Origin of the sequence: Variovorax sp. 350MFTsu5.1 (assembly GCF_048302515.1) — a bacterium.
Classification (GTDB): Bacteria; Pseudomonadota; Gammaproteobacteria; order Burkholderiales; family Burkholderiaceae_C; genus Variovorax; species Variovorax guangxiensis.
On the sequence record NZ_CP157620.1, the window covers coordinates 3,046,865 to 3,102,305 of the forward strand.

Annotated in this window: 55 protein-coding genes (2 of these 55 cut by a window edge); 31 read left to right on the top strand and 24 right to left on the bottom strand. The window is 66.9% G+C overall.

Annotated elements, in window-relative coordinates; all coding sequences use genetic code 11:
- Positions 1–44 carry the 3' end of a peptidase domain-containing ABC transporter gene (locus tag ABL843_RS13745; protein ID WP_418120209.1) on the top strand. It extends 2,032 nt beyond the left edge of the window, so the window shows 44 of its 2,076 coding nt (coding positions 2,033–2,076); its start codon lies beyond the left edge, outside the window; it ends in the stop codon at positions 42–44.
- On the top strand, positions 41–1,471 hold the full coding sequence (locus ABL843_RS13750; protein ID WP_418120210.1) for an HlyD family type I secretion periplasmic adaptor subunit: 1,431 nt from the start codon (positions 41–43) through the stop codon (positions 1,469–1,471). The genes ABL843_RS13745 and ABL843_RS13750 overlap by 4 nt, the downstream gene beginning before the upstream one ends.
- A 46-nt stretch (positions 1,472–1,517) precedes the next feature.
- Here ABL843_RS13750 and ABL843_RS13755 read toward each other — a convergent pair whose 3' ends face one another.
- Positions 1,518–2,063: a peroxiredoxin gene (locus ABL843_RS13755; RefSeq protein WP_418120211.1), complete on the bottom strand. Its 546-nt coding sequence runs from the start codon at positions 2,061–2,063 to the stop codon at positions 1,518–1,520.
- Positions 2,064–2,217: 154 nt separating this feature from the next.
- On the opposite strand from ABL843_RS13755, the gene ABL843_RS13760 reads away from it, so the two are divergent.
- The 8 genes from ABL843_RS13760 (at position 2,218) to ABL843_RS13795 (ending at position 9,788) form a co-directional block, all read left to right on the top strand.
- Entirely contained in the window at positions 2,218–3,795 is a 1,578-nt protein-coding gene (locus tag ABL843_RS13760) for a phospholipase D family protein (protein ID WP_126019097.1), read from the top strand.
- Between the two features lie 9 nt (positions 3,796–3,804).
- Complete coding sequence (locus tag ABL843_RS13765; RefSeq protein ID WP_418120212.1) at positions 3,805–4,578, top strand: sterol desaturase family protein; 774 nt, start codon at positions 3,805–3,807, stop codon at positions 4,576–4,578.
- The gene (locus ABL843_RS13770) at positions 4,559–5,509 is read left to right on the top strand and encodes a fatty acid desaturase (RefSeq protein ID WP_418120213.1); all 951 of its coding nucleotides are present in this window, start codon (positions 4,559–4,561) and stop codon (positions 5,507–5,509) included. The genes ABL843_RS13765 and ABL843_RS13770 overlap by 20 nt, the downstream gene beginning before the upstream one ends.
- Before the next feature lie 3 nt (positions 5,510–5,512).
- Positions 5,513–7,429 carry an iron-containing redox enzyme family protein gene (locus tag ABL843_RS13775; protein ID WP_418120214.1) on the top strand — a complete coding sequence of 639 codons (1,917 nt, stop codon included), beginning with the start codon at positions 5,513–5,515 and terminating at the stop codon, positions 7,427–7,429.
- Positions 7,413–8,345 (top strand): DUF6999 family protein, encoded by a 933-nt coding sequence (locus tag ABL843_RS13780; protein ID WP_369658341.1) that lies wholly within the window; start codon positions 7,413–7,415, stop codon positions 8,343–8,345. Before ABL843_RS13775 ends, ABL843_RS13780 begins: the two co-directional genes overlap by 17 nt.
- Before the next feature lie 17 nt (positions 8,346–8,362).
- Entirely contained in the window at positions 8,363–8,734 is a 372-nt protein-coding gene (locus tag ABL843_RS13785) for a hypothetical protein (RefSeq protein ID WP_126019109.1), read from the top strand.
- Positions 8,721–8,951, top strand: a complete 231-nt coding sequence (locus ABL843_RS13790) for a hypothetical protein (protein WP_019653008.1) — start codon at positions 8,721–8,723, stop codon at positions 8,949–8,951. The genes ABL843_RS13785 and ABL843_RS13790 overlap by 14 nt, the downstream gene beginning before the upstream one ends.
- A gap of 249 nt (positions 8,952–9,200) precedes the next feature.
- Positions 9,201–9,788, top strand: coding sequence for a hypothetical protein (locus ABL843_RS13795; RefSeq protein ID WP_184638407.1), 588 nt, complete (start codon positions 9,201–9,203; stop codon positions 9,786–9,788).
- A 24-nt stretch (positions 9,789–9,812) separates the two neighbouring features.
- Here the strand turns inward: ABL843_RS13795 and ABL843_RS13800 are convergent, their stop codons facing one another.
- A complete protein-coding gene (locus ABL843_RS13800; protein WP_418120215.1) occupies positions 9,813–10,655 on the bottom strand; it encodes a metal-dependent hydrolase in 843 nt (280 codons plus the stop codon).
- Positions 10,656–10,786: 131 nt separating this feature from the next.
- On the opposite strand from ABL843_RS13800, the gene ABL843_RS13805 reads away from it, so the two are divergent.
- Positions 10,787–11,422 carry a TetR/AcrR family transcriptional regulator gene (locus ABL843_RS13805; protein WP_184638402.1) on the top strand — a complete coding sequence of 212 codons (636 nt, stop codon included), beginning with the start codon at positions 10,787–10,789 and terminating at the stop codon, positions 11,420–11,422.
- Here the strand turns inward: ABL843_RS13805 and ABL843_RS13810 are convergent.
- Genes ABL843_RS13810 through ABL843_RS13845 form a run of 8 tightly spaced genes read right to left on the bottom strand, consistent with a single transcriptional unit; the run spans position 11,419 to position 21,790 of the window.
- Complete coding sequence (locus tag ABL843_RS13810) at positions 11,419–12,558, bottom strand: ABC transporter permease (protein WP_418120216.1); 1,140 nt, start codon at positions 12,556–12,558, stop codon at positions 11,419–11,421. The two genes, ABL843_RS13805 and ABL843_RS13810, sit on opposite strands and share 4 nt — an antisense overlap.
- The gene (locus ABL843_RS13815; protein ID WP_418120217.1) at positions 12,558–13,742 is read right to left on the bottom strand and encodes an ABC transporter permease; all 1,185 of its coding nucleotides are present in this window, start codon (positions 13,740–13,742) and stop codon (positions 12,558–12,560) included. Before ABL843_RS13815 ends, ABL843_RS13810 begins: the two co-directional genes overlap by 1 nt.
- Positions 13,743–13,753: 11 nt before the next feature.
- Positions 13,754–14,740, bottom strand: a complete 987-nt coding sequence (locus ABL843_RS13820; RefSeq protein ID WP_418120218.1) for an HlyD family secretion protein — start codon at positions 14,738–14,740, stop codon at positions 13,754–13,756.
- On the bottom strand, positions 14,740–16,173 hold the full coding sequence (locus tag ABL843_RS13825; RefSeq protein WP_240650473.1) for a TolC family protein: 1,434 nt from the start codon (positions 16,171–16,173) through the stop codon (positions 14,740–14,742). Before ABL843_RS13825 ends, ABL843_RS13820 begins: the two co-directional genes overlap by 1 nt.
- 4 nt (positions 16,174–16,177) lie before the next feature.
- The gene (locus ABL843_RS13830) at positions 16,178–16,900 is read right to left on the bottom strand and encodes a MerR family transcriptional regulator (protein ID WP_418120219.1); all 723 of its coding nucleotides are present in this window, start codon (positions 16,898–16,900) and stop codon (positions 16,178–16,180) included.
- A 43-nt stretch (positions 16,901–16,943) separates the two neighbouring features.
- Positions 16,944–18,845: a YhgE/Pip domain-containing protein gene (locus ABL843_RS13835; protein ID WP_418120220.1), complete on the bottom strand. Its 1,902-nt coding sequence runs from the start codon at positions 18,843–18,845 to the stop codon at positions 16,944–16,946.
- Between the two features lie 57 nt (positions 18,846–18,902).
- Positions 18,903–19,271, bottom strand: coding sequence for a nuclear transport factor 2 family protein (locus tag ABL843_RS13840; protein WP_126019129.1), 369 nt, complete (start codon positions 19,269–19,271; stop codon positions 18,903–18,905).
- Between the two features lie 2 nt (positions 19,272–19,273).
- Entirely contained in the window at positions 19,274–21,790 is a 2,517-nt protein-coding gene (locus tag ABL843_RS13845; RefSeq protein WP_418120221.1) for a sodium-translocating pyrophosphatase, read from the bottom strand.
- Positions 21,791–22,046: 256 nt separating this feature from the next.
- Between ABL843_RS13845 and ppa the strand changes: the two genes are divergently transcribed.
- Positions 22,047–22,574, top strand: a complete 528-nt coding sequence (ppa, locus tag ABL843_RS13850; protein ID WP_126019134.1) for an inorganic diphosphatase — start codon at positions 22,047–22,049, stop codon at positions 22,572–22,574.
- Positions 22,575–22,603: 29 nt separating this feature from the next.
- Here the strand turns inward: ppa and ABL843_RS13855 are convergent, their stop codons facing one another.
- The 3 genes from ABL843_RS13855 to ABL843_RS13865 all read right to left on the bottom strand — a co-directional run bounded on the left by ABL843_RS13855 (position 22,604) and on the right by ABL843_RS13865 (position 25,308).
- A complete protein-coding gene (locus ABL843_RS13855; protein WP_418120222.1) occupies positions 22,604–23,245 on the bottom strand; it encodes a lysozyme inhibitor LprI family protein in 642 nt (213 codons plus the stop codon).
- A gap of 96 nt (positions 23,246–23,341) precedes the next feature.
- A complete protein-coding gene (locus ABL843_RS13860) occupies positions 23,342–24,094 on the bottom strand; it encodes a hypothetical protein (RefSeq protein ID WP_184638386.1) in 753 nt (250 codons plus the stop codon).
- Between the two features lie 59 nt (positions 24,095–24,153).
- Positions 24,154–25,308, bottom strand: coding sequence for a GNAT family N-acetyltransferase (locus ABL843_RS13865; RefSeq protein WP_418120223.1), 1,155 nt, complete (start codon positions 25,306–25,308; stop codon positions 24,154–24,156).
- Positions 25,309–25,327: 19 nt separating this feature from the next.
- Here ABL843_RS13865 and ABL843_RS13870 point away from each other — a divergent pair, with 19 nt between their 5' ends.
- Positions 25,328–27,025, top strand: coding sequence for an NAD+ synthase (locus ABL843_RS13870; RefSeq protein ID WP_418120224.1), 1,698 nt, complete (start codon positions 25,328–25,330; stop codon positions 27,023–27,025).
- Positions 27,022–27,360: a P-II family nitrogen regulator gene (locus ABL843_RS13875; RefSeq protein ID WP_056518066.1), complete on the top strand. Its 339-nt coding sequence runs from the start codon at positions 27,022–27,024 to the stop codon at positions 27,358–27,360. The genes ABL843_RS13870 and ABL843_RS13875 overlap by 4 nt, the downstream gene beginning before the upstream one ends.
- Positions 27,361–27,484: 124 nt before the next feature.
- Here the strand turns inward: ABL843_RS13875 and ABL843_RS13880 are convergent, their stop codons facing one another.
- From ABL843_RS13880 to ABL843_RS13905, 6 genes are read right to left on the bottom strand one after another with little or no spacing between them, the layout of a single operon-like run.
- On the bottom strand, positions 27,485–28,075 hold the full coding sequence (locus ABL843_RS13880; protein WP_184638382.1) for a TIGR00730 family Rossman fold protein: 591 nt from the start codon (positions 28,073–28,075) through the stop codon (positions 27,485–27,487).
- Positions 28,076–28,106: 31 nt separating this feature from the next.
- Positions 28,107–28,514, bottom strand: coding sequence for a diacylglycerol kinase (locus tag ABL843_RS13885; RefSeq protein ID WP_418120225.1), 408 nt, complete (start codon positions 28,512–28,514; stop codon positions 28,107–28,109).
- Positions 28,511–29,077, bottom strand: coding sequence for an RDD family protein (locus ABL843_RS13890; protein ID WP_418120226.1), 567 nt, complete (start codon positions 29,075–29,077; stop codon positions 28,511–28,513). Before ABL843_RS13890 ends, ABL843_RS13885 begins: the two co-directional genes overlap by 4 nt.
- Before the next feature lie 13 nt (positions 29,078–29,090).
- Positions 29,091–29,942, bottom strand: coding sequence for a DUF3106 domain-containing protein (locus tag ABL843_RS13895; protein WP_418120227.1), 852 nt, complete (start codon positions 29,940–29,942; stop codon positions 29,091–29,093).
- 15 nt (positions 29,943–29,957) lie between these two features.
- A complete protein-coding gene (locus ABL843_RS13900) occupies positions 29,958–30,383 on the bottom strand; it encodes a DUF3619 family protein (protein ID WP_418120228.1) in 426 nt (141 codons plus the stop codon).
- The gene (locus ABL843_RS13905) at positions 30,380–30,946 is read right to left on the bottom strand and encodes an RNA polymerase sigma factor (protein WP_126019155.1); all 567 of its coding nucleotides are present in this window, start codon (positions 30,944–30,946) and stop codon (positions 30,380–30,382) included. Before ABL843_RS13905 ends, ABL843_RS13900 begins: the two co-directional genes overlap by 4 nt.
- Positions 30,947–31,226: 280 nt before the next feature.
- On the opposite strand from ABL843_RS13905, the gene ABL843_RS13910 reads away from it, so the two are divergent.
- The 8 genes from ABL843_RS13910 to ABL843_RS13945 all read left to right on the top strand — a co-directional run bounded on the left by ABL843_RS13910 (position 31,227) and on the right by ABL843_RS13945 (position 40,825).
- A complete protein-coding gene (locus ABL843_RS13910; protein ID WP_126019157.1) occupies positions 31,227–33,011 on the top strand; it encodes an acetolactate synthase 3 catalytic subunit in 1,785 nt (594 codons plus the stop codon).
- 115 nt (positions 33,012–33,126) lie between these two features.
- A complete protein-coding gene (ilvN, locus tag ABL843_RS13915) occupies positions 33,127–33,618 on the top strand; it encodes an acetolactate synthase small subunit (protein ID WP_081266310.1) in 492 nt (163 codons plus the stop codon).
- A gap of 53 nt (positions 33,619–33,671) precedes the next feature.
- Positions 33,672–33,932, top strand: a complete 261-nt coding sequence (locus ABL843_RS13920) for a DUF4282 domain-containing protein (protein ID WP_126019159.1) — start codon at positions 33,672–33,674, stop codon at positions 33,930–33,932.
- Between the two features lie 48 nt (positions 33,933–33,980).
- On the top strand, positions 33,981–34,997 hold the full coding sequence (gene ilvC / locus ABL843_RS13925; RefSeq protein WP_081266312.1) for a ketol-acid reductoisomerase: 1,017 nt from the start codon (positions 33,981–33,983) through the stop codon (positions 34,995–34,997).
- A gap of 184 nt (positions 34,998–35,181) precedes the next feature.
- Entirely contained in the window at positions 35,182–36,006 is an 825-nt protein-coding gene (gene pssA / locus ABL843_RS13930) for a CDP-diacylglycerol--serine O-phosphatidyltransferase (RefSeq protein WP_184638372.1), read from the top strand.
- Between the two features lie 186 nt (positions 36,007–36,192).
- Entirely contained in the window at positions 36,193–37,896 is a 1,704-nt protein-coding gene (gene leuA, locus ABL843_RS13935) for a 2-isopropylmalate synthase (protein WP_418120229.1), read from the top strand.
- Positions 37,897–37,955: 59 nt separating this feature from the next.
- Entirely contained in the window at positions 37,956–39,494 is a 1,539-nt protein-coding gene (locus tag ABL843_RS13940) for a 2-isopropylmalate synthase (protein ID WP_184638370.1), read from the top strand.
- Positions 39,495–39,610: 116 nt separating this feature from the next.
- Complete coding sequence (locus tag ABL843_RS13945; RefSeq protein WP_126019166.1) at positions 39,611–40,825, top strand: serine hydrolase; 1,215 nt, start codon at positions 39,611–39,613, stop codon at positions 40,823–40,825.
- A gap of 95 nt (positions 40,826–40,920) precedes the next feature.
- Here ABL843_RS13945 and ABL843_RS13950 read toward each other — a convergent pair whose 3' ends face one another.
- The 3 genes from ABL843_RS13950 to aat are packed head-to-tail and all read right to left on the bottom strand — an operon-like array spanning position 40,921 to position 43,283.
- A complete protein-coding gene (locus tag ABL843_RS13950; RefSeq protein ID WP_126019169.1) occupies positions 40,921–41,751 on the bottom strand; it encodes an IclR family transcriptional regulator in 831 nt (276 codons plus the stop codon).
- A 30-nt stretch (positions 41,752–41,781) separates the two neighbouring features.
- Complete coding sequence (locus ABL843_RS13955; RefSeq protein ID WP_418120230.1) at positions 41,782–42,531, bottom strand: arginyltransferase; 750 nt, start codon at positions 42,529–42,531, stop codon at positions 41,782–41,784.
- The gene (aat, locus tag ABL843_RS13960; protein ID WP_126019173.1) at positions 42,528–43,283 is read right to left on the bottom strand and encodes a leucyl/phenylalanyl-tRNA--protein transferase; all 756 of its coding nucleotides are present in this window, start codon (positions 43,281–43,283) and stop codon (positions 42,528–42,530) included. Before aat ends, ABL843_RS13955 begins: the two co-directional genes overlap by 4 nt.
- Positions 43,284–43,488: 205 nt before the next feature.
- Here aat and ABL843_RS13965 point away from each other — a divergent pair, with 205 nt between their 5' ends.
- From ABL843_RS13965 to ABL843_RS13980, 4 genes are read left to right on the top strand one after another with little or no spacing between them, the layout of a single operon-like run.
- On the top strand, positions 43,489–45,819 hold the full coding sequence (locus tag ABL843_RS13965) for a xanthine dehydrogenase family protein molybdopterin-binding subunit (protein WP_418120231.1): 2,331 nt from the start codon (positions 43,489–43,491) through the stop codon (positions 45,817–45,819).
- 34 nt (positions 45,820–45,853) lie between these two features.
- Entirely contained in the window at positions 45,854–46,768 is a 915-nt protein-coding gene (locus tag ABL843_RS13970; protein WP_418120232.1) for a helix-turn-helix domain-containing protein, read from the top strand.
- Complete coding sequence (locus tag ABL843_RS13975; protein ID WP_093054451.1) at positions 46,747–47,106, top strand: VOC family protein; 360 nt, start codon at positions 46,747–46,749, stop codon at positions 47,104–47,106. Before ABL843_RS13970 ends, ABL843_RS13975 begins: the two co-directional genes overlap by 22 nt.
- A gap of 16 nt (positions 47,107–47,122) precedes the next feature.
- Complete coding sequence (locus ABL843_RS13980; protein WP_418120233.1) at positions 47,123–47,539, top strand: SRPBCC family protein; 417 nt, start codon at positions 47,123–47,125, stop codon at positions 47,537–47,539.
- Here the strand turns inward: ABL843_RS13980 and pobA are convergent.
- Positions 47,536–48,717, bottom strand: a complete 1,182-nt coding sequence (pobA, locus tag ABL843_RS13985) for a 4-hydroxybenzoate 3-monooxygenase (RefSeq protein ID WP_418120234.1) — start codon at positions 48,715–48,717, stop codon at positions 47,536–47,538. The genes ABL843_RS13980 and pobA overlap by 4 nt on opposite strands.
- Positions 48,718–48,870: 153 nt before the next feature.
- Here pobA and ABL843_RS13990 point away from each other — a divergent pair, with 153 nt between their 5' ends.
- From ABL843_RS13990 to ABL843_RS14010, 5 genes are all read left to right on the top strand, one after another.
- Positions 48,871–49,641 (top strand): IclR family transcriptional regulator domain-containing protein, encoded by a 771-nt coding sequence (locus tag ABL843_RS13990; RefSeq protein WP_418120235.1) that lies wholly within the window; start codon positions 48,871–48,873, stop codon positions 49,639–49,641.
- A gap of 63 nt (positions 49,642–49,704) precedes the next feature.
- Positions 49,705–50,364 carry a response regulator gene (locus ABL843_RS13995; RefSeq protein ID WP_184638356.1) on the top strand — a complete coding sequence of 220 codons (660 nt, stop codon included), beginning with the start codon at positions 49,705–49,707 and terminating at the stop codon, positions 50,362–50,364.
- A gap of 109 nt (positions 50,365–50,473) precedes the next feature.
- Positions 50,474–51,811: an ATP-binding protein gene (locus ABL843_RS14000; protein ID WP_418120237.1), complete on the top strand. Its 1,338-nt coding sequence runs from the start codon at positions 50,474–50,476 to the stop codon at positions 51,809–51,811.
- 92 nt (positions 51,812–51,903) lie between these two features.
- Complete coding sequence (locus tag ABL843_RS14005; RefSeq protein ID WP_418120238.1) at positions 51,904–53,388, top strand: DegQ family serine endoprotease; 1,485 nt, start codon at positions 51,904–51,906, stop codon at positions 53,386–53,388.
- Positions 53,389–53,403: 15 nt separating this feature from the next.
- On the top strand, positions 53,404–53,706 hold the full coding sequence (locus ABL843_RS14010) for a hypothetical protein (RefSeq protein WP_418120239.1): 303 nt from the start codon (positions 53,404–53,406) through the stop codon (positions 53,704–53,706).
- Positions 53,707–53,722: 16 nt separating this feature from the next.
- Here the strand turns inward: ABL843_RS14010 and ABL843_RS14015 are convergent, their stop codons facing one another.
- Positions 53,723–55,441 carry the 3' portion of a sensor histidine kinase gene (locus ABL843_RS14015; protein ID WP_418120240.1) on the bottom strand. The gene runs 114 nt beyond the window's last position, so only the last 1,719 of its 1,833 coding nucleotides appear in the window; its start codon lies beyond the right edge, outside the window; the stop codon is at positions 53,723–53,725.

The window sequence follows — 55,441 nt, forward strand, 5'->3', positions numbered from 1 at the left end:
CACGATCAGGGCGGCATGGAAGTTCCGCAGAGGCTCCGCTGTGACCGCTCTGACTCCGAAGGAGAAAGCCTTCCATAGTCCGACAATCAGCATCGAAGAGACGCCTCCGGCTCCTTTTGCAACTGGCCTGATGTGGGCTTTGGCAGCGATGCTGGTGGGAGCCATCGTCTGGGCGTGCATCGGCGAAATCGAGATCGTCGCTACAGCGCCCGGTCGCCTCATCCCTGATGGCCGCGTGAAGGTGTTGCAGACGATCGAGCCGGCGCTCGTGCGCGCAATTCATGTTCGGGAGGGGCAGCGAGTGAAGGAGGGCGATCTTTTGATCGAGCTGGATCCCACTTTGTCTCAGGCGGACCTATCCAGCAGTCATCAGCGGCTGCAGCAGAATCGCCAGCAGATGGCGCGTCTCATGATGGAGATGAAAGGACTGCACCTGCCGATCCCTACTGCCGTCTTTGGCGAAACGGGCGGGGGGCGAACAGCAAGTCCTTTGACCTCCGACCAGTTGACGGTCATTCAAGCTCGAGAGGCTGCGTTCGAAGCGAAGCTGGCAGAAGCTAGGGCATCGGTCGACGAAAAGACGAAGGCTCTCAAGGCAGCGGAATCTACCCATACGAAGCTGCGACTCAACCATGGTCTTGCCATGAAGCGCTATCAACAAAGTCTCGCTCTGGTCAAGGACGGGTTCTTCAGCGAAGGTGAGCGGCTCAAACAGGAGCAAGAGGTCGTTGGTCTGGAGCACGATCTGGCAGCGCAGAGCCAGACGCTGGCGCAGCTCGCAGCCGGCCTTCAAGAGGCGCGTTTTCGCCAAGCATCTGTCGAACAGGAGCGCAAGGTACAGGTTCTTGCCGAAGTGGAGCAAGCCAGTCGGGAACACGCGAGTCTTCAGGCTGAGTTTGAGAAGGCTCAGCAACTCAATGGCTTGAAGACTTTGCGAGCACCGGTTTCCGGCGTGGTTCAAAGCATTGGAGTTTCAACGCTTGGAAGTGCGGTGGCTGCCAATCAACCGCTGCTGACGATCGTTCCCGAGGACACTCCATTGATTGCAGAGGTCCTGCTCAGCAACAACGACATCGGGTATGTGAGGCTGGGCCAGCCGGTGGAGGTGAAGCTCGATAGTTTTCCTTTCACGCAATATGGCGCAGTAGCGGGCACCGTCAAATGGATCAGCGCGGACGCCGAATTTCAGAACCCTCAGGCGCTCGATAAGCAGGTGAGCACCAGCCAGTCGGGCTCGAGCAATCGCAACTTCGATGGCGGCAATTCGGAGCAGCGGACGAACGGTCTTGCTTATCGCGTACAGATTGCACTGACTGACCCCGGAGCGAGCATCCGAGTTAAAGGGCACCCGCAAACTTTGCAGTCTGGCATGAGCTTGCAAGCCGATATCCAGACCGATAGGCGGCGACTGATCCAGTTGGTGTTGAATCCGCTCGAGAAGGGGTGGGATGACGGCGTGCGCGTTCGATAGCGCGAGAAGCCGCACCACCGATTGATCTCCAGCCAGTGGCGAACCGTTACTTGGTCCTCGGCAGCGCCTTCACCGCATTCAGCATCCGCTCCACATGCTTGTCCGGATTCAGGTTCTGGTAGTAATAGGCGACCTTGCCGTTCGGCGCGATCACGTACGACAGGCGGTTGGCGAAGTCGGGGCGGGTCTGCATCAGGGCGTCGAAGCCCTGGATCACGGTCTTTCCTTCGTCGGAGGCGACCGGGAAGCGGCTCTGGCATGACTTGACCGAAAACTTCGACAGGGTACCTATGTCGTCGGCCGAAACGCCGATGACGCTGGCGCCCAGCGCGGTGAACTGGTCGATGGCCTCGGCGAAGGCGTGGGCTTCGATGGAGCAGTCGCTGGAGTCGGCCGCAGGGAAGAAATACACCACCACCGGGCCCTTGGCCAGCGCTTCGGCCAGCGAGTAGCGGAAGGTCTTGCCGCCGAGGGCGGCGTTGGCTGTGAACTTGGGCACCGGGTCGCCGATGTCGAGGGCGGCCCAGGTGGTATTCGTAAGAGCCGCAAAAAAGGCGAGGCAGGCGATGCGGTGGGGGAGTGAACGGGCCATGATGTAACTCCGCAGCGGTGTGGATCGAATTCTAGGCCGGAGCCTTCCCGGAAAGGAGGCGAAAAGCGCCTTGAAACCGGTGCGGACCGGCCGGCGTACTGCAGGAACACAAGGACAGACAACCACAAGAACACGAACTCATGGAAAGACGATCATGAACGCCTGGCTCCCATCATTTCTGCGCATGGCGCTTGCGGGTGTCCTGATTGCGGCGCTGGGCGCCTGCGGCTCGCTGCCGCCCGCGCGCGAACGGCCCGCCGAATTCGCCGCGTCCGCCGATCCCTCGACCACGCTCGCCAGGATTGCTGCTGCTTCCACGCCCCCCGACGAGCATTCCGGCTTCCGGCTGATGCCGCTGGGCGTGTATTCGCTCGACGCGCGCATCCAGCTCGCCCAGCGGGCGCAGCGCTCGCTGGTGGTGCAGTACTACCAGCTCGAGAACGACCCGGTCGGCCGCCTGCTGCTGCGCACGCTGCGCGAGGCGGCGATGCGCGGCGTGAAGGTGCGGGTGCTGGTGGACGACCTGTACACCGTGAAGAGCCAGCAGCTGCTGCTGGCGCTGTCGGAGACGCCGAACGTGGACGTGCGCCTGTTCAACCCGTTCTGCTGCGGGCGCAACGGCTTCCTGTCGCGCTTCGCGGCCTCGCCGTGGGAGATTTCGCGGCTCAACCACCGCATGCACAACAAGCTCTTCATCGCCGACGGCGTGATGGCGGTGGTGGGCGGGCGCAATATCTCCGAGGAGTATTTCGTGCTGAACGAGGCGCAGAACTTCATCGACATGGACGCGCTGGTGGTCGGCAAGGTGGTGCCGCAGCTCGAGTCGATCTTCGACGCCTACTGGAACAGCGAGCAGGTCTGGCCCATCGCCGACATCGTGACGGGCGAGGGCGGCCGCAAGCCCACCGGCGCCGATTTCGACAGCTGGGTGGGCATGGCCGCGCCGCCGCCGAAGGTGGTGCTGCCACCGTCGGACATCCTTGGCTACGGCCCTATTTCCGAGGAGCTCGACGCCGGGCGCATGGGGCTGCTGTGGGGCGAGGCCCGCGCGGTCGCCGATCCGCCCACCAAGCCGAAGACGATGACCGCCGAGGAGGCCATCTCCACCAGCGTCACGATGCAGGTCTGGGGCCTGTTGATGGATGCCAGGACGGAGGTCGACCTGACCTCGCCCTACCTCGTACCGGGCGAGCGCGGCATGGAGGCATTCCAGGATCTGGCCCGGCGCAAGGTCAAGCTCACGCTGCTGACCAACTCGCTGGCCGCCAACGACGAGCCGCTGGTGCACACCGGCTACGCGCGCTACCGCGAGAAGCTGTTGAAAAGCGGCGCTGACCTGTACGAACTGAGCCCGCAGCGCACCACCGCGGGGGAGCGCTTCGGCATGTTCGGCAAGTCTCTCGGGCGGCTGCATGCGAAGACCGCCGCCATAGACAAGAGGCGCATCTTCATCGGCTCGATGAACCTCGACCCGCGCTCGGCCAGCCAGAACACCGAGATGGGCGTGGTGGTCGACAGCCCGCAACTGGCGCGCGAGATGCTGCGCGTGATCAACATCAGCAAGCTGCAGAACTCCTACCGGCTGCGGCTGGCCAAGGACACCGGCACGCTGGAGTGGCTCACCAATGACGGCGAGAAGGAGATGATCCTGACCACGGAGCCGGAGTCCGGCTTCTTCAAGCGCTTCTACAACATGCTCATCGCGCCGATCGTTCCCGAAATGCTGTTGTAGCCTCGGGGGATGGCGCAGACCTTCACCTCGTTGTCCGCCCCGCAGGTCATGCTGTGGGGCCTGCTTTTCTTCGGCGGCATCTATCTCTGCTTCGGCGCCGCCACCTGGCTGCTGACGAAGCGCGTGCTGCCGGCAATGGGCATCGGGCGGGTGCTCGATCCGCGGCCGCTGCAGCCGGGACAGCTGCGGCGCGAGCTGACGCAGTCGGGCGTGTCGGTGCTGATCTTCGGGCTGGGCATGGTGTTTCCGTGGGGGCTGCTGCAGCTGGGCTGGGCGAGGCTCGATCCCGATGCGGGGTGGCGGCAGATCGTGGCAGAAATCTTCGTGCTCGCGATCTGGAACGACGTGCATTTCTGGATCAACCACAGGCTGCTGCACACGCGCTGGCTGCGGCGCTTCCATGGGCCGCACCACCGCTCCTTCGTGACCACGCCCTGGTCGACCTACAGCTTCCATCCCGTCGAGGCGCTGATGCTGGGCAACGTGATCCTGCTGCCGATGGTGGTGCACGACTTCAGCTTCTGGTCGCTGGCGGCGGTGCCGGTGTTCAGCCTGTTCTTCAACTGCGTCGGGCATTCGAACTACGACTTCTTCACCGGCGTCTCGTACAGCCACTGGTTCGCGGCGAGCCGCCGGCACCACCTGCACCACGCGGTGCACAACGGCAACTACGGTTTCCAGTTCACCTTCATGGACCGGCTGTTCGGCACGCGCGTGGCGGCCGACGCGGCCGAACCGGTTCTGCAGGCTTTCCGCAAGAAGCATGGCGCGACCACGGCCTGAGGTGAGCCGCCGCGTGCCGAGTTTGCGTCACTGGCGCGACTGGCAGAGCCTCGCCTATCTCGCCGCCTTGCCCGCGCTGGCGGCGTGGCAGTGGGTCCGTGGCTTCGACATGGTGCTGTACGGGTTGATGCTTTTCCTGACGCTGGGCGTCGGCGTAATCCACCACAACCACGTGCACCTGCGCATGTGGCGCAGCCGGCGTATGAACCGGTTGACGGATTTCTGGATCACGCTGCTGCAGGGTCATCCGACCTTCGTGTTCTGGCCCGCGCATGTGGCCAACCATCACCGCCATCGCCATGGCCCGAAGGACGTGGCGCGCACCTACCGCTTCGGCGGCGACACCAATCACCTGTGGGGCTACCTGCTGCACCCGTTCCAGGCCGTCTGGGTGCTGATGCCGCTTTTCTTCGCATGGCTGGCCCGGCTGCGGCGCCACCGGCGTGGCGCCTGGCGCTACTGCATGGCGCAGTACGCGGTGTGGCTGGCGAGCTGGGCGGTGCTGCTGGCGATCGACTGGCGCAAGGCGCTGCTCTTCGTCATCGTGCCGCAGCTGCACGGCCTGCATTGGCTCTTGGCCACCAACTACCTGCAGCACGCGCACGCCGACGGCCGCAAACCCGTGCGGAGGGAGACGTCGGGGGCACCGCGCGATACCGCGGGTAGCCGCCTGAACTACGCACGCAATTTCGAAGGGCTGGTGAACCCCTTGCTGTTCAACATCGGCCTGCACACCGCACACCACGAGAACCCGCATGCCCACTGGTCCGAGCTCACCCGCCTGCATCGCACGCGCTACCGCGCGCAGGTGGACCCCGTGCTCAACGAGGGCGGGCTGGTGCCGTACATGGTGCGCGTTTTCGTGCTGGGGGCCGTGTGGCCGCGTTTTCGCAGCCGCCCGCTGATGCCCCGCGATCCATCAACTCTCTGAATCATGCCTGTCTCATTCCAACGCGTGTACCTCGAAAGCGCCGGCTATTTCATGCCGGGCGAGCCCGTTTCCAACGACCACATGGACGCGTACATCGCGCCGCTCAACCGCATGTCGGAGCGCATCAAGCGGCGCATCCTGGCGGAGAACGGCATCCTCACGCGGCACTACGCCATCGACGCCGAGGGCATGACCCGGCATACCAACGCGCAGATGGCGGCCGGCGCGATCCGCGACTGCCTGCAGCGCGGCGGCGCCGAGCTCTCGCGGGTGTCGCTGCTGGCCAGCGGCTCCTCGGGCGGCGATGCGCTGATGCCGGGCTTCGCCAACATGATCCAGGGCGAACTGGCGGCGCAACCGATGGAGACGCATTCGGTGCATGGCATCTGCGCCGCTGGCGTGTCGGCGATCCAGACGGCCGCGCAGGGCATCGAGCTCGGCGCGCACCGCTCGGCGATGGCCGTGGCCAGCGAAATGCCGTCGCGCCTCTTCAAGCGTTCGCGCTTCGCGGCGCGCGGCTACGAGACCGACTTCGACTCGCACTTCCTGCGCTGGATGCTGTCCGATGGAGCAGGAGCCCTGCTCCTGTCCGACAGCGCATCGGCCCTGGCCGGCTCGCCGGGCCTGCGGCTTAAGCTGAAGTGGGTGCACCAGCGCGCGTTCTCGGGCGACTACCCGGTCTGCATGCAGCTGGGGCTGACCGAGGATCGGGCGCGCGGCCATCTGGACTTCGGCTCCTGGGCCGAGGCCGAGGCGGCGGGTGCGCTGTCGCTGAGGCAGGACATCCGGCTGCTGCCGCACCTCTTCGACGTCGGCATCCACGAATACGCGGGGCTGGTGCGCGACGGCTGGGTCGATCCGAAGCGGGTCGATCACTTCCTGTGCCACTACTCGTCGGAGAAATTCATCCCGGTGGTCGAGGACCTGATGGCCAAGGCCGACCTGTCGATCCCGCGCGAGCGCTGGTGGAGCAACCTCGCATGGCGGGGCAACACGGGGGCGGCGTCGATCCTGGTGATGCTGGCCGAATTCCTGCACACCAAGGCGCTCAAGCCCGGCGAGCAGATCTTCTGCTACGTGCCGGAATCGGGGCGCTTCATGGCGGCGTACATGCTGTGGGAAGTAGAGGCCGTCGATGCGGCGCCCGCCGCGGTGGTGCCACGCGCCGCGGCCGTGCCGGATGACGACCTCCTGATCGCGCCCCCGCACGACCCCGCCGCCGCGCCCGAAGGGCTGGGCGCGCTGCTGACAGAGCTGGCCGCCATCTGGCACGACTACCGTTCGCGCGTGTGGCGCACGCCGCTCATCCGCCAGATCCGCGAGCGCCGCTTTGCCGTGCCCGACTACCTGAACTGGATGGAGCAATGGGTGCCGCAGGTGCGCGAGGGCAGCAAGTGGATGCGCGAAGGCGCCGCCTCTCTGAGCGAGCCCTACCAGGTACTGGCCTCGCTGATCGGCGTGCATGCGGGCGAGGAGCAGAACGACTTCAACATCCTCTTCAGCGACTACCGAAAGGCCGGCGGTACGGTCGAGAACATCGAGGAGCTGCGCCGCAACCCCGGCGGCGAGGCGCTCAACGCCTACCTGCACAGCCTGGCCGCCACGCGCGACCCGATCGGGCTGCTGGGCGCGATCTACATCATCGAGGGCACGGGCCAGCGCATCGTGCCGGCGCTGCTGCCGCTGCTCAAGGCGAGCCTGAAGCTGCCGCCGGATGCCTTCCGCTTCCTGGAGTACCACGGCCACAACGACGAGAACCACCTCAGCCGCTGGCTCACGGCGGTGGAGATGGTGATGGCGGTGGAAGGGCAGTCGCGCGCCGCCAGCCAGATCGTCGAGACGGCGCGCCACACGGCCGCGCTGTACCTGATGCAGTTCCAACACATCACGCAGCGGATGCCCCATGGATCGAACGCCTGAATTCCTGAAGCAAGCCCACGACGAGCGCGACCCCAGCCCCTGGCTGGCGCTGTACCTCGACCAGAGCACGCCGCTGCCCGACGATGTCAAGTCGGCCTGGCTGGCCGACTCGAGCTCGGGCTCGCGGCAGTACCTGCTGCCGTTCCTGCGGCCGATCGCGCGGCTGACGATCATCCTGATCCAGATCGCGAAGGTGTTCGTGCCGCGCAACTGGTCGCATTCGATCCTGCTGCACCGGCTGCTGGCCTGGGGGCTGAAGCGCTTCGTGTCGCCGGAAGCCAACTGGCTGATCCTGCGGCACTTTCACCTGGGCTCGCAGATCCTGGCCTTCATCGGGCGAAATTCGCCGGCGCCCGTGGCCACCAATCCGCTGGAGCCGGCCGACATCGACGCGCTGAAGGACGAGATGTTCCTGAAGCACGACCTGAACCTCTTCAACTTCGTGATCAGGCTGAACACAGCGCTGCGCGAGAGGGGGCTGGCGCTGTGCAAGGCGGAAAAGGTCGATTTCTCGATGATCAGGGAGCCGGGGCTGCGGCTGGAGGACATGCCGCAGGGCAGACTCAACTTTCTGGACCTGCAAAGCGCCATCGAGCTTTTCACGCCGCTGTACCAGCTGATGCTCACGGACAACGATTTCTGGCGCGCGGCCAATTCCCTGCAACTGGACGAGACCATCGGCATCTACGCGGCGACCATCCTGAACGCTCCGGAGCACCTGATCCTGGTCAACAACAAGCACCCGCTGGTGCCGCTGTCGACCCTGCGGGCGGGGCACCGGCTGGTGATCCACGGGCTGTCCACCGAAATGCTCCACAGCCTGCTTCAGCGGATGCAGGTGGCTCAGCAGAAGGCCGCAAAGGACGAAACTGCCGGCCAGCCGGAGACAACCCTGTACGAGCAGCCACTTGCATAGGCGTATGCTGCCCCCAGATGCCGATCATGAACACGACCGATAATCCGTCTTCCAAGGCCGATCTGGCGGTGACCCATGTTTTGGCGCAACTGCTGGAAAAGCTCGAGCACAGCCCTGTACCCGTGGGTGCAGAGCAGTACCGCTCCGTGGTCGAACACCTCGTGCACGAGTTCGAGGACATAGGGCAGGGCGCCGAACTCGGTCGCCTGCTCGATGCGTATCCGGCCGCGGCAGAGGTGTACGAGAACCTCAACTACCAGCACGCCGGGCTTTGCCGCTCGGCGTTGGACGCTTCCCTGGCGGCCGAAATCAGCGCCCGGGAAGCCATTGCACGCGCGATGCGCCGTGCAGAACCGAACAGCAAGGATCAAATGCATGGCGAAGGGTGAAGTGAAGACGGCAGTGGTGGCGGATGGCCTGCGCTACAAGTCGAAGGCGCCGGGGTCGCCATTTCGCGCCTCGGCCTCCTTCAGCGGGGCGACCATGTCGTGCTTCATGTGCGGCAAGCACCGCGTGCGCTCGCAACTGCGCACCCGTCAGGTGCTGGGCAAGTCGCAGACCGTCTGCGCGCCTTCCTGCAAAGCGCTCGACGAAGCCCTGGAGTAAGGGCGTCCTGCCTCTGGTGCAGGCTGGCTGCTACCACATCGGAGAGGCATTTTGGAGACATTTCCTCGTGCATAAGTCACGGATTGGCCTTCCACATTCCCGGTAATCGCTATACAGTTGGACACAAATGATGCATGTAATTGCATGTAATCAAAGGTTCTACTAGTAGCTGATTTCCAATGAATTGCTGCCACGCTGTCCACACCCAATGCGGGACATGGAATTCGACCTTTCCAGAAGGGTTCCGCCATGGCTAAGTCGCGTCACGTGATCATGCAGGTGGTCAAGCGCTCCTCCGGCAGCGCCACGCACCACGTCGAATTCCTGATGGACGACACCTTCGCCGAGCGCCTGCGCCAGCTACGCTCGCTGGTGCCCCCCCTGGGCAGCCTCAACAAGCAGCGCGACCTGGTCATTGACAAGGTGCGCGTGCGCCTGCCCAACGCCATCTGGCGCTCGGGCAACGAGATCGAGATGGACGGCGGCGTGGACGGCTCCTGCATCGTCATCGCCGCCGAAGGCTCGTTCAACTGCGGCGGCAAGGACCGCAAGACGCGCGAGAAGCTCGTGACGTACAACTTCTCGATCGCCCGCCTGGTCGAACTGCACGCCGAGCGGCCGGAAGGCGAGACCCTCTACATCCGCGACGGTGTGTTCGCCAACGACGAGCCAGCCGATTCCCCGGCCGGCCGCTGGGTCGCGTCGATGCACGAGCTGGAAGTGGTGATGCGCGTGCCGGATGCCCCGTCCGACTTCGACACCTTGCACGACCTGCAGATGCGCCCCGAGCACCAGCAGGCCGGCGGCAACACGACGACCCGCGCCACCTTCTTCTGAGCGATTGGGCGCGGTCCGGCGCCGTCAGCGCGCAGCCGCAGCCTCGGGTGCCGCGCCCACCGGCGTGTACTGCGCCCGGTTGTCCGCGAGCCAGCGCGTCGAAAGGCTGCTGTCCTGCTGCATCGGATGGAAATCCGGGCGCAGGTAGCTGCGCCAGCCGGCGAGATTGCCGCGCAGCAGGCCATCACGGCTCAGCAGGATGCGCGCGGCGCTTTTCCAGGTCGACCATTTCCACAGCTGCTTTTCCTGGCGCAGGTTGTCGATGGTCTGGCGCATCAGGTCGCCCAAAAACATCATCGTGACGCGGCGGAACCAGCGCGCGCGCCATTCGTCGGAGCCGCCCGCGGCCCTGTAGATGTCGAAGGCCACGCTCTTGTGTTCGAGTTCCTCGGCGCTGTGCCACAGCCACATGGTGCGCAGCCGGGGTTCGGCACCGTCGAGGACGGCGGGGTGCGCCAGCAGCCACTCGGCGAACATGGCCGTGAAATGCTCGGTGGCTGCCGTCACCGCCAGCGCGTGGCGCGGATCGGCGCCTTCCATCAGCTCCATGCGCTTGCTGGCGCGGGCGGTCCAGCGGTCGACCAGCCCCTGCTTCTCGAGATGGTTGTTGAACAGCGAATGGATGCGCCGATGCGTGGCTTCCTGCCCGATGAAGCCGCGCACCTCGGCCTTGTGCTGCTCCTGGACCTCGGGCGGCAGCGTGGCGACGGCATCGCGCACCGCGTCGATGAAGAACTGCTCGCCGAAGGGAAAGCTCATCGACAGGGCGTTGAAGAAGGCGGTCGAGAATGCGTCGCCACCGCACCAGTCGCGGGCGAAGGGCGGTTGCAGGTCGATCAGAAGGCGGCGTACGACAAGATCGGTCATGAGAACAAGCCTCGGAAAAAGCACTGATTGCGTGGAGCTGGAATGCTGGTACATCTGCGTACCGCATGCTGCCATGTTGCAATTGTGAGTTGGTACTGTCAAGTACCCGTGCGTAGGAAAATGTGTCGTCCATGAGCGAAACCATCGAAAAAGCAGCGCCCTCCAAGTCTGGCGACGGCCCCGGAAGCGAGCACTACGCGCGCCTGTTGCAGGGCATGGCCCATGCCGTGGCGGCCAAGGGCTATGCCGAGACCACCATCGCCGACATCGTGCGCGAGGCTGCGGTGTCGCGCCGCACTTTCTACGAGCACTTCAGCACCAAGACCGAATGCCTGATCGCGCTCTATGAAGCCGCCAGCCGGCTCGCGCTGCAGGCGGTGAGCGAGGCCTTCGATCCGGCGCAGCCCTGGCATGCGCAGGTCGAGCAGGCCATGACGGCGTATTTCGACTATCTCGCCCAGGACCCGGTGCTGCTGCGCACGCTCTTCGTCGAGATCCTCGGGCTCGGTCTTCCCGGTCTCGCGGTGCGCCGCAGGGTGAACGATGAAATCGCCAATTTCATCCAGGCCGCCATCAACAGCAGCGGCAACGGCGATGCGGAAGGCCCCGCCGTGCATCTCACGAACCAGATGGCGATGACGGTGGTGGGGGGCATCAACGAACTGGTGCTGCAGGCCATCGAGCAGAACCGCGCAGGCGACCTGCGCGAGCTGGTGGAGCCCGCCACGCGGCTGGTGCGCGCCGTGGCCGCAGAGAGCCGGCGCTAGGTCGGCTTCGCCGGCACCGTGGCCACGAGGCGGAGCACCAGCAGCCCCGCCAGCGTCAGCGACAGCAGCACGCCCAGATAGGGCAGCACGTCATGCAGCGGCGCGCCCATCTGGTTGAGCCGCAGCGAGGCCTGGATGCCCGCCGTGCTCGGAAAGAGCCAGCGCAGAGCCTGCAGCGGCTCCGGCAGAGCCTCCACGGGCCACGAGAACCCCGAGAGAAATGCCATCGGCAGCGCGGTGAACAGCAGCACTTGCAGGGCCCGCTCGCGATCGCGGAACCAGCAGCCCAGCAGCAACCCCACCGTGCAGATCGCCGGCACATAGAACGCCAGCAGCACCAGCGCCCCCAGGGGATTGCCGCCGCGCGGGTAGTCCTGGAGGAAGAACACCCAGCCGAAGTAGAAGATCCCGCTCAGGAAGCCGAAGCCCGAGAGCGCCCCCAGCCGCCCCAGCCAGGCGCCCATCGACGCGCGCAGCCGCCCGGCCTCGGCCCAGGTGCCGGCCAGCATCGCCACGCCCATGAGCAGCGTCTGCTGCAATATCAGCAAGGCGACCGCCGGCACCACGTAGCTGCCGTAGCCCTCGGTGGGGTTGAACAGCGCGACCAACTGTGTGTTGAGCGGACTGCGGCTGCGTGCCGCCTGCACCGCGCTCTGGCCGCCGGCCTGCAGCTTGCGGATCTCCACCCCGGCCGAGACCGTTCCCACGGCCTCCGAGAAGCCGTACAGCACCGCCTTGTTCAGCAGCGCATAGGCGCCGTTGCCCTCGATGGTGACCACCGCCGATGTCCCGCGCAGCACGTTGCGCTTCAGGTCGGCCGGCAGCAGCGCATAGCCCTCGATCTCGCCGCGCCACAGCGCCTGCTGCGCCTCGCCCACGTCGCCCGTGACCATGCGCACGTCCAGCCTCGGATTGGCCAGCGCGAAGCGCGAGATCTGCCGCGAGAGGCCGGTGTGGTCCTGGTCGACCACCGCCACCGGCACACGCGTCACTGCCTGCGTGCCATAGGGCCACGGATAGAAGAAGCCGTAGATGACGGGCGCGAGCAGCATGATCAGCAGCACACCTTTGTCGCGCAGCACCGCGAGCGCCGTCTCGCGCCATGCGGAGCCGAAGCGAAGGGCTTCGTCAGCCATCAGCGTCCTCCCCAGCTTTCGGGCGCCTTGGCCGCCTTCACCAGCGCCCCGGCGCATGCGGCCATCAGCACGCCCGTGCCCACCACCATCCACAGCGGCGTGGCCACCGAGTACGCCACCGGCGCGCCCATCTGCAGTTGCTCCATCTGCACGCGGATGTAGTGCGTGTAGGGCAGCAGCTTGGCCCAGGCCTGCGCCAGCAGCGGCATCGCGACCAGCGGAAAGCCGACACCGCCGAACGCGAAGGCCGGCGCCGTGATGAAACCCGTGGCCGACAGGGCGGTGCGCAGCGAGCGCGTGAGTGCCGCCACGAAAGCTCCCAGCGCGATCGACAGCGCCAGGAAAACCAGCAGCGCAAAGAGCGTCCACCCGAGCGAGCCGGCCGGATGCCAGCCCCGGCCCGCGGTGATCCACAGCATCGCCGCCAGCGCGACCACCGAAAGACTCGCGAACGCCAGCACCAGCTTGCCCGCTAGCGCGGCCAGCGCCTCGTGCCAGCGGGGAGAGGCGCCCAGCCATTCGCCGATGCTGCGGTCGCGCAGCTCGCGGCCCACTGCCCAGGCTCCGGCCGTCATCGCGAGGATGTGCAGCAGCGCCGGAATCAGCGCGGCCCCGAGGAACTGCTCGTAGTCGGTCGACGTGTTGAAAAGTGCCACCATGCTGGCCTTGATCGGCTCCATGCTCACGCGCGCCGCCTTCATCGACTCGCCGCGCTTGTTGCGCACCGTGAGCTCGACCCCGCCCGATACGGTGCCGACGGCGGTGCGCACGTCGCGCTGGATCAGGCTCGAATGCGTGCCGAGCTGTGCGTTGTGCAGCAGCACGATCTGCCCGACGCGGCCCTGCTTCACGTCGCGGCTCAGCTCGCGCGGCAGCTGCACCGCCGCGTCGACGTCACCGCTTGTGAGCGCGCGCGCCATCTCGGCTTCGTCGCTGTAGCGCTGCGCCACGCGCAGGCCGGGCGTGGCATCGAGAAAGCGCACCACCTGCCGCGAGAGCGAGGAGTGGTCCTGGTCGAGCACGCCGATCGGCAGCCGCTCGGGCAGGCCGGCCGAGAAGATCCACCAGATCAGGAACACCGCCAGCAGCGGCACCCACGAGATCATCGCGAGGTCCCACGGTCGCGTGCGCAGCAGCGCGAATTCGCGCCTTGCGCTGGCGGTGGAGAAGCCGCGGAGGCTCATCGCGGATGGTCTCAGTCGACCAGCACGCTCATGCCGGGCCGCGCGCCTTCGATTGGCTTGAGCGGACGTGCCCGGACCTCGAAGGTGCGCACGTCGAAGCCGGTGCCGCCGCGCGTGGCTCGCCACGTCGCGAAGTCGGGCAGCACGGCGCTGTAGTAGACCTTGAAGCGGGCGGTGCGCTTGCCTTCGGGCAGCGCGGGCAGATGCGCGTCGAACTCGTTGCCGAGCGCGAAGCGGGAGAGCCGGTCTTCGCGCACGTTCAGCACCACCCACTGGTCGCTCAGGTCGACCACCGTGACCACCGCCACGCCCTGCGGCGAGAGCTCGCCGACCTTCGCCAGCACCTTGGCCACTTCGCCGCCGACCGGGCTGCGCAGCTCGGTCTCGGCCTTGGCGGCTTCGGCCTCGGCCACCACGCCGGCAACCTGGCGGGCCTGTGCGCTGGCCGCGGCCTTGTCCTCGGGGCGGGCGCCCGTGCGGGCCATGTCGTATTGCGCCTTGGCCGCGATGGCGGCGTCGCGCGAGGCCTTCCAGTTGGCCTCGGCCTCGTCGCGCTTCTGGTCGGCCACCAGGCCCTCGCGCGCCAGTCCGTCGACACGGCGGAACGAGGTCTGCGCGAGCTGCGCCGCGGTTTCGGCGCGCTGCCACTGCATGCGCGCCATTTCCACCTCCTGCGGGCGGGCGCCGTTCTGCGCCTTCTCGGCGACGGCCTGCGCGGCCTGCTCGGCGGCGGTGGCCTGTGCGAGCTTGGCGCGCACCTCGGGGCTGTCCATGCGCACCAGCACCGTGCCGGCCTGGATGCGGTCGCCTTCCTTCACTGGCACCTCGGCGATGCGCGCGGTCACCTTGCCGGCGACGTCGGTCTCGCGCGCCTCCATCTGGCCCTGGAACACCTCGGGCGCCGGGCGCGAGGCGCGCCAGAAGCCCCAGGCGAGCAGCGCCAGCACGAGCAGGGCGGCGAACATCGCGATCAGTTTTCGGGTCTTGGCACTCATCATCAATTCACCTTCACGTCTGCACGCGCGATGTAGTCGGAAAACTTCTCGGAAAGCCCCGCGCTCTCGAGCAGTTGCGCGAGCGCCTGCACGTAGTCGTTGGCGGCCTGCGCGCGTTCGGTCAGCACCTTGGCCTGGTTGGTCTCTGCGTCGATCAGGTCGAGCGTGGTGCTCGTGCCTTCGCGCAGGCCGGCGGTGCGCAGCTTCACGACCTCCTGCGCGAGCTCGACCGAGGCCTTCATCTCCAGGTACTGGCGCCGCGCGTTCTCCAGCGCGCGCCAGTTGCGCTCGACCAGCAGCGAGATGTCGCTGCGCGCCTGCGCATCGGTGCGCTCGGCCTGCTCGACCTGCTTGAGCGAGGCGGCGGAGAGCTTGTCGCGGTCGACCGAGTCGTAAAGCGTCCAGCGCACGCCGACGCCGGCCACCCAGTCGGCGTTGCCGCTCTTGAGCTCGCGCGTGCCGAAGGCGATCACCTGCGGGCGGCGCAGCGCCTCTTCGCCTTCGTGCAGCTGCTCGGCCTGCGATTTCCTGGCCGCGACCTTGTCCAGGCCCGGGTGCCGCGTGAGCGCCGAATCGATGAAGTAGTTCAGCGGCTCGATCGGCGTGCTGATGAGAAAGAGCGGCGTCTGCGGTGCCACGCTGCCGTCGGCGCGCACCGTGCGGGCCAGCGCCACCGAGGCGAGCGCCGCGTCGTTCTCGGCCTTGCGCGCGTTGCGGCGGGCTTCTTCATATGCGGCGCTGGCCTGCAGCCGCTCGACGCGCGAGATCACGCCGGCCGCGAGCATCTTCTGCGCCGCCGAGTCGTGCTGTGCGATGGTGCGCTCGGCCTGCAGGCGCAGGGCAGCAGCGCGACGGGCGAGCTGCGCGCCGAAGTAGCGCTGCACGAGCAGGGTGTCGACCTCGTGGCCGGCCTGTTCGGCGTCGGCCTGCGCCTCGCGCGTCTGGGCCGAGACGAAGCCGCGCACCGCGTCGGTCGCGCCGCCCACGTAGAGCGGCCACACGGCCGAGATCGACGCGTTGGCGCCGGTGTCGTGGCGGTTGAGCGTGTAGCTGTTGGGCAGCTGCGGAATCGGCACGCGCGCGATCACGCTCTGGATGGAAGTCGGCAGCGAGGAGCCGAGTTGCCCAAGCCGCTGGTTGAGCGGATCGAGGTCGAGGTTCAGGTTCGCGTTGTAGGCATAGGCCAGCCCCGAGACGCTGATCGACGGGCCGCCCAGCCTCTTGAGGCCCTGGCTCTGCAGTTCCTTGGCGTCGACGGCCGCGCGCGCCGCGGCCAGCTTGTCGGAGCGGTCGAGCATGCGGGCGCGGGCCGCGTCGAAGCTCAGGGAAAGGGTGTCTTCGCCGGTCTGTGCGAACGCGGCGCCGCACAGCACGAGCAATGCCGGAAACAGGCTCAGCTTGATGGGGCTTGCGGCGTGGCAGGTACGTGTCGTCATCGTTTCAGGTGGTCTTGCGCAGCAGGACGTCGAGTTCCTGCTGAAGGATCACGGGGAACGCGGCCTGCACCGCGCCGGTGGCGAGCCCTCGGGCCTGTTCGAGCAACTGGGCAGTTCGCCCGGCCTCGATGGCGTCGCCGCTCAGCAGGTTGTCCGCCAGCGCGCGCAGCCAATGACGCGCCACGGTGCGCAGCGTGCGGACCATGGTTTCCTGCATGCTGATCGCAGCCTCCAGCGGCAGGCCGAGTGCGGCGAGCTGCTCGGCGATCTGGCCGAGCGCGGGGCTGAGCATCTGCACCTGCCCGTCGGGCAACTCGCGCATGAGGCCGGCCTTGGTGGCGCGGGCGAGCAGGGCAGGTGTCATCTGGCCCTTCCATTTGGCGGCCAGCGCATCGGTCGAGACCACCACCGGCGTTTCCTCCGCGAAGAGGCTGCCCGAGACGGAGCGGGCCACGGCCACCAGGTCGCGCCAGGCCGAGGCCGGCGCGCGGCCGAAGATGCGGCGGATGGCTTCTATGCCGAAGCCCTGGTCGCGCAGTTCGCGGATCACCGCGAGGCGTTGCGCGTGCTCGTCGCCGTACAGGCCGAGGCGGCCGCGCAGCCTGGGCGGCGGCAGCAGGCCGGCGGTGGTGTAGGCGCGGATGTTGCGCACCGTCACGCCGGTGCGCGCTGCCAGCTCCTCGACGGAGAGTTCCCGGGCGGCATCGGTGACGGCTGAGGTGTTCATGTGACGGGGTGAATGTTACATCATCGATGTCACATAGCCTTGCCTAGACCTGGATCGTCGGCTTGTAGTCCGCCGGCAGCACTTCGTTCCACTTGCCGAAGATGGCCATCAGCCCGACGGCCACCGCGCCCGACAGCAGCACCGCGCCGCAGGCATGCGCCCAGCCGTTGTCGAAGGCACCGAACATCACGGCGCGGAAGGCCTGCACCACCCAGCTGAAGGGCAGCCAGCCGTGCACGTCGCGGAAGAAGCCGGCCGAAAGCTCCACCGGCAGCACGCCGCCGCCGGCCGACAGCTGCAGCGTCAGCAGCAGCACGGTGAGGATGCGGCCGAAGTCGCCGAACACGTGCAGGATCGCGAACAGCACCACCAGGAACACCAGCGAGGCCAGCGCCATCGTCAACGCCAGGGCAGGAACGTCGGGGGCCTGCACCCGCAGCACGCCCACCAGCGTGGCCAGCACCAGCGCCACCTGCAGCAGCACGACCAGCGCTGGCATGGTGATCTTGCCAAGCGTCTTCGCGAGCTTCGGGTAGTGGCTGTGCTCCGACAGCACGATGCGGATGTTGAACAGGTAGCCCGCCATCACCGCGCCGATCCACAGCGCCACCGACACCATGTTGGGCACGAAGGCGCTGCCGTTGTTGGCCACCGGTGCCACCACTTCGACCTTGGGCTCGACCGAGTCGGCCAGCCCCGAGGCGCTGCCCTGGATGCGGGTGATCGAGGCGGGCAGGGCGGCCTCGATGGTGCGCACGCCGGTCGACAGGCGCTCCGCGCCCTGGGCGAGCTGCGCGCCGCCCTGCACGAATTCGTCGAGCTTCCGGTCGGGGGGCAGCTTGCCGGACATGGTGTGGATGCCGGCCGCAAGCGCCGTCATGCCGTCGGTGAGCTTGACCACGCCGCCGTCGAGGGCCGTTGCGCCGGTTGCGAGCTTGTGGTTGCCGTCCTGCGCCTTGGTCATGGCCGCCTGCGCCTGTTCGATGCCGCCGCGCAGCTTGTCGGCGCCGGTGGCGAGTTCGCCCGCGCCCTTGGCGATGCGATCGCCCACGAAGGGGATGTCGGCCGTGTCCTTCTGCAGTTTGCGCGCGCCGTCGCCGAGCTGGCCGGCGCCGCCTTCCAGTTGCTCCAGCCCGTCGCCGATCTGCGCGAGCCCGCTGCCGAGTTCGCGCTGGCCCGACGCAAGCTGCTGCGAGCCGGCCTTGAGCGCGCGCAGGTCGGCGTCGGCCGGCAGCTTCGACTCGATGGTGCGGATGCCGCCGTTGACCTGCTTGAACCCGCTGCCCAGCTGCTGAGCCGCCGCGCTGTACTGGGCCGCGCCGCTGGCCAGCGTCTGGCTGCCGTCGCGCAGCTCCAGCAGGGCCTGCTTGAGCTTGTCGAGCCGCGCCTGCGAGCCGGAGGCCGCGCTCAGCACCAGCCCCCAGCGCTGCTCGTTGAGCATCTCGTTGACCTGGTGACCCAACTCGCCCGCGAAGCGCCGCGCCATGCCGGCCGAGCTGTAGTTGTTGCCCTCGGAGGTGTAGACCACGATCTGCCCCGCGCCACGCTGCGTGCCGGGCACCGCGTTGGCGCTGAAGTCGGGCGGGATCAGCAGCGCGAAGGCCAGCGTGCCGCGCCGTACCTCGGCGCGCGCGGCTTCGGTGTCGGTCATCGTGCGGAAGCCGAAGGCACGCTTGTCGAGCAGGGTCTGCGTGAGCTCGTCGCCGACGTTGACCGTGCGCGACATGTAGGTCACGCCCTGGTCCTGGTTGACGATGGCGGCGGGCAGGTCGGCCGTATGGCCGGCCGGGTCCCACACGCTCGAGAGATAGATCAGCGCATAGATCGCCGGCACCACGCCGACCGCCACCACGGCCAGCAGGATGCGCGGAAAGCGCCGCACGATCGCCAGCTCGGCCCGGGCAATGGCCCAGGTGCCGGCGAACAGTGCTTGGAGGTATCGCATGGGGCTAGGAGGCTACCAGCAGCGCCATGGCGGTGGGTCGCGCGAGAAAGGCGCTGGTCAGCCCGGCTTTCGTTGCGCGGGGTCGTAGAAGAACTGCTCCTCTGCGATGCGGTCGCCCTCCCAGCGCTGCCAGGCGATCTCTTCCATGCGCATCCTGCCGCCGCCCTTGAACGTGAACTCGAAGATCCAGTGGATCGCCACGTGGTCGCCGTTCACCAGCACCGGCCGCACGCAGGTGGAGGCCACCGACTCGGTGCGATCGAGCACGGCGGTTTCCTGCGCCACCAGCGTGCTGCGCCCGCGCCGGGGCTCGGCCTGGTTCTCTCGCATGGTGGCATCTTCGGTGTAGTAGTCCTCGATGGCCTTGGCATGCGCGCCGCCTTCGACGGCGGCGATGAATGATTCGAGTCGTTCGGGCGTGGGCATTCTCAGGACTTTACTTTGACTTCGACGCGGCGTGCCTCGGCAGGCGGGCCGTCGGCCTGCGACTGCTCCGGCTTCGCCAGCTCGATCTTGTCCTCGGGCGCGCCAGCGGCCTTGAGCGCATCGCTCACCGCCATCGCGCGCTGCTTGGCCAGCTCGGCGTTCCTGGCCGGGTCGCCGCTGGCGTCGTGGTAGCCGCTCACGAGCACGGTGCTGCCGCTCTGCACGGCCTTGATGACGTCGGCCAGGGCCTCCTTGGCGTTCGGCGCCACTTCGGAGCTGGCGCTCGCGAAGTAGAACTTCACGACACCGTTCTCCACCTTCACAGCGGCGGCTTCGGCGGCCGATACGGCGCCCGATGCGACCACCGCTGCAGGCGTCGACGGTGCCGTGGCTGCCGGCGCCATGGCGGCGGGCGGAGTCTCCACCTTCGCCGGAGCTGCCGCAGCCGCATCGCCCGCATGGAACTTCACCACCAGCGGCACGATGAGCAGCGCCACGATGTTGATGATCTTGATCAGCGGGTTCACGGCCGGGCCGGCGGTGTCCTTGTAGGGGTCGCCCACGGTGTCGCCGGTGACGGCGGCCTTGTGCGTCTCGCTGCCCTTGCCGCCGAAGTGGCCGTCCTCGATGTACTTCTTGGCGTTGTCCCAGGCGCCGCCGCCCGTGCACATGCTGATGGCGACGAACAGGCCGGTGACGATGGTGCCCATCAGCAGGCCGCCCAGCGCCTTCGGCCCGAGCACCAGGCCGACGATGATCGGCACCAGCACCGGCAGCAGCGACGGGATCATCATTTCCTTGATGGCCGCGCCGGTCAGCATGCCCACGGCCTTGCCGTACTCGGGCTTGCCGGTGCCTTCCATGATGCCGGCGATGTCGCGGAACTGGCGCCGCACTTCCTCCACCACCGCGCCGGCCGCGCGGCCCACGGCCTCCATCGCCATCGCGCCGAACAGGTAGGGAATCAGGCCGCCGATGAAGAGGCCGACGATCACCATCGGGTCGCTCAGGTTGAAGCTGATCGCCTGGCCGAAGCTTTCCAGCTTGTGCGTGTAGTCGGCGAAGAGCACCAGCGAGGCCAGGCCCGCCGAGCCGATGGCGTAGCCCTTGGTCACCGCCTTGGTGGTGTTGCCGACAGCGTCGAGCGGATCGGTCACGGCGCGCACGCTGTCGGGCAGTTCGCTCATCTCGGCGATGCCGCCGGCGTTGTCGGTGATGGGGCCGTAGGCGTCGAGCGCCACCACGATGCCGGCCATGCTCAGCATCGACGTTGCGGCCACCGCGATGCCGTAGAGGCCCGCCAGCGAGTACGCGGCCAGTATCGCGATGCACACGAAGATCACCGGCCAGGCGGTGGAGCGCATCGACACGCCCAGGCCCGCGATGATGTTGGTGCCATGGCCGGTGGTCGAAGCCTGTGCGATGTGCTGCACGGGCTTGTACTGCGTGCCGGTGTAGAACTCGGTGATCCACACCAGCGCGGCCGTGAGTGCCAGGCCGACGAAGCAGGCGCCGAACAGCTTGAGCTGGCTGCCGCTGGCGGCGATGGCGTTGTCGGGAATAAGCCAGCTGGTGACGAACCAGAACGCGATCAGCGACAGGATGCCCGACACGGCCAGCCCCTTGTAGAGCGCCGGCATCACGTTGACCATGCCCGGCGAGGCCTTCACGAAGAAGCAGCCGATGATCGACGCGATGATCGACACCCCGCCCAGCGCGAGCGGGTACAGCACCGCGTTGGTGGGCGCCGCCGCGACCATCAGCGCGCCCAGCACCATGGTGGCGATGAGCGTCACGGCGTAGGTCTCGAACAGGTCGGCCGCCATGCCGGCGCAGTCGCCGACGTTGTCGCCCACGTTGTCGGCGATCACGGCGGGATTGCGCGGATCGTCCTCGGGAATGCCGGCTTCCACCTTGCCCACCAGGTCGGCGCCGACGTCGGCACCCTTGGTGAAGATGCCGCCGCCCAGCCGCGCGAAGATCGAGATCAGCGAGGAGCCGAACGCGAAGCCGATCAGAGGATTGAGCACCGCCGACAGGCTGTGCCCCGCGGCCGGCGTGCCGCTGCCGATCAGCACCCAGTAGAAGGCCGACACGCCCAGCAGGCCCAGCCCCACCACCAGCATGCCGGTGATGGCGCCTCCGCGGAAGGCGACGTCGAGCGCCGGGCCGATGCCGTGCGTGGCCGCCTGCGCGGTGCGCACGTTGGCGCGCACCGACACGTTCATGCCGATGAAACCGCAGGCACCGGAGAGCACCGCGCCCACGATGAAGCCGACGGCGGTGGTGAGGTCGAGGAAGACGGCGATCAGGATCGCGAGCACGATGCCGACGATGGCGATGGTGCTGTACTGCTTGGCGAGATAGGCGGAGGCGCCGGCCTGGATGGCCGCCGCGATCTCCTGCATGCGGGCATTGCCCGCGTCCTTCGAGAGAATCCAACTTCGGGCCCAGAAACCGTAGGCCACGGCGACGAGACCGCAGACGATGGCCAGTATCAGGGGGGTGTTGCCGATCATGCTTTGCTTCTCCATTCGTTCGTTGTGACTAGTGGAGACGGACAGCACGGGCCCTCTGCGTGCAACGCGTACGGGACCGTGATTTCCGCCGCGTTGCTTCCTCGAAGCTCGCTGCACCGGGGGTGCGGAGCCGATTGGCCAACGGTTGCAATTTACAGGCAAAAACAGATGCGTGTGCGACCGGCCGGTGACACGGAAAGTAAACTCAGGGTTTGTCCCCGTCTCTCTCATACTTTTCAACTACTCGAAAAACGTCATGTCCTTCGACAAAGTTTCCCCCGGCAAGAACCTGCCCGATGCCTTCAACGTCGTGATCGAAATCCCGATGAACGCCGATCCGATCAAGTACGAAGTGGACAAGGAATCGGGCGCCATCTTCGTCGACCGCTTCATGACGACGGCCATGTACTACCCCGCCAACTACGGCTACGTGCCGCAGACCCTGTCGGGCGACGGCGACCCGGTCGACGTGCTGGTGATCGCCCCGTACCCGCTGCTGCCGGGCGTGGTGGTGCCGTGCCGTCCCCTGGGCATCCTGATGATGGAAGACGAAGCCGGCGTAGACGGCAAGGTGCTGGCCGTGCCCACCGACAAGGTGCTGCCCATCTACAGCCACTGGAAGTCGGTGGACGACGTGAACCCGATGCGCCTGAAGGCCATCAGCCACTTCTTCGAGCACTACAAGGACCTGGAAGCGGGCAAGTGGGTCAAGGTGCTGGGCTGGGAAGGCATCGACTCGGCCAGGAAGGAAATCCTGGACGGCGTGGCCAACTACAAGAAGTAAGAAACTGAAAGTGAAAGCGGCAAGCTCGCCTATTCGTTCAGGAAGGGCGAGCGCCGCGGGTCGCGCACGAAGCTGCCGGCCAACGCAGGTGCGCAGCCCGGTCCGTCCGATACGGTGACGCGGTCGGCGTCGAACCGCAGCGTGCGGGTGCAGCCGCCGGCCTCGCGCACCACGAGGCGCCGCTGCCCGTCGAGCACGTTCTTTCCCTGCAGCAGCATGTTCCCGCGCGAATCGGGGCAGATGTACAGATCGATGCTCAGCGTGCCGCCGACCTCCGGTGTCACGTCGAGGAAGCGGCCGTCCTTGGGGCATCGGCCCTCCACGTAGCGGCCCATCCACTGCAGAAGAGGGTGGCCGAGGTAGCTGATGCGCCGCTCGTAGTCCTGCTTCAGGCACTCGGCGTTGCCCTTGCATTCGCGGTTGCGAACGACGATCCAGTCGCGCTGGTCGCGTTTCAATAGGGTGGACCACTGGCCCGCATCGGGCATCTCGACCTGCCGCTTGTAGAGCGCGGCCATCGCCTCGTCCTGGCGCGAGAGGCCGGGGTCTGCGCAGATCGCCTTCTCGGTGGCGTTGCCGGCCTTGGCGCAGTCGAAGCTGGCGGCCGTTGCCAGCGGCGCGGCGGCAATGAAGCAGAGTGCCGTAATTGCTCGGCGTGTGGATGTCGGCATGCGGGGATCTCCTCGAAGCCGATGCTAGGAGAGGCCCGGCACGCCGTCGATGTGCCAAACGGACAAGGGCGCTATGCCCTTGGACAGAGAGAAGCCTCAGCCCCGGACGGCGTCGCCGGCCAGCCGCATCCATTCGCGGTTGACCGAGCGTGCGTGCGAGTTCCAGTGGCGCGCGGCCTGCTGGAGCTCGTCCCACTGGCGCTGCGCGCCGGCGGTGTCGCCTTGCTGCGCGAGCCACGCGATGTAGCGGGCGCGGGCCTCGACGGTGTTGTAGCGGCCGAGCGCGTCCTCGAAGGCCTGGCGGGCTTCCGCCTGCTGGTTGTCGGCGGCGAGCGCGCGTGCGGTGAGCACCGCCACTTCGTCCTTGCGGTAGTCGTCGCGCGTGGAGCGCAGCGTATGCAGGGCCTGCAAGGCGTCGCGCCCGGCGGTGGCGCCGCCTGCGGCGAGCAGGGCGCTGGCCAGGCCGAACTGCAGTTCCGGGTCGGAGGCCAGCGGGCCCTTCAGCGCATCGCGGTAGTGTCCGACGGCGTCGGCGGCCTGGCCCCTGTCGAGCGCGGCCCTGGCGAGGCGCAGCTTGTTCTGGGCGGTAGGGGCGAGGTCGTAGGCCTCGGCGGCCGCGCGGTACTCGCGCTCGGGGTCGATGAAGCCGATGGCCGCGTTCGCCACCTTGCCCGCGGTGCGCTGCATGCGCGAGGCGGGGAGGTACTCGACCACGAAGTACACGATGCTGCCCAGCAGCGGAAAGCTGAAGAGGATGAGCAGCCAGTACATCTGCTTGCCGTGGCGCATGGCATGCACGGCGAAGAACAGTGCGATGAGGACGTGCAGGCCCAGTCCCAGGAATGGCATCGGTTTCTCTCTGAGTTGTTGTGGATGGCGGGCGCTTTTATAGCAGCGCGCCATGGCACTCAGGCTGACTTGAAGGGGCTGCGCTCGCCCAGGTGGTCCATGTAGTTCTCGATGCCCGCACCCTCGCGTTCGAGAAAGCGCTCCACCGCGTCTGCGAAGGACGGATGCGCCAGCCAGTGGGCGCTGGTGGTCTTCACCGGCATCAGGGCGCGCGCCATCTTGTGCTCGCCCTGGGCGCCGCCCTCGAAGCGCTGCGCGCCGTGCTCGATGCACCAGGCCAGCGGCTGGTAGTAGCAGGCCTCGAAGTGCAGGCAGTCGACGCGCTCCAGCGCGCCCCAGTAGCGACCGTAGGCAACCAGCGGCCTGTCGGTATCCGTCGAGAGCGCGATCAGGCTGCTCGCCATCGGCTTGCCGTCGCGCTCGGCGATGAAGAGCAGCCACGCCTCGGGCATCGTGTCCGCCATGCGCCGGAAGAAGTCGCGCGTGAGGTAGGGCGGGTTGCCATGCTCGCGGTAGGTGCGTTCGTAGCAGCGGTAGAAGAAGTCCCAGTCGGCCTTGCGGATGTCAGCGCCGCGCGACCAGCGGAAGCTCACGCCTGCATCGGCCACCTTGCGGCGCTCCTGGCGGATCTTCTTGCGCTTGTCGTGGGAGAGGCTCGCGAGGAAGGCGTCGAAGTCGGCGTAGTGCGCGTTCGTCCAGTGGAACTGCACCGTGTTGCGCAGCATCAGGCCCGCTTCGGTGCAGGCGGCGATGTCCGCATCGGCGCCGAACAGCAGGTGCAGCGACGACAGCTCGAGCTGCTTGCACAGCGCAATGAGCCCTTGCACCAGCAATGTGCGGCTTTCGGCATCGCGCGCCAGCAGCCGTGCCCCGGGCACGGGCGTGAACGGCACCGCCACCACCGCCTTCGGGTAGTAGGCGAGCCCGTGCTGCTCGTAGGCATTGGCCCAGGCCCAGTCGAAGACGTATTCGCCGTAGGAGTGGTCCTTGACGTAGAGCGCGCACGCGGCCTGCAACTGCTCGCCCTGCCAGAGCGTGACGAACTGCGGCAGCCAGCCGCTGTCGGGCGCGGCGCTGCGGCTGTCGGTCAGGGCCGAGAGGTATTCGTGGCGCATGAAGGGCGACGGCTCGGCCTGGGCGGCAAGCAGCGCGTTCCACGCTTGCGGGCTCACCTCCGACGGAGACGGCAGAACCCGAATGACATAATCGTCCAAGCCTTTTTCTTCCTTCTGTATGACGCTCAAGCTCGCCATCGCGCAACTCAATTTTGTGGTGGGCGACCTCGCCGGCAACGCAAAGAAGATCATCGATGCCGCACGCGATGCCCATGCCCAGGGTGCGCGCCTCCTGCTGACGCCCGAACTCTCGATTGCCGGCTATGCGGCGGAGGACCTGTTCCTGCGCCCCGCCTTCACCGAAGCCTGTGATGATGCCGTGAAAGGCATCGCCGCCGCTCTGGCCGACCTCAAAGACATGGTCGTGGTGGTGGGGCATCCGACCGGCGGCAGCCTGCGCAGCCGCTCGGTGGCCGTGCAGATGCGCCACAACGCCGCCAGCGTCATCAAGGAAGGCCGCATCCTCGAAACCTACGCCAAGCGCGAGCTGCCCAACTACCAGGTGTTCGATGAGCGCCGCTACTTCACGCCGGGGCAGGGCACCTGCGTGTTCGAGGTGGAGGGTGTCTCGGTCGGACTGCTGATCTGCGAGGACGCCTGGTTCGACCAGCCGGCCGAGCTGGCGCGCGAGAGTGGTGCGGAGGTGGTGGCGGTGATCAACGCCTCGCCGTACCACGTGGGCAAGGAGGGCGAGCGCGTCGCGCGCATGGCCGACCGGGCGCGCGCGGTGGGGCTGCCGCTGGTCTATGCGCATCTTGTTGGCGGGCAGGACGAGGTGGTGTTTGACGGTGCCTCCTTCGCGCTGCAGGCCGACGGCTCCACGGCGATGCAGGCCGAGAGCTTCCGGGAGAAGCTGGTTTTCGCGCAGTTGGAGCGCAAGCCGCAGGGCGGCGTGGGCTTCGTGGCCGACCCTGCTGCCGTGGCGCCGCCACGCGATGCCGAAGCCCAGCTCTGGGACGCCCTGGTGCTCGGCGTGCGCGACTACATCGGCAAGAACGGTTTTCCGGGTGCCATCCTGGGGCTTTCGGGCGGCATCGATTCCGCCCTGGTGCTCGCGATCGCGGTCGATGCGCTGGGCAAGGACAAGGTCCGCGCGGTGATGATGCCTTCGCCTTACACCGCCGACATCAGCTGGATCGACGCGCGCGACATGGCTGGCCGGCTGGGCGTGCGCTACGACGAGATTTCGATCAGGCACACCTTCGAGTCCTTCAAGGGCGCGCTGGCGGAGGAATTCAAGGGCCTGCCCGAGGACACGGCCGAGGAGAACATCCAGGCCCGCATCCGCGGCACGCTTCTGATGGGACTGTCGAACAAGTTCGGCTCCATCGTGCTCACCACCGGCAACAAGAGCGAGATGGCCACCGGCTACTGCACGCTGTACGGCGACATGGCAGGGGGCTTCGCGGTCATCAAGGACCTGCTCAAGACCACGGTTTTCGCGCTGGCGCGCTGGCGCAACGCCCACGACCCGTACGGCACGGGCAGCGAGCCGATCCCCGAGCGGATCATCACGCGTCCTCCCAGCGCCGAGCTGCGGCCCGACCAGACCGACCAGGACAGCCTCCCGCCCTACGACATCCTCGACGGAATCCTGGCACGCTACATGCAGGACGACGAGGGCATCGACGAGATCATTTCGGCCGGCTACGAGCGCGCGGTGGTCGAGCGGGTCGCGCGGCTGATCAAGATCAACGAATACAAGCGGCGCCAGGCGCCGGTAGGCATCCGGGTCACCCATCGAAGCTTCGGCAAGGATTGGCGTTACCCTATCACCAGCAAATTCAACGAAACCGCCGGAGCGCAAAAACCATGAAGCAGATCACCGCCATCGTCAAACCCTTCAAGCTCGAGGACGTGCGCGAGGCCTTGGCCGAAGTGGGCGTCACCGGCCTGACCGTGACCGAAGTCAAGGGTTTCGGCCGCCAGAAGGGGCATACCGAGCTCTACCGAGGCGCCGAATACGTGGTCGATTTCCTGCCCAAGATGAAGGTCGAAGTTGTCGTCAACGAGGCCGACGTGGAGCGCTGCATCGAGGCCATCGTCAATTCCGCGCGCACCGGCAAGATCGGCGACGGGAAGATCTTCGTGACGGGCGTGGAGCGCATCGTGCGCATCCGTACCGGCGAAGAGAACGAGAACGCTGTCTGATTGGTTCGCCCCCAAGCTGGGCGCACTTCGTGTCGCTGCGCCAACCCCCTCCCGGCAACACCTGAGGCCCGGCGGAGCCGGTTCCTCGGTGTTTCTTGAAGGCTTTTCCGCGGTTACCTGAGGGTCAGAGGTTTTCCGAGAGGCGGTCTTCGCGCGGGTGCAGCGGCACCTCGGCGCGCAGTGCGGTGAGCAGTTCGGGCACGTCGGTGCCTGTGCGGATCAGGTCCATCTGCCAGTCGCCCATGAAGCCCTCGCGCACGCTGTGCGCCAGGAAGCTCAGCAGGCCGTCGTAGTAGCCGGCGGTGTTGAGGATGCCGGTGGGCTTGTCGTGGTAGCCGAGCTGGCGCCAGGTCCAGATCTCGAACAATTCCTCGAAGGTGCCGATGCCGCCCGCCAGGGCGATGAAAGCGTCGGCGCGCTCGCCCATCATGGCCTTGCGCTCGTGCATGGTGTCGACCACATGAAGCTCGTCGCACAGGGGGTTGGCCAGTTCCTTGTCGACCAGCGCCTTGGGGATGATGCCGACGACGCGGCCGCCGGACTGGCGGGTGGCCTCGGCCACGGTGCCCATCAGGCCGGTTCGGCCACCGCCGTAGACAAGTTGACCGCGATGCTGGCCGATCCATTGGCCGACCGCCTGTGCGGCTTGGGTGAATTCGGGACGCTCGCCGGGGCGCGAGCCGCAGTACACACAGATCGAAAATTCAGGAGTCATCCCGCCATCATGCCGCAGGCGGTGGGCCGTCTCATGACATGAAGCGCTGCCACAGTGCCGCGGCCCAGATGCCCCCGCACAGCGTGAGCGACAGCAGTACGGCGGCGCTGCCCATGTCTTTGGCGCGCTTGGAGAGGTCGTGCCACTCGGGCCCGATGCGGTCGATGGCGGCTTCCACGGCCGTATTGAGCAGCTCCACGATCATCACGAGGATGGCGCTGCCTGCGAGCAGCGCGACCTCGACCCAACTGCGCCCGAGCCAGAAGGCGGCCGGGATCATGACGATCGACAGGATGGCTTCCTGGCGGAATGCGGGCTCGCTCCAGCCCGCGCGCAGGCCGTGCAGCGAGATCAGCGTGGCATGCCAGACGCGCTCGAGGCCCTTGCGGGCCTTCTGCGGGTTGACGGCGGGATCGGGAAGCTTCGGCACGGCACTCATCGGCGGCTCATCGGTTTGGAGGTGATGAGCCGTGTACCGGCCCAGGCGTCGTGCCAGAACTGGCGGTCGGGGTGAAAGCGTGCCAGCACGGCCCAGACGGCCACCCAGCCGAAGATCAGCACGGTCGATTCGGCGCCCGACAGCTTGAAGGGCGCGATGGCGGCCAGCGGCGGCAGGAACCAGACCCAGCTCAGCAGATAGCGCGCGAGCGCGCGGCGCTGGCTCACGGGCCGGCCGAGCATGTCGACGATGCGGATGTTCCAGGTTTTCATGGCGAGGGTCTGGCCTTTGGTCCAGAACCAGACGAAGTACACGCCGAATACCACGAAAAGGAAAGCCTGCAGCAGATGGCGCCGCGAATCCATGGCGTCGCGCATCTGGCCGAGGGTGCTGAAGAGCCAGCCCGAGACGAACACCACCGCGAACAGCAGCATGCCCTCGTACAGCCAGCAGGCCATGCGGCGCCAGAGGCCGGGCACTACGGAAACAGGAGCGCTGGCTGCGGGAGGGGTGGAGGAGGCGGGCTGGTCGGAGCCTGAGGCTTCGGAAGAGCTGGAAACCATCGAAGCCTTGCGGTCAGGGGGCAGAGGAGGAAGGCGGCTGCTCTGCTGCCGACGACGGCGCCGGCACCTGGGCTTCGGCGGGGACCGGCGGAGTCGCCGAGCTGGGCGACGGGGCAGGGGCTGCCGGCACCACGGAAACCGCCGGCGTCGCCGCCGCGGCGGCGGGTGCACGCTCGGGCGGTGACGACACCAGCACGGTCGTGGCCGGCGTGGCGGCAGGCGCGGGCGGCGGGGCCAGCAGGATGCGCGGTGTGTGCTGCCCGCCTGGGGTGATGGCGGGTACCGGCACGAGCTTCTGGGACGACACCGGCCGCACGGGAATGGCGGCGCCGCGTGGCTTGGGCGGAGCGCGCTCGGCGAGCTTGCGCTTTTCTTCTTCGCTCAAGGCTTGATACTGCTCCCACTTGACCTTGCGCTCGTCAGCCGGAATGCGCTTGACCTCGGCGAAGTTCAGGCGGGCCTGGGCGCGCTGCTGGTTGCTCAGGGCGGCCCATTCGATCATGCGGCTATGCAGGGTGGACTGGTCGTCCGCGGACATGCTCCCGAAGTTGCGCGAAAGCGCCAGCCACTTCCGCTTCTGTCCGATGTTCAACATGTTCCAGTGGGTACCCAGGGGCTTGAGCGCCTGCTGTTGCTCGGCCGTGAGCTCGCTCCAGAGCGGCTTGGTTGTGGATACCGCCTTGGGACTGGAGGCCGGCGCGGAGCTTCCAGCCGCTTTCGAGGCCGCCTCGGAGTGAGGCTGGGCGCAGGCAATCGTCAGGCTGAAGGCCGCGACAACAAACGCCCCTGCCCAAACGACTGCGCCCGCCGGAAGCGGGCGCAACGGGCGGGGGCTGTTCGCGCTGGAAGTGGAACGGCGTCGCATTCGATCGATGAAGGTTCAGTCGGAGGCGTTTTCGGCCTTGAGAAATTGGGCAAAACCGGGGTCGGTATAGGCGGCCGGAGGGAGATCGCCCGTCAGCAGCGCGGAATCCACTTCGGCCAGCTCGCTGGCGCGGTCGTCGTCCTGCATCACGCTGATGGTGATCAGGCCTGCGACTAGTGCGATCAGCGGCACCACGGAACCGATGCGGGTCCACCAGCTGCCGCCCATGGTCAGCGTATGGCCCGACTGAACCACCACAGGCGCGGCCCTCAATTGCGGGGCCTGCTTGCGCGCCGCAACGGCCTGCGCACGCGCCACGCGCAGCCGCTCGCTGATGTCGTGCGGCAATTCGCCGTTGCCGGCCGAAAGGCGGGCGGCCAGACGCTGGCCGAACTGGTCTTCGGCAACGGTGTTGATCGAGGTTGGAACCTTAGTGTTCATAGCGATATTCCCTTGGCCTTGAGCGCCTTGCTCAGAGCGTGGACGGCTCGCGAGCAATGGGTTTTGACGCTGCCCTCGGAGCAGCCCATCGCGGCGGCCGTCTCTGCGACGTCCATTTCCTCCCAGTAACGCATCAGGAAAGCCTCGCGTTGACGGCCCGGCAATGCTGCGATCTGCTCCTCGATTTCCTGGAAGATCTGGGCACGGCGGGTCGTGTCTTCGGCGCTCTCCGACTCCCTAGAGTCGGCCGGCGAGACGAAGTTCTCCAGCAGGTCGAAATCTCCGTCTTCGTCGACCGAATCGAAATCGCTGAGGTTGGAGAACAGGGCGCGCCTGGTTTTCTGGCGGCGGAACCAGTCGAGCGTGCAGTTCGACAGGATGCGCTGGAACAGCATCGGCAGCTCGGCTGCGGGCTTGTCCCCGTAGTGCTGGGCCAGCTTCATCATGCTGTCCTGCACGATATCGAGGGCCGCTTCTTCATCCCGCACGTGATAGACCGAGCGCTTGAAAGCGCGCCGTTCGACGCTTTTCAGGAAGTCGGAGAGTTCTTGTTCAGTGGCCAAGCGAGAGGGGGCGCGCAGGGCGCGCCGCGTGGGAATGGGGTCTAGCGATCGCTACGTTTATCGCCGCGGATTATGCCTTTGTAGCTTTACAAGGCAGCTGAAGCGAATATGAACGCCCGGAAATGTCATAATCCGGGTCGCAAGTCAAAAGGCAAACGGGTCACGGTCCGGCGGAACATCAGTCCGCTCATGGCTTTGGCCTCAAGTCCTGGCGCGACCTCACAAGGGTTGGCAAGGGGCACCCAAGGTATTTCGTTCCCGAAATAAACAAAGGTTGATCATGGAAATCTCCAAGGCGGAAATCGTCTCCGCAGCCGCTGCGTCCGCTGGCGCCGGCAACTCGACTCAGGAACTCATGGGCGCCGAAGTGCTGGTCAAGGCACTGCAGGCCGAAGGCGTCCAATACGTCTGGGGCTACCCAGGCGGTGCGGTTCTCTACATCTACGACGCGTTCTACAAGCAGGACACCATCCAGCACGTGCTGGTGCGCCATGAGCAGGCCGCCGTCCATGCGGCCGACGGCTATGCCCGTGCCACCGGCGAAGTCGGCGTGGCGCTGGTCACTTCCGGTCCCGGCCTGACCAACGCGGTCACCGGCATCGCGACGGCGTACATGGACTCGATCCCGATGGTGATCATCTCGGGCCAGGTGCCGACGGCGGCCATCGGCCTCGATGCCTTCCAGGAATGCGACACGGTCGGCATCACCCGTCCCATCGTCAAGCACAACTTCCTCGTCAAGGATCCCAAGGATCTGGCCATGACGATGAAGAAGGCCTTCCACATCGCACGCAGCGGCCGTCCCGGCCCCGTGGTGGTGGACGTGCCCAAGGACGTCTCGTTCAAGAAGATCCCGTACGCTGGCTATCCCGACAAGGTCGAGATGCGCTCGTACAACCCGGTGCGAAAAGGCCACGGCGGTCAGATCCGCAAGGCGCTGCAGCTTCTGCTGGCCGCCAAGCGCCCCTACATCTACACCGGCGGCGGCGTGCTGCTGGGCAATGCCTGCAACGAGCTGCGCACGCTGGTCGACATGCTGGGCTACCCGGTCACCAACACGCTGATGGGCCTGGGTGCCTATCCGGCGAGCGACCGCAAGTTCCTGGGCATGCTGGGCATGCACGGCACGATCGAGGCCAACAACGCGATGCAGAACTGCGACGTGCTGCTGGCGGTGGGCGCGCGCTTCGACGACCGCGTGATCGGCAATCCCAAGCACTTCGCGCAGAACGAACGCAAGATCATCCACGTCGACATCGACCCGTCGAGCATCTCCAAGCGCGTGAAGGTCGACATCCCGATCGTCGGCGACGTGAAGGACGTGCTCACCGAGCTGATCTCGATGATCCGCGAGAGCACAGCCAAGCCCGATGCAGGCGCCCTGGCCGACTGGTGGAAGACCATCGAGTCCTGGCGTTCGCGCGACTGCCTGAAGTACGACCGCGGCAACAAGGACGTGATCAAGCCGCAGTACGTGGTCGAGACCCTCTGGAACATGACCAAGGACACCGACACGTACATCACGTCGGACGTCGGCCAGCACCAGATGTGGGCAGCCCAGTACTACCGCTTCGACGAGCCGCGCCGCTGGATCAATTCCGGCGGCCTGGGCACCATGGGCGTGGGCATTCCCTACGCCATGGGCATCAAGCTCGCCAAGCCCGATTCGGAAGTGTTCACCATCACCGGCGAAGGCTCGGTGCAGATGTGCATCCAGGAACTCTCCACCTGCCTGCAGTACAACACGCCGATCAAGATCTGCTCGCTCAACAACCGCTACCTGGGCATGGTGCGCCAGTGGCAGGAGATCGAATACTCCGGCCGCTACAGCCACAGCTACATGGATGCGCTGCCCAACTTCGTGAAGCTCGCCGAGGCCTATGGCCACGTCGGCATGCTGATCGAGCGTCCACAAGACGTGGAGCCGGCGCTTCGCGAGGCGCGCAAGCTCAAGGACCGCACGGTGTTCATGGACTTCCGCACCGATCCGACCGAGAACGTGTTCCCGATGGTGAAGGCCGGCATGGGCATCACCGAGATGCTGCTGGGTTCCGAAGATCTTTGACCGATCGACGGAACGGACATTCGCTCAACTCTTAACTACTGACGAATCTATTGCCCGCCAAGCCCGCGCATTACCGTGCACGGGGGAGGGCGGCGAAAAGAGGAGTCACGCAAACATGAAACACATCATCGCAGTGCTGCTGGAAAACGAGCCGGGTGCTCTTTCCCGCGTGGTGGGCCTGTTCTCGGCCCGCGGCTACAACATCGAATCGCTCACGGTGGCGCCCACGGAGGACTCGAGCCTCTCGCGCATGACCATCGTCACCACCGGCTCGGACGACGTGATCGAGCAGATCACCAAGCACCTGAACCGCCTGATCGAAGTGGTGAAGGTCGTCGACCTCACCGAAGGCGCCTACACCGAGCGCGAGCTCATGATGGTGAAGGTGCGGGCGGTCGGCAAGGAGCGCGAGGAGATGATGCGCATGGCGGAGATCTTCCGCGGCCGCATCATCGACGTGACCGACAAGAGCTACACCATTGAACTCACCGGCGACCACGGCAAGAACGACGCTTTCCTGGAAGCGATCGAGCGTAGCGCTATCCTCGAGACTGTCCGTACCGGTGCCAGCGGCATCGGCCGCGGCGAGCGCATCCTGCGCGTGTAGGAGGGTGAAGGCGCCCTCAGTTCATACGTTCATCCACACATGAGGCAAGAGTGATGCGAGGTCTGCTCGGTTTCGACAGGATGGTGACCCCGGCGATCGTCCGGGTGCTCTACTTCCTCGGCCTGCTGGGCGTGGTCGTGCTGGCGGTGGCCGCGCTGTTCCAGCGGCAGTACCTGCCGGCCTTCACGGTCCTGATCTTCGGCACCATCGGCGTACGCATCTACAGCGAACTGCTCATCGTGCTGTTCCGCATCCACGACAGCCTCGTGTCCATCAACCAGCAGATGAAGGACCGGAATTCGTCCGGCCTTTGAGTGAAGTGCATCCGTACGGATGCTCGAGATTTTTTAGGAGAGATTCAAATGAAGGTTTACTACGACAAGGACGCTGACCTGAGCCTCATCAAGGGCAAGACGGTTGCAATCATCGGCTACGGCTCGCAAGGCCATGCGCACGCACAGAACCTGAACGACAGCGGCGTCAAGGTCGTGGTCGGCCTGCGCAAGGGTGGCGCCTCGTGGCCCAAGGTCGAGAAGGCCGGGCTGAAGGTCGCCGAAGTCGCCGACGCCGTGAAGGCCGCCGACGTCGTGATGATCCTGCTGCCCGACGAGCAGATCGCCAACGTCTACAAGAACGACGTCGCCCCCAACATCAAGGAAGGCGCTTCGCTGGTGTTCGCGCACGGCTTCAACGTGCATTACGGCTTCGTTCAGCCGCGCGCCGACCTCGACGTGTGGATGGTCGCTCCCAAGGCCCCTGGCCACACTGTGCGCAGCACCTACACCCAAGGTGGCGGCGTGCCCCACCTCGTGGCGGTGCACCAGGACAAGACCGGCAAGGCGCGTGACCTCGCGCTGAGCTACGCCACCGCCAACGGCGGCGGCAAGGCCGGCATCATCGAGACCAACTTCCGCGAAGAAACCGAGACCGACCTGTTCGGCGAACAAGCGGTTCTGTGCGGCGGCACGGTCGAGCTGATCAAGGCCGGCTTCGAGACGCTGGTGGAAGCCGGCTACGCGCCCGAAATGGCGTACTTCGAGTGCCTGCACGAGCTGAAGCTGATCGTCGACCTGATCTACGAAGGCGGCATCGCCAACATGAACTACTCGATCTCGAACAACGCCGAGTACGGCGAGTACGTCACCGGCCCGCGCGTCGTGACCGAAGAGACCAAGAAGGTCATGAAGCAGGTGCTGAAGGACATCCAGACCGGCGAGTACGCCAAGAGCTTCGTGCTGGAAAACGCCGCCGGCGCTCCCACGCTGATCAGCCGCCGCCGCCTGAATGCAGAGCACCAGATCGAAGTCGTCGGCGAAAAGCTGCGCGCGATGATGCCCTGGATCAAGAAGAACAAGCTGGTCGACCAGACCCGCAACTGACCTGCGAGCCACAAGGGCGCTTCGGCGCCCATTTCCCGAGGGCCACCCGTTGCGGTGGCCCTTTTGTTTGACGAGGGGCGGCGCGGCCCCTGAACTACACTGCGAACCATGCGATTCAAAGATCAAGATGCTATCGAATGGATAGCTGCCAGCGCAGTGCCCACGAGGGATGGAGGCAAATTCAATGCATGACGACACGCTCCCCGACGATGTGCAGCCGCGCAAGCGCCGCAAGGGCATCTACATCCTGCCGAACCTGTTCACGCTGGCGGCGCTTTTCGGCGGCTTCTATTCGGTCGTGATGGCCATGAACGCGCGCTTCGATCTCGCGGCGCTCGGCGTGTTCGCGGCGATGATCCTCGACAGCCTCGATGGCCGCGTCGCGCGCATGACCAACACGCAGAGCGCGTTCGGCGAGCAGATGGATTCGCTGTCCGACATGGTGTCCTTCGGCGCGGCGCCGGCGCTCATCGCCTACGAGTGGTCGCTCAAGGGACTGGGCCGCTGGGGCTGGATCGCGGCCTTCGTGTACTGCGCCTGCGCGGCGCTGCGGCTCGCGCGCTTCAACGTCAACACCGGCGTGGTCGACAAGCGCTGGTTCCAGGGGCTGCCGTCGCCCGCGGCCGCGGCGCTCGTGGCGGGCTTCATCTGGCTGGTGAACGAGTGGGGCAAGCGGGGGGGCGAGGTGCTGTATCTCTCGTGGACGCAGATCACATGGGTGACTTTCGCGTTCACGCTGTACGCGGGCCTCACGATGGTCACCAACGCGCCGTTCTACAGCTTCAAGGACATCCAGATGAAGAAGAGCGTGCCGTTCGCGGTGATCGTGCTGATCGCGCTGGGCATTGCCGTCATCAACATCCATCCGCCGACAGTGCTGTTCGGCCTGTTCGTCGTCTATGGCCTGAGCGGCTACGTGGTCTATGCATGGCGCAAGGCCAAGGGCCAGCAGGCCAGCGTGATCAGCACGTCGACCGAGGAGCCCGACGAACGGGGCTTGCATAACTGAGCGTGGCTTGTGCTACATTCGTCACCCTCATGAACAAGATTTCGCTGCTGGCCCTACTAGACCTCCCTCACGGGCGGAGACGGTAGCGCACGCGCAAATCCCTCACCACGGCCCGTTCGCACCAGCAACGGGCCGTTTGTTTTTTGGGGTTGCTGGTCGATTACCAACCATCTAAGAGAAATCGACATGCTCAAGCAACCTCAAAGCAAATATCGCGCATTCGCCCCGATCGGCCTCAAGGACCGTACCTGGCCCGATGCCGTGCTGACCAAGGCGCCGATCTGGCTGTCGACCGATCTGCGTGATGGCAACCAGGCCCTGGTCGAGCCCATGGACATCGCGCGCAAGATGCGCATGTTCGAAACCCTCGTGGCCATCGGCTTCAAGGAGATCGAAGTCGGCTTTCCCTCTGCTTCGCAGATCGAGTTCGATTTCGTGCGCAAGCTCATCGAGGAAGACCGCATTCCCGACGACGTGACGATCCAGGTGCTGACGCAGGCGCGCGACCACCTCATCGCTCGCACCTTCGAAGCGCTGCAGGGCGCCCCGCGCGCCATCGTGCACCTCTACAACGCCGTCGCGCCCATGATGCGCCGCGTGGTGCTCGGCATGGACGAAGACCAGATCGTCGAGCTCGCCAGCAGCCACGCGCGCATGTTCAACGAGTTCGCCGCCAGGCAGCCGAACACGAAGTGGACCTTCCAGTACTCGCCCGAAATGTTCTCGGGCACCGACGTCCACTTCTCCAAGCGCGTGGTCGATGCCGTCACCGAAGTCTGGGCGCCGACGCCCGAACGCAAGTGCATCGTCAACCTGCCCACCACGGTCGAGCACTCCACGCCGAACATCTTCGCCGACATGATCGAGTGGATGCACCGCAACCTCGCTCGCCGCGACTCCATCGTGCTGTGCGTGCATCCGCACAATGACCGCGGCACCGGTACGGCGGCCGGCGAACTGGCCTTGATGGCCGGCGCCGAGCGCATCGAAGGCTGCCTCTTCGGCAACGGCGAGCGCACGGGCAACCTCGACCTGGTCAACGTTGCGCTCAACCTCTACACCCAGGGCGTCTCGCCGGAGCTCGACTTCTCGAACATCGACGAGATCCGCGCGACGGTCGAGCACTGCAACCAGATCCCGGTGCACCCGCGCCATCCGTACGTGGGCGACCTGGTCTACACCTCGTTCTCGGGCTCGCACCAGGATGCGATCAAGAAGGCCTTCGCGGCACGCAAGGACGGCGACATCTGGGAGATCCCGTACCTCCCCATCGACCCGAAGGACGTGGGCCGCAGCTACGAGGCCGTGATCCGCGTGAACAGCCAGTCGGGCAAGGGCGGCATGGCCTACCTGCTCGAGAGCGAATACGGCATCGAGATGCCGCGCCGCCTGCAGATGGAATTCATGCAGTCGGTGCAGCGCGTGATGGACGTGGCCGGCAAGGAGCTCACCGCCGCCGACCTCTGGCAGCTGTTCGTGCGCGAATACGGCATCGAGACCGCGCAATCGCTGCGGCACCGCCTGATCGAGGAGAAGAGCGAGGGCGCCGACGCCGCCGTGGCAATTCACGCCGACGTGCATTGGGACGGTGAAGTCCGCGCCATCGAAGGCCGCGGCAACGGCCCCATCGACGCCTTCACCCAGGCGCTGAGCCAGGCCACTGGCCATTCCGTGCGCGTGATGGACTACCACCAGCACGCCATCGGCGCGGGTGCCGACGCCAAGTCGGTGGCCTACCTGGAGCTGCGCGTGGACGGCAACCAGACACTCTTCGGCGTCGGCGTGGACGCGAACGTGGTCACGGCCTCGCTGAAGGCGATCGTCTCGGGCGTGCAACGTGCGCGTGCCCGGGGCGCGCACAGCGCACAATCAGTGGTTGAAGTCGCCTGACGCTGAAGCGCTGGTCCGGTCCGGACGCGCAGGAAGGGCGCGTACGAAGGAGAACCACGATGACCGACCAGCTGATCATTTTCGACACCACCCTGCGCGACGGCGAGCAATCGCCGGGCGCCTCGATGACGCGCGACGAGAAGATGCGCATCGCCAAGCTGCTGGAGCGGCTGAAGGTCGACGTCATCGAGGCCGGCTTCCCGGCCAGCTCGAACGGCGACTTCGAGGCGGTGAAGGCGATCGCCAACGCGATCAAGGATTCGACGGTGTGCGGTCTCTCGCGCGCCAACGACCGCGACATCGGGCGCGCGGCCGAGGCCCTGAAGGGCGCCGCCCGGGGGCGGATCCACACCTTCATCGCAACTTCGCCGCTTCACATGGAAAAGAAGCTGCGCATGTCGCCCGACGAGGTTCATGAGCAGGCCAGGCTGGCCGTGCGCTTCGCGCGCAACCAGATCGGCGACGTGGAGTTCAGCCCGGAAGACGGCTATCGCAGCGACCCCGACTTCCTGTGCCGCGTGCTCGAGACCGTGATCAACGAGGGCGCCACCACCATCAACGTGCCCGACACCGTCGGCTACGCTATCCCCGAGCTCTACGGCAACTTCATCAAGATGCTGCGCGAGCGCATTCCCAACAGCGACAAGGCGATCTGGTCGGTGCACTGCCACAACGACCTGGGCATGGCCGTGGCGAACTCGCTGGCCGGCGTGAAGATCGGCGGCGCGCGCCAGGTGGAGTGCACCATCAACGGCCTGGGCGAGCGCGCGGGCAACTGCTCGCTCGAAGAGGTCGTGATGGCTGTGAAGACCCGCAAGGACTACTTCGGTCTCGACCTGCGCATCGACACGCAACACATCGTGGCCGCGAGCCGCATGGTCAGCCAGACCACCGGTTTCGTGGTGCAGCCCAACAAGGCAGTGGTGGGGGCCAATGCCTTCGCGCACGCTTCGGGCATCCACCAAGACGGTGTGCTCAAGGCGCGCGACACCTACGAAATCATGCGCGCCGAGGACGTGGGCTGGACGGCCAACAAGATCGTCCTGGGCAAGCTCAGCGGTCGCAACGCCTTCAAGCAGCGCCTGCAGGAGCTGGGCGTGGCCATGGACAGCGAGGGCGAGATCAACGCCGCCTTCCTGCGCTTCAAGGAGCTGGCCGACCGGAAGTCGGAGATTTTCGACGAGGACATTCTTGCGCTCGTCAGCGCCGAAGAGGTGTCGAACGTTGGTGAGCAGTTTGCTTTCGTCTCTCTCTCCCAGCACAGCGAAACCGGCGAGCGCCCCCAGGCGAAAATCGTGTTCACCGTCCAGGGCAAGGAAGTCACCGGCGAATCCGACGGAAATGGCCCGGTTGATGCTTCCCTGAAGGCCATCGAGTCGCACGTCAAGAGCGGTGCCGAAATGGTTCTTTACTCTGTAAATGCCATCAGCGGCTCGACGGAAAGCCAGGGAGAAGTTACAGTCCGGTTACAAAACGCAGGGCGGGTGGTCAACGGTGTGGGTGCAGATCCGGACATCGTTGTCGCTTCGGCTAAGGCTTATTTGAGTGCGCTCAACAAGTTACAGAGCCAAGCTGAGAGAGTTGCGGCACAAGGTTAGGTTGTCGGGCGATCCTTGATATTCGAATGAAGAAGAGGATGCAAGTAACTGATATTGCGTGTCTTTTTTGATTTCGATACACTGCGGTCCTCGTTTTTGCCGCTGGAGATTTTTTAATGCCTGAAGCCCGCCTACGCCGAGTTTCCAGCCAGCGGTTCCTGCCCGCTTTCAAAGCCATCGCCGTCGCGCTCTGCGCCACGGCGTTTTTGCTGCCTGGCGCCCAGGCCGCGAAGAAGGAAAAGCCCGCCGCCGCCAAGACCGCCGTCGCCTCCAAGAAGGCGAAGGGGCCGGTGCCGGTCGAAGTCAAGCGCAACGCCGCTTCCTCCAAGACCGCCACTGTCGCCAAGCGCGGCGGCCGTGCCGAAAAGGCCGAACGTGCCGAGAAGGTGGTTCGCGGCGGCCGCAACGTGGTCGCCACCATCCACAAGAAGAACGGCAAGACCGTGGTGGCCGTGCAGCGCCGCTCGGTGGTTCGCGTTGTCGAGGCGCCCGCGCGCCAGTCCTTCGGCCAGATGGCCGGGCTGCATGGAACCGAAGACGCGCTCGACCTGAAGTCGAGCGTCGCCCTGGTTATCGACCAGGACACCCACGAAGTGCTGTTCAGCAAGAACGACCATGCCGTGCTGCCGATCGCCTCGCTCACCAAGCTCATGACCGGCCTGCTCATCAGCGAGGCCCATCTGCCGAACGACGAACTCATCACCATCACCCAGGACGATGTCGACACCGAGAAGCGCAGCAGCTCGCGCCTGACGGTAGGCACCACGCTCTCGCGCGGCGAGCTGCTGCACCTGGCGCTGATGTCGAGCGAAAACCGCGCCGCGCACGCGCTGGGGCGTACCTACCCGGGTGGCCTGACGACCTTCGTGAGCATCATGAACGCCAAGGCCAAGATGCTCGGCATGAAGGACACGCGCTACGTGGAGCCCACGGGCCTCTCAAGCCGCAACCAGTCGAGCGCGCAAGACCTGGCGCTGCTGGTCAATGCCGCCTATGCCGATGCCACGGTGCGTTCGCTGTCCACCTCGCCTGAATACCAGGTCGAAGTCGGCAACCGAGTGCTGCAGTTCAACACCACCAACCGCCTCGTGAAGAGCCCCGACTGGGAAATCGGCGTGCAGAAGACCGGCTACATCTCCGAAGCGGGCCAGTGCCTCGTGATGCAGGCGCGGGTGGCGGGCCGCAAGCTGATCATGGTGTTCCTGGATTCGGCCGGCAAGTTCAGCCGTATCGCCGATGCGGAGCGCGTCCGCCGCTGGGTGGAAGCCACGCACTCGGTGGGCTCGCCGGCGGCTTCGTCGCGCAATGCTGCTTACCAGGTGGCTGGCTGATCGGCCGATCGGGCAAGTCCCCGGCCCTGCACCTCCAACGAAAAACAGGCCCTCTCGGGGCCTGTTTTGCTTGGGGGGGCTGTTTGGCCCGCTTGTCAGACGCTGGCCGATGGTGCAGACCCCCCCGAGGGTGACGGCGTTGCCGGCATGCCTTCCTTGAACCCCAGCGCACCCGAGATTTCGTTTGCCGTCGCCTGCAGCTTGGGCAGCCAGCCCTCGTCCAGCCGGTCGGCCGGCGCGGAGATCGACAGCCCCGCCACCAGCTTGCCCTGGTCGTCGTAGATGCCTGCGGCCATGCAGCGCACACCCAACTCCAGTTCTTCGTTGTCGCGGGCAATGCCGTATTGGCGCGCCTTCGACAACTCGCGCTCCAGCGCCGGCAGCTGGGTGATGCTGTTGCGCGTGTGGCCCGCCAGGCCGGTGCGGGTGGCGTAGCTGCGTACCCGTTGCGGGTCATCGGCCGCCAGGAACAGCTTGCCGGTCGAAGTCAGGTGCAGCGCGGCGCGGCCGCCGATGGCACGCACCACCTGCATGCCCGAGCGCTCGCTGTAGGAGCGCTCGATGTACACGATCTCGTCGCCCTGGCGCATGCTGAGGTTGACGGGCTGCTGCGTCAGCTTGTGCAGCTCGCGCATCGGGCCCAGGGCCGCGTCGCGCACGTTGAGCCGGCCCTTGACCAGGTTGCCCAGCTCCAGCAGGCGCATGCCGAGCCGGTAGCTGCCGGCCTCGGGGCGGTCGACGAAACGGCCAACGGCCAGGTCGTTGAGGATGCGGTGCGTGGTCGACGGGTGGAGCCCCGTCTTTTCGCTGATCTCCTTCAGCGAAATGGCGTCCTCGCGAGATGCCAGGACGTCGATCAGCGCAAACATGCGCTCGATCACCTGGATCACGGGAACGGCGGGAATGTCGGATTGGTTTTTTCTCATGGCGCTCTGCGGTGATGACCGAGCGCCATTTTACCTTGTGAAATCGTTTGGCGGCTGCCAGCGGCCATCCAACAACACTTCATGAGGGGAGAAGCGCGCCTTGTAGTTCATCTTGGGGCTGTGCTCGATCCAGTAGCCCAGGTAGACGTGCGGCAGCCCGAGCTTGCGGGCCTGCTCGATCTGCCATAGCACGCTGTAGGTGCCGTAGCCGACGCTCGAATCGGGCTCGTAGAAGGTGTAGACGGCCGAGATGCCGTCGTTGAGCACATCGAGGATCGACACCATCCTGAGCGCTCCCGCGCTGCCGTCGGGCTGGGTCTCGCGGAATTCCACCAGCCGCGAGTTGACGCGGCTTTGGAGCAGGAACTGGGTGTACTGGTCGATGCTGTCGTGGTCCATGCCGCCGCCCGCATGGCGGCCGTTCTGGTAGCGCAGGTAGAGCTGGTAGTGCTCCGGCATGAAGCACAGCTTGAGCACGCGGGCCTGCAGGTTTGCATGCTGCTTCAGCGCCCGGCGCTGGCTGCGGTTGGGATGGAAGGCATTGGCCCGCACGCGCAGCGGAATGCAGGCCCGGCAACCATCGCAGTACGGCCGGTAGGTGAACATGCCGCTGCGCCGGAAGCCGCTGAGCACCAGGTCTGAATAGGCGTCGTTGTGGATCAGGTGGCTGGGCGTGGCCACTTGCGAGCGGGCTTGCCGGTCCGGCAGGTAGCTGCACGGGTAGGGCGCAGTCGCGTAGAACTGCAGCGTGTGAAGCGGGAGGTCCTTGAGGTGCGTCACGTCAGGGAAGGAGGTCGCGCTGAAAGGAGTTCGGACCAGTATACGGGCTCGAATCGCCACCGTGGGCCCTCTTGCTGCCGTGCCCCCGCCACGTGCGCGACGAAGCGCTTGCGGGCCATTTCGCGTGCGCCGAGGCTCGCGAGGTGGGCGGTGTTCTGCTGGCAGTCGATCATCCGCACGCCGAAGTGGCGGCATAGCGACACCAGCGCGGCCAGCGCGATCTTCGATGCGTCCGGCCGGCGGGTGAACATCGACTCGCCGAACACCGCGCGGCCCAGCGAAACGCAGTAGAGGCCGCCCGCCAGTTCGCCATCGATCCAGGTCTCGACGCTGTGGGCGTGGCCCGCGCGGTGCAAATCCGTATAGGCGGCCACCATGTCCGGCACGATCCAGGTGCCCGACTGGCCCACCCGCGGCGAGGCCGAGCAGGCCCTGATGACGGCCTCGAAACCGTGGTCGATGCGCACCTCGCAGCCGGGCGTTTCCACGAAGCGCGCCAGGGTCTTGCGCAGAGAGCGGTGCAGCCTGAACTCGTCCACCTGCAGCACCATGCGTGGGTCGGGGCTCCACCACAGGATCGGCTGGTCCTCGCTGAACCAGGGAAAGACACAGTTGCCGTAGGCCTGCATCAGAGTATCGACGTCGAGAGCACCTCCGGCGGCCAGCAGGCCGGGCACCGGGTCGGCCACACCCCAGGCCGAGGCGGGGTCGGGCAGGGCATCTCCAGGTTCCAGCCAGGGAAGTTGTCGCATGGGCATAGGTATACACGGCTTCGCAAACACCAATCCAGTGGGCGAAAATCGCTGGTCGCCGATATCGCCACCAGCGTTCGGCCCACACGCCACGGCACCACAAGACCGGCCGGAAACCCTATAGTGCACAGCTTGCATCCGCAGCACCCACGAACAGATCAGGCAGGCCCGAGCGCGCGCCGGGGATAAGTACAAGAGGACAACGTTGACCACTGAACCCAATCCCACCCGCTTCGGCAGCGGCCAGGCAGTGCGCCGCCTGGAAGATGAAAGCCTTCTGTCGGGCGCCGGCCGCTACACCGACGACGTCACGCTCCCCGAGCAGGCGCACCTCGTCTTCCTTCGATCCTCTTACCCGCACGCGCGCATCCTGTCCATCGACACCAGCGCCGCCGCCGCCATGCCCGGCGTGCTGCGAGTGATCACCGGCGCCGAGATGGTGGAGGCCGGCGTCAAACCTCTTCCTGGCGCCGCCGGCTTCAAGCGCGCCGACGGCAGCGACAGCGCCAGCCCGCCGCGCCGAGCCATCGCCCACGAGCGCACCCGTTTCGTCGGCGAAGTGGTGGCTGCCGTGGTGGCCGACACCGTGCAGCAGGCGCGCGATGCCGCCGAAGCCATCATGGTCGACTACGAAGACCTGCCCATGGTGGTCGACCTCGCCAGCGCCACCGCGGAAGGCGCGCCGCTGCTGTGCGAGGAGGCCACCGGCAACATCTCCGCCGAAATGCGCCACGGCAGCAGCGAAGCCGCCACGGCCGCCTTCGCCAAGGCCAGCCACGTGGTCGCGCTCGACGTGAACAACCAGCGCGTGGTCGCCCTGACGATCGAGCCGCGCTCGGTGCTCGCGGCGCGCGACGCCGAAACCGGCCGCCTCACGATCCGCATGAGCACCCAGATGCCCTCCGGCGTGCGCGATTCCATCTGCGCCGCCATCGGCCTGCCCAAGGAAAAGGTGCGCGTGGTGGTGGGAGATGTCGGCGGCGGCTTCGGCATGAAGACCGGCGCCTACCCGGAGGACATCGCCGTCGCCTATGCGGCGCTGCAGGTGGACCGGCCGGTGAAGTGGGTGGCCGACCGCAGCGAGGAGTTCCTCTCCAGCGCGCACGGCCGCGACATCGAGGCGCGCGCCGAGATGGCACTCGACGCCGACGGCAAGATCCTCGCGCTGCGCATCAAGACGCTGGCCAACGTCGGCGCCTACGCGACCGGCACCGGCGTCGCGATCCAGCTGCTGATCGGCCCCTGGGTGCAGACCAGCGTCTACGACATCCAGACCATCGACTTCCATTTCAAGGCGGTGCTCACCAACACCGCTCCCACTGGCGCCTACCGCGGCGCGGGCCGCCCCGAAGCCATCTTCACCATCGAACGGCTCATGGACGAGGCCGCGCGCCAGACCGGCATCGACCGCATCGTGCTGCGCCGGCGCAACTTCATCCGCCCCGAGCAGATGCCGTACAAGAACCCGATGGCGCAGACCTACGACACGGGCAACTTCGAGTCGGTGATGGACCAGGCGCTCACGCTCGCCGACTGGCAGGGTTTCGAGAGACGCGCCGCCGAGTCGGCCGGCCGTGGCAAGCACCGCGGCCTGGGCATCGCCACTTTCCTCGAATGGACCGGCGGCAACGTGTTCGAGGAACGCGTCACCGTCTCGGTGCAGGCCGACGGCGTGATCGAGGTTTTCTCGGCCGTCAACGCCATGGGGCAGGGCATTGCCACCTCGCTGGCCCAGCTCGCCGTGGATGCCTTCGGCGTGCCCATCGAGAAGGTGCGCGTGGTGCTGGGCGACACCGACCGCGGCGACGGCTTCGGCAGCGCCGGCTCGCGCTCTCTCTTCACCGGCGGCTCGGCCGTGCGCATCGGCGCCGAGCGCACCATCGACAAGGCTCGCGAACTGGCCGCGCAGGAGTTCGAGGCGGCGCTCGACGACATCGTCTACAGCCGAGGCGTCTTCAACGTGGCCGGCACCGACCTGGAACTCGACCTCTTCACCCTGGCGGCCAAGCAACCGGGGCGCGAGATCTTCGTCGACTCCACCAGCACCGTGGCCGGCCCCACCTGGCCCAACGGCTGCCACATCTGCGAGATCGAGATCGATCCGCCCACCGGCGAGATCAGCGTGGTGGCCTACAGCTCGGTCAACGACGTGGGCCGCGTCATCAATCCGATGATCGTGCGCGGCCAGCTCGAAGGCGGTGCGGTGCAGGGCATCGGCCAGGCGCTGTACGAGCAGGTGGTGTACGACCACGAGACCGGCCAGCCCGTCACCGGCAGCCTGATGGACTACGCCGCCCCGCGCGCCGACATCGTCGACACCATGTTCAACATGGAGATGGACGAGTCGACGCCCTGCAAGAACAACCCGCTGGGCGTGAAGGGCGTGGGCGAGCTGGGCACCATCGGCGCCACGCCGGCCATCGTGAATGCGGTGGCCGACGCCTTCGCGCGCAACGGCTTCGCTACGCGCGCGCCGCGGCTGCACATGCCGCTGAGCCCTGCGCGTGTCTGGCAGGCGATGCAAACGGTCGATTGAGCAATCGTTTTCGTGGGGCAGAAAGGCACCGGCCATGCTTGTCACCACCGAGGTCCGGACCGATGCGATCCGCATCGCCAGCTACCGCTGCGACGCGGGGCCCGACGCGCAGCCCTTCACCGAGCTGCACGAAGGCCATTCGGTCTCGTACGTGCGAAGGGGCAGCTTCGGCTATCGCACGCGCGGCAATGCCTATGAGCTGGTCGCCGGCTCGGTGCTGGTCGGCTGTCCGGGCGACGAGTACGTCTGCACGCACGACCACCATGTCTGCGGCGACGAGTGCCTGGCCTTTCATCTGTCGCCGGGCTTCGTCGACCTGATCGGCGGTGACCGCAAGACCTGGCGCACCGGCGGTGTGCCGCCGCTGGCCGAACTCGTGGTCATCGGCGAGCTGGCGCAGGCTGCGGCCGACGGACAGAGCGACGTGGGGCTGGACGAACTGGGCATGTGGTTCGCGAGCCGCTTCGTCGAGGTCGTCTCGGGGCGAGCGAAGCCAAAGTTGCCGTCCCCGGCCATCTCTCGCGACCGCCGCCGCGCGGTCGATGCCGCGATGTGGATCGACGCCAACCTGCAGCACGACATCGGCCTCGACGGCGCCGCTGCCGAAGCCGGCCTGAGCTCCTTCCACTTCCTGCGGCTCTTTTCGCAGGTGCTGGGCGTGACGCCGCACCAGTACCTCGTGCGCTCCCGCCTGCGGCATGCCGCGCGCCTGCTGGCCGACGACGACAGCCGGCCCGTGACCGAGGTGGCGCTTGACGTGGGCTTTGCCGACCTCAGCAACTTCGTGCGCACCTTCCATCGCGCAGCGGGCGTGTCGCCGGGCGGCTTCCGCAAGGCGGCCAGGGGCGACCGCAAGATTCTCCAAGAACGCATCGCGGCGCTCTTAGATGATGGACTCCTGATCAACACATCGAGCAGGAAGCCATCATGTACGACCACATCGGACTGAAAGTCAAAGACCTCGCCGCGAGCCGCCGCTTCTACGAAGCAGCGCTCGCGCCGCTGGGCCATGTGCCGGGCCCGCACGACGACAGCTACGCCGGCATCGGCCCGGCCGACGAACCCGCGCTGTGGCTCTACGCCGCCAAGGGCGCGAAGGGGCCGGGCACTCACATCGCATTCCGTGCACCGAACCACGAGGCCGTGGCCGCCTTCCACAAGGCCGGCCTGAAAGCCGGCGGCACCGACAACGGTGGCGCTGGCCCCAGGCCGGACTACAGCCCGACCTATTACGCTGCCTTCCTGATCGACCCCGACGGCAACAACGTCGAAGCGGTCTGCCCCTGAAGAGAGGTTCCACGCCATGGCCACGGTCTACAAGGAATTCATCGTCGAGGCGAGCGCGGCGCAGGTCTGGGACGCGCTGCGCGACTTCGATGCGGTGCACACGCGGCTCGCGCCGGGCTTTCTCACGGACTGCACGATCGATGAGGAGGGCGCGCGGATCCTGACCTTCGCCAACGGCCTCGTCGCGCGCGAACTGCTGGTGGGCATCGACGAGACCCATCGTCGGCTGGCCTACACCGTCACCGGCGGGCAGGCGAGGCATCACCATGCGACGGCGCAGGTTTTCGAGGAAGGCGAAGGCCGCTCGCGCTTCGTCTGGATCACCGACGTGCTGCCCGATGCGATGGCGGCCTACATCGGCCCGATGATGGAGCAGGGCGGCGCTGCCATGAAGGCCGCGCTGGAAGGTCGCCCGGTTCCGTCTGCGGCCTAGAAGTCTTCGAGCGGCAGCCCGACGTAGTTCTCCGCCAGCGCGGTGGAGGCGGCGGCTGAATGCACCAGGTAGTCGAGCTCGGCTTCCTGGATCTTCTGGCCGAAGGCGCCCGTCTCCGGAAAACGGTGCATCAACGAGGTGAACCACCACGAGAAGCGCTCGGCCTTCCAGACGCGGCGCAGGCACAGGTCGGAATAGCGGTCGAGCGCCGAGGCCGACTTCTCGCCGTAGAAGATTTCGAATGCGCGCGAGAGATACCCGACGTCGGCCGTGGCGAGGTTCAGCCCCTTGGCGCCCGTCGGCGGCACGATGTGCGCCGCGTCGCCCGCCAGGAACAGCGAGCCGAAGCGCATCGGCTCGGCGACGAAGCTGCGCAGCGGTGCAATGCTTTTCTCCAGCGAAGGCCCGGTCACCAGTCGCTCGCGCGCTTCTGGGTCGAGGCGTGCGCGAAGCTCGTTCCAGAAAGCCTCGTCGCTCCAGTTCTCCACCCGCTCCTCGGTGGGCACCTGCACGTAGTAGCGGCTGCGCGTGGCGCTGCGCATGCTGCACAGCGCGAAGCCGCGCTCGGTGTTGGCGTAGATGAGTTCGTGCGACACGGGCGGCACGTCGGCCAGCACGCCGAGCCAGCCGAAGGGGTAGATCTTTTCGTAGGTCTGGATCGCATCGGCCGGCACGCTGGCGCGGCTCACGCCGTGGTAGCCGTCGCAGCCGGCGATGAAGTCGCATTCGATCTCGTGCGTCTGGCCATCCTTTTCGTAGCGCACGCGGGGCCTGCCCGACTGGAAGTCGTGCAGGCTCACGTTTGCCGCGCTGTAGATGGTGGCGAGCCCTTCGGCCGCGCGCGCTTCCATCAGGTCGCGCGTCACTTCCGTCTGGCCATACACCGTCACCTGCTTGCCGCCCGTGAGGCCGTGCATGTCGATGCGGTGGCGCGCGCCCTTGAAGAGCAGCTCGATGCCCTCGTGCGGCAGTCCCTCGGCCTTGGCGCGGGCGTCGACGCCCGCACGCGCCAGCAGGTCCATCGTGACCTGCTCCAGCACGCCGGCGCGGATGCGGCCAAGCACGTAGTCGCCGCTCTGGCGTTCGACAATGACGTTGTCGATGCCTGCCTTGTACAGAAGCTGTCCGAGCAGAAGGCCGGCGGGTCCGGCTCCGATGATGGCGACCTGGGTGCGCATGTTCGTGTCTCCGAGAGGGTTTCACGGAGCGTAGGGCGCACGGGGCCTTCCAGGGAGGCCGTGCGTGCGGCTGTGTGCGATCATGCGAATGCGTGCGCGATCATCGCGCAACACTTCCACAGACGACGAACCCCATCCTCCATCGACCGAAGAATGAGCATCGCCAAGGCCGACTTCATCGAGGGCATCGCCAAGGGCATGGCCGTGCTCGAAAGCTTCGACACCGAGCGCCAGCGCCTGAACGCCACCCTGGCTGCCGAACGCGCCGGCCTCACGCGCGCAGCAGCCCGCCGCCATTTGCTGACGCTGGCCCACCTGGGCTACCTGGAAACCGACGGCAGCTATTTCTGGATGGCGCCGAAGGTGCTGCGCTTCTCGGGCAGCTATCTCGCGTCTTCCCGATTGCCGCGGGCACTGCAGCCCACGCTGAACCGGCTCGCGGCGCAGACCGGCGAGTCGTTCTCGGCCGTCGTGCTCGACGGGGAAGAGGTGGTCATCGTTGCGCGCAGCGGCAGCTACGGCACGCCGACGCGCGTGCTGGCCTATGGCCTGCACCTGGGGGCGCGGCTGCCCGCGCATGCCACTTCCACCGGGCGCGTGCTGCTCGCGGCGATGGCACCGGCGCAGTTCACGCAGTGGCTCAAGGGCCGGCATCTCGCACGGCTCACGCCGCGCACGGTGACGCAGGCGCGCGGCCTGCGTCAACTGATCGCCCGCACGCGTAAAGACGACTACTGCTTCGCGAGCGAAGAGCACGAGCTGGGCGTGCAGGCGCTGGCCGTGCCGCTGCGTGACATGCAGGGCCGCACCGTGGCGGCGCTGAACGTGGTGCTCTCGGGCACGCGCTACCAGGAAGAAGCGCTGCAGCGCGAGATGCTGCCGCTGCTCTTCGAGGCCGCGCGCGAAGTGCGGTCTCTGTTGTGAGCTCGGAGCCAATCTGAACTTTGGCCGCGGCCTGCGCCTCGAATCCCCGAAACGGACACAACCATGCGACTGCTCCTTCTCGAAGACGACGTGATGATCGGCGAAGCGGTGCTCGACCTGCTTCGCGCCGAACAATACGCCGTGGACTGGGTGAAAGACGGCGAGGCCGCCGAAACGGCGCTGCGCACCCAGCAATACGACCTGGTGATGCTCGATCTCGGCGTGCCCCGGCGCGACGGGCTCGAGGTGCTGCGCAACCTGCGAGCCCGCAAGCAGCGCATGCCGGTGCTGATCGCCACGGCGCGCGACTCGGTGCAGCAGCGCATCGAAGGCCTCGATGCCGGCGCCGACGACTACGTGCTCAAGCCCTACGACCTCGACGAGCTGCTGGCGCGCATCCGCGCCTTGCTGCGCCGTGCGGCGGGACGCGCCGAGCCTGTTTACGAGCACATGGGTGTGAGCATCAACCCGGCCACGCGCGAGGTCACGGTGGCCGGCCAGCCGGTGGTGCTGTCGGCGCGTGAATGGGCCGTGCTGGAGCCGCTGCTGGCGCGGCCCGGGATGGTGCTGTCGCGCGCCCAGCTCGAGGAGAAGCTCTACAGCTGGAAGGACGAGATCAGCAGCAACGCGGTGGAGGTGTACGTGCACGGCCTGCGCAAGAAGCTCGGCGCCGAGCTCATCCGCAACGTGCGCGGCGTCGGCTACATGGTGCCGAAACTATGACTCGCCCCCAGGCTTCGCGCACTTCGTGTCGCTTCGCCAACCCCCTTCCGGGGGCGACGCCTACGGCCCGGCAAAGCCGGTTCCGTGTCGTCCCGCGAAGGGGGCGTGTATGAGCAGAGTCATTGGTTCTCTGACAGGCTCGCTGCGCGCCCGGCTGCTGTGGTTCCTGCTCGCAGCCATCGTGCTGGCGGCGGGGGCGCAGGCACTGGTGGCCTACCGCACGGTGCTGGCCGAGGCCGACGACATCTTCGACTATCACATGCAGCAGATGGCGCTGTCGCTGCGCGCCGGCCTGCCGCCGAGCGCTGCGGTGGGCGGGCTGGGCGCCGCCGAGCAGAACTTCGATTTCGTCGTGCAGGTGTGGACGGCCGATGGCACGCGCATCTTCGAATCCGCCGAGCAGGCAGCGCTGCCGCAGCTCGCGGTGCTGGGCTTCGCCGACGTGAACGCGCGCGGCACCACCTACCGCGTGTTCTCGATGCAGACACGCAGCCTGGTGATCCAGGTGGCGCAGGACATGGCCGCGCGGCGCCACATGGCCGGCACGCTGGCCCTGCGCACCATCGCGCCGGTGGCGCTGATGGCGCCGCTGCTGATGCTGGTCGTGTGGTGGGTGGTGAGCCAGTCGCTCGCGCCGGTAGCGCGGGTGCGCAAGCAGGTGGCCTCGCGCCAGGCCGACGATCTCTCCCCGGTGAGCGAGGAGAACCTGCCCGAGGAGGTGCGCCCGCTGGTGCAGGAACTGAACCTGCTCTTCGACCGCGTACGCCATGCCTTCGACGCGCAGAAGCACTTCGTCGCCGATGCCGCGCACGAGCTGCGCTCGCCGCTGGCCGCGCTCAAGCTGCAGGTGCAGGGCCTGCAGCGCGCGCCTGACGATGCCTCGCGCGAGCTGGCGGTGAGCCGGCTGGTGGCGGGCATCGACCGGGCGACGCGCCTGGTCGAGCAGATGCTTGCGCTGGCCCGGCATGAAGCCAGCATGGCGGCCGGCGCGAAGCCCGAGCCGGTGGACCTGGCCGAGGTAACCCGGCTCGCGGTGTCCGACGCCGTGGCGGCCGCACAGGCGCGCGGCATCGACATCGGCATCGCCCATGCCGAAGAGGCGGTGGTGCATGGACAGTCCGAGGCGCTTCGGATGCTGCTGCGCAACCTGCTGGAGAACGCGATCAAGTACACGCCGGTGGAAGGCCGCGTCGACATCGGCATCGCGCGCAAGGGCGATACGGCCGAACTCACCGTGGACGACAGCGGGCCAGGCCTGCCGCCGGAGGAGCGCGAGCGGGTGCTCGACCGGTTCTACCGCTCGGGCGAATCCCAGGCGCCCGGCAGCGGCCTTGGGCTGGCCATCGTCAAGTCGATTGCCGACCTGCACGGGGCCACGGTGGCGCTGGAGCAGTCGCCCAGCCTCGGCGGGCTGCGCGTGCTGGTGCGCTTTCCCGCGCGCGCCTGAGCCCCGGCCGCGCCGTTTAAGCGGCGCTTAAGTCAGACCCGCGACATTCCTTTCATCGTTTTGCGTCCATACGCCTTGAAAGGAACCGACAAATGAACTCACGTCTGACTTCGCCCCGTGCCCTGGCCATCGCCCTGGCAAGTGCGGGTGTGATCGGTGCGGTCGGCGCCGGCGCCTACACCAGCGCCCGCGCCGTGGGCGCGCCGACCACCAATGCCGTCGCCACCGCGCCCGCGGCCATGGTCACGCTGCCCGACTTCTCGACGATAACTTCGCGCGACGGCCCGGCCGTGGTCAACATCAGCGTGACCGGCACCATGAAGGCTTCCGACGACGAGGCAGCCGCCGAGATCCAGGGCATCGATCCGGACGATCCGATGTTCCAGTTCTTCCGCCGCTTCCAGGGCCAGATGAATCCGCGCGGCCAGCAACAGCAGCGCGAAGTGCCGGTGCGCGCGCAGGGTTCGGGCTTCATCGTCGACCCCAGCGGCATCATCATCACCAACGCCCACGTGGTGAAGGACGCGAAGGAAGTCACCGTCAAGCTCACCGACCGCCGCGAATACCGCGCGAAGGTGCTGGGCGCCGACGCCAAGACCGATATCGCGGTGCTCAAGATCGACGCGAAGAACCTGCCGGTGCTCGCGCTGGGCAACACCAAGGACCTGAAGGTCGGCGAATGGGTGCTGGCCATCGGCTCGCCCTTCGGCTTCGAGAACACCGTCACGGCCGGCGTGGTGAGCGCCAAGGGCCGCTCGCTGCCCGACGACAGCTACGTGCCCTTCATCCAGACCGACGTGGCGGTGAACCCCGGCAATTCCGGCGGCCCGCTGCTCAACACGCGCGGCGAGGTGGTCGGCATCAACTCGCAGATCTACAGCCGCAGCGGTGGCTACCAGGGCGTGTCGTTCGCGATCCCGATCGACGTGGCGATCCAGGTGAAGGACCAGATCGTCGCCACCGGCAAGGCGCAGCACGCACGCCTGGGCATCGCGGTGCAGGAGGTGAACCAGGCCTTCGCCGATTCGTTCAAGCTCGACAAGCCCGAAGGCGCGCTGGTCTCGAACATCGAGAAGGGCGGCCCCGGCGACAAGGCCGGCCTGAAGGCGGGCGATGTGATCCGCAAGGTCGACGGCCAGCCCATCGTGTCCTCGGGCGACCTGCCCGCGGTGATCGGCCAGCAGGCGCCCGGCAAGAAGGTCACGCTCGAAGTGTGGCGCCAGGGCGAACGCCAGGAGCTGCAGGCCAAGCTCGGCGATGCGAGCGACAAGCCCGCGAAGGTCGCCAAGGCCGATGCCGACGTGGGACAGGGCAAGCTGGGCCTGGCGCTGCGCCCGTTGCAGCCGCAGGAAAAGCGCGAAGCCTCCGTCGACAACGGCCTGCTGATCGAGGACGCGGCCGGCCCTTCGGCCCAGGCCGGGGTGCAGGCGGGCGACGTGCTGCTGGCCATCAACGGTACGCCCGCGCAAAGCGTGGAGCAGGTGCGCGAGGTGGTGGCCAAGGCCAGCAACAAGTCGGTCGCGCTCTTGATCCAGCGCGGTGAAGACAAGATCTTCGTGCCGGTGCGTATCGGTTGAGTTCGCCCCGCAGGCATGACGTCGCCCGCCCAGAGCCTCTCGGCTCACATCCTGCCCACGTCTGCGACCATGATCGGCGTGTGCATGACGGTGATGTCCATCGGGCACCTGGGGCCGCGCGACGACATGCGGCTTCTGATCGACCGCCTGCTCGCAGTGGACGCGCTGGTCTTCCTGGCCAGCGCGTTGCTGTCTTTCATCTCGATGCGTTCGCGCAGGTTGGGCGCGCGGCTGGAGGCCTGGGGCGAGATGGTCTTCATCGCCGGCCTCGGGCTGCTGGCGCTGGGTGCGGTGACGCTGGCCTTTGCCCTGCGCTGAACGGCTGCGCGGCGCCTCAGGCAGGCGAGCAGGGCCAGTCGAGCTGCATGCGCGTGCCGCCGGCGGCCGGGTCCGCCGTCTCGATCTGCAGCCTCGCGCCGATAGACTGGGCGCGCGCCCGCATGTTGGCGATGCCGTGGCCGGTTCTCCCGCCATTGGCCGGCGCCGAAGGCAGGCCGCGCCCGTTGTCGGTGAGCATGATGCGCACCAGCGAAGGCGTCTCTTCCCCGTGCCAGCTCGCGTGCATCACGATGCGCGTGGCGCCCGCGTGCTTGAGCACGTTGGTGAAGGCTTCGAGCAGGATGCGTTGCAGCTGCAGGGCCGCCTGTGCGGCGAAAGGCTCCAGCTGCGGGATCACTTCCACGTCCCACACCAGCTCGATGCCGGCGGCGTCCAGCCGCGGCTGCAGGCGGTAGCGCAGCGTGGCCAGCACGGTGGCCAGGTCGTCGTGCGTGGGCTGCAGCGAATCGACGGCCATGCGCATCTCGTCGAGCGCGAGCTTCACGTGTTCCTCGATCACCGTGCGGTCCGGTTTGGCCTGCGTCACCACGTTGAGGAGGCCGACCAGCTGCGAGCCGACGCCGTCGTGGATCTCCCGCATGATGCGCTGGCGCTCCAGCAGCACGGCCTGTTCCTGCTGCTGCTGGCGTACGGTCTCGAAGGCGCCGCGCAACTGGTCTTCGCGCTCGGCCACGCGGGCCGCGAGGTTGGCGTTGAGCGCGCGGTAGTCGGCTACGGTGCGGCTGTAGCGCTCGACCACCAGGCCGGCCAGGATCATCACGAAGAAGAACATCGCGTGCGCCGTCAGCGTGTAGTAGGCGCCGCCGAAGAGGCCCATGCGCACCAGCAGCAGGTCGTGCGCGCCGGCCAGGATGGCCAGCGTGCCCGCGGCCATCAGCACGCCCGCGATACGGCGACGGTCCACCAGCGCCCCGTACACCACGTAGGGCAGGCAGATGATGCTGATGCATTGCAGGATGACGAGGCCGCCGGTCCACAGCAGCGGCTGCGCGAAGGTGAAGGAGGCGCAGGCCAGCGTGACCGACAGCGCGAGCGCCGTGTAGATCGAGCGCACCAGCCACGGCGGATTGCGCTCCAGCACCAGCAGCACGAAGCGCGCGATCAGCCCGATGTGGCAGGCGTAGCAGACCGCCACGATGGCGCCCCACAGCGGCCAGGGAATGGCCACGTCGGGCCATACGCGGTCGAGGTTGCGCGCCACGCCCGAGAGCGCGGCCAGCGCGAAGCAGCCGTAGAGCGCGTCGCGCTGGCGCAGCCACAGCCCGCCGGCGATGCCGCCCATCAGCAGCAGGCTGACGGCATAGACGATGGCCGAGGTGTTGCGCCAGTTCTGCCGGGCGCGGTAGACCGTTGCCAGCGACGCCTCGGGGCCGTAGTCGATGCTGGCCAGCCCCGCGCCGCGCTGGCGCTGGATGGTGGTGCGCACCACCAGCGACTGTGGCTGGCCTGCCTGGTGCAGCACGGCCGGCACCGGCACCAGCAGGTTGCTCTTGGACGCGTCGTAGCTCGGCAAGCCCAGCGTGCCATAGCTCGCCACCAGCGCGTCGTTGAACGAGATCGCCACCTGGTTGCCCGCGCCCGAGAGCAGCAGCGCGGCGGGCTTGCCGGCCGGCACCGCGGAAGCGGGAAGTTCGATGCGGTAGGTGGCCTTGCCGCCGCGCCCGGGGAATTCATGGTCCCAGCGGAAGGGAATCTCCACGCGTCGCTGCTGCGC

What these genes read in the sequence shown, in the direction of transcription:
- ABL843_RS13950 (WP_126019169.1), bottom strand. Translation starts at nt 41,751, where the DNA reads ATGAGAAAAAACCAATCCGACATTCCCGCCGTTCCCGTGATCCAGGTG.
- ABL843_RS14000 (WP_418120237.1), top strand. Translation starts at nt 50,474, where the DNA reads ATGAGCAGAGTCATTGGTTCTCTGACAGGCTCGCTGCGCGCCCGGCTG.
- ABL843_RS13990 (WP_418120235.1), top strand. Translation starts at nt 48,871, where the DNA reads ATGAGCATCGCCAAGGCCGACTTCATCGAGGGCATCGCCAAGGGCATG.
- ilvN (WP_081266310.1), top strand. Translation starts at nt 33,127, where the DNA reads ATGAAACACATCATCGCAGTGCTGCTGGAAAACGAGCCGGGTGCTCTT.
- ilvC (WP_081266312.1), top strand. Translation starts at nt 33,981, where the DNA reads ATGAAGGTTTACTACGACAAGGACGCTGACCTGAGCCTCATCAAGGGC.
- ABL843_RS13805 (WP_184638402.1), top strand. Translation starts at nt 10,787, where the DNA reads ATGAGCGAAACCATCGAAAAAGCAGCGCCCTCCAAGTCTGGCGACGGC.
- ABL843_RS13945 (WP_126019166.1), top strand. Translation starts at nt 39,611, where the DNA reads ATGCCTGAAGCCCGCCTACGCCGAGTTTCCAGCCAGCGGTTCCTGCCC.
- pssA (WP_184638372.1), top strand. Translation starts at nt 35,182, where the DNA reads ATGCATGACGACACGCTCCCCGACGATGTGCAGCCGCGCAAGCGCCGC.
- ABL843_RS13785 (WP_126019109.1), top strand. Translation starts at nt 8,363, where the DNA reads ATGCCGATCATGAACACGACCGATAATCCGTCTTCCAAGGCCGATCTG.
- ABL843_RS13845 (WP_418120221.1), bottom strand. Translation starts at nt 21,790, where the DNA reads ATGATCGGCAACACCCCCCTGATACTGGCCATCGTCTGCGGTCTCGTC.
- ABL843_RS13880 (WP_184638382.1), bottom strand. Translation starts at nt 28,075, where the DNA reads ATGACTCCTGAATTTTCGATCTGTGTGTACTGCGGCTCGCGCCCCGGC.
- ABL843_RS13920 (WP_126019159.1), top strand. Translation starts at nt 33,672, where the DNA reads ATGCGAGGTCTGCTCGGTTTCGACAGGATGGTGACCCCGGCGATCGTC.
- ABL843_RS13900 (WP_418120228.1), bottom strand. Translation starts at nt 30,383, where the DNA reads ATGAACACTAAGGTTCCAACCTCGATCAACACCGTTGCCGAAGACCAG.
- ABL843_RS14010 (WP_418120239.1), top strand. Translation starts at nt 53,404, where the DNA reads ATGACGTCGCCCGCCCAGAGCCTCTCGGCTCACATCCTGCCCACGTCT.
- ABL843_RS13970 (WP_418120232.1), top strand. Translation starts at nt 45,854, where the DNA reads ATGCTTGTCACCACCGAGGTCCGGACCGATGCGATCCGCATCGCCAGC.
- ABL843_RS13815 (WP_418120217.1), bottom strand. Translation starts at nt 13,742, where the DNA reads ATGAGCCTCCGCGGCTTCTCCACCGCCAGCGCAAGGCGCGAATTCGCG.
- ABL843_RS13820 (WP_418120218.1), bottom strand. Translation starts at nt 14,740, where the DNA reads ATGATGAGTGCCAAGACCCGAAAACTGATCGCGATGTTCGCCGCCCTG.
- ABL843_RS13980 (WP_418120233.1), top strand. Translation starts at nt 47,123, where the DNA reads ATGGCCACGGTCTACAAGGAATTCATCGTCGAGGCGAGCGCGGCGCAG.
- ABL843_RS13940 (WP_184638370.1), top strand. Translation starts at nt 37,956, where the DNA reads ATGACCGACCAGCTGATCATTTTCGACACCACCCTGCGCGACGGCGAG.
- ABL843_RS13895 (WP_418120227.1), bottom strand. Translation starts at nt 29,942, where the DNA reads ATGCGACGCCGTTCCACTTCCAGCGCGAACAGCCCCCGCCCGTTGCGC.
- ABL843_RS13790 (WP_019653008.1), top strand. Translation starts at nt 8,721, where the DNA reads ATGGCGAAGGGTGAAGTGAAGACGGCAGTGGTGGCGGATGGCCTGCGC.
- ABL843_RS13870 (WP_418120224.1), top strand. Translation starts at nt 25,328, where the DNA reads ATGACGCTCAAGCTCGCCATCGCGCAACTCAATTTTGTGGTGGGCGAC.
- ABL843_RS13830 (WP_418120219.1), bottom strand. Translation starts at nt 16,900, where the DNA reads ATGAACACCTCAGCCGTCACCGATGCCGCCCGGGAACTCTCCGTCGAG.
- ABL843_RS13775 (WP_418120214.1), top strand. Translation starts at nt 5,513, where the DNA reads ATGCCTGTCTCATTCCAACGCGTGTACCTCGAAAGCGCCGGCTATTTC.
- aat (WP_126019173.1), bottom strand. Translation starts at nt 43,283, where the DNA reads ATGCGACAACTTCCCTGGCTGGAACCTGGAGATGCCCTGCCCGACCCC.
- ABL843_RS13995 (WP_184638356.1), top strand. Translation starts at nt 49,705, where the DNA reads ATGCGACTGCTCCTTCTCGAAGACGACGTGATGATCGGCGAAGCGGTG.
- pobA (WP_418120234.1), bottom strand. Translation starts at nt 48,717, where the DNA reads ATGCGCACCCAGGTCGCCATCATCGGAGCCGGACCCGCCGGCCTTCTG.
- ABL843_RS13780 (WP_369658341.1), top strand. Translation starts at nt 7,413, where the DNA reads ATGGATCGAACGCCTGAATTCCTGAAGCAAGCCCACGACGAGCGCGAC.
- ABL843_RS13890 (WP_418120226.1), bottom strand. Translation starts at nt 29,077, where the DNA reads ATGGTTTCCAGCTCTTCCGAAGCCTCAGGCTCCGACCAGCCCGCCTCC.
- ABL843_RS13855 (WP_418120222.1), bottom strand. Translation starts at nt 23,245, where the DNA reads ATGCCGACATCCACACGCCGAGCAATTACGGCACTCTGCTTCATTGCC.
- ppa (WP_126019134.1), top strand. Translation starts at nt 22,047, where the DNA reads ATGTCCTTCGACAAAGTTTCCCCCGGCAAGAACCTGCCCGATGCCTTC.
- ABL843_RS13760 (WP_126019097.1), top strand. Translation starts at nt 2,218, where the DNA reads ATGAACGCCTGGCTCCCATCATTTCTGCGCATGGCGCTTGCGGGTGTC.
- ABL843_RS13875 (WP_056518066.1), top strand. Translation starts at nt 27,022, where the DNA reads ATGAAGCAGATCACCGCCATCGTCAAACCCTTCAAGCTCGAGGACGTG.
- ABL843_RS13825 (WP_240650473.1), bottom strand. Translation starts at nt 16,173, where the DNA reads ATGACGACACGTACCTGCCACGCCGCAAGCCCCATCAAGCTGAGCCTG.
- leuA (WP_418120229.1), top strand. Translation starts at nt 36,193, where the DNA reads ATGCTCAAGCAACCTCAAAGCAAATATCGCGCATTCGCCCCGATCGGC.
- ABL843_RS14005 (WP_418120238.1), top strand. Translation starts at nt 51,904, where the DNA reads ATGAACTCACGTCTGACTTCGCCCCGTGCCCTGGCCATCGCCCTGGCA.
- ABL843_RS13755 (WP_418120211.1), bottom strand. Translation starts at nt 2,063, where the DNA reads ATGGCCCGTTCACTCCCCCACCGCATCGCCTGCCTCGCCTTTTTTGCG.
- ABL843_RS13765 (WP_418120212.1), top strand. Translation starts at nt 3,805, where the DNA reads ATGGCGCAGACCTTCACCTCGTTGTCCGCCCCGCAGGTCATGCTGTGG.
- ABL843_RS13840 (WP_126019129.1), bottom strand. Translation starts at nt 19,271, where the DNA reads ATGCCCACGCCCGAACGACTCGAATCATTCATCGCCGCCGTCGAAGGC.
- ABL843_RS13770 (WP_418120213.1), top strand. Translation starts at nt 4,559, where the DNA reads ATGGCGCGACCACGGCCTGAGGTGAGCCGCCGCGTGCCGAGTTTGCGT.
- ABL843_RS13810 (WP_418120216.1), bottom strand. Translation starts at nt 12,558, where the DNA reads ATGGCTGACGAAGCCCTTCGCTTCGGCTCCGCATGGCGCGAGACGGCG.
- ABL843_RS13860 (WP_184638386.1), bottom strand. Translation starts at nt 24,094, where the DNA reads ATGCCATTCCTGGGACTGGGCCTGCACGTCCTCATCGCACTGTTCTTC.
- ABL843_RS13835 (WP_418120220.1), bottom strand. Translation starts at nt 18,845, where the DNA reads ATGCGATACCTCCAAGCACTGTTCGCCGGCACCTGGGCCATTGCCCGG.
- ABL843_RS13800 (WP_418120215.1), bottom strand. Translation starts at nt 10,655, where the DNA reads ATGACCGATCTTGTCGTACGCCGCCTTCTGATCGACCTGCAACCGCCC.
- ABL843_RS13910 (WP_126019157.1), top strand. Translation starts at nt 31,227, where the DNA reads ATGGAAATCTCCAAGGCGGAAATCGTCTCCGCAGCCGCTGCGTCCGCT.
- ABL843_RS13975 (WP_093054451.1), top strand. Translation starts at nt 46,747, where the DNA reads ATGTACGACCACATCGGACTGAAAGTCAAAGACCTCGCCGCGAGCCGC.
- ABL843_RS13795 (WP_184638407.1), top strand. Translation starts at nt 9,201, where the DNA reads ATGGCTAAGTCGCGTCACGTGATCATGCAGGTGGTCAAGCGCTCCTCC.
- ABL843_RS13885 (WP_418120225.1), bottom strand. Translation starts at nt 28,514, where the DNA reads ATGAGTGCCGTGCCGAAGCTTCCCGATCCCGCCGTCAACCCGCAGAAG.